Source organism: Pseudoalteromonas sp. AWM4_233 (genome assembly GCF_056158285.1).
The window spans coordinates 1,901,409-1,959,079 of sequence record NZ_JBSWSZ010000001.1; the positions used below are offsets into that span (position 1 = coordinate 1,901,409).

At 39.7% G+C, this 57,671-nt stretch carries 45 protein-coding genes (2 of these 45 cut by a window edge); 16 read left to right on the top strand and 29 right to left on the bottom strand.

The features are described 5' to 3' along the window. From ACXAC4_RS08480 to ACXAC4_RS08505, 6 genes are all read right to left on the bottom strand, one after another. Positions 1–267, bottom strand: the start of a protein-coding gene (locus ACXAC4_RS08480) for a CHASE2 domain-containing protein (protein ID WP_475160604.1). 1,956 nt of this gene lie to the left of the window's left edge; 267 of the gene's 2,223 nt are visible here — the first part of the coding sequence; its start codon is at positions 265–267; its stop codon lies beyond the left edge, outside the window. After that, the gene (locus ACXAC4_RS08485; RefSeq protein ID WP_475160606.1) at positions 264–1,082 is read right to left on the bottom strand and encodes an MBL fold metallo-hydrolase; all 819 of its coding nucleotides are present in this window, start codon (positions 1,080–1,082) and stop codon (positions 264–266) included. The genes ACXAC4_RS08480 and ACXAC4_RS08485 overlap by 4 nt, the downstream gene beginning before the upstream one ends. Positions 1,083–1,094: 12 nt before the next feature. After that, the gene (locus ACXAC4_RS08490) at positions 1,095–6,767 is read right to left on the bottom strand and encodes an Ig-like domain-containing protein (RefSeq protein ID WP_475160607.1); all 5,673 of its coding nucleotides are present in this window, start codon (positions 6,765–6,767) and stop codon (positions 1,095–1,097) included. A gap of 9 nt (positions 6,768–6,776) precedes the next feature. Next, complete coding sequence (locus ACXAC4_RS08495; protein WP_475160609.1) at positions 6,777–7,979, bottom strand: FecR family protein; 1,203 nt, start codon at positions 7,977–7,979, stop codon at positions 6,777–6,779. Then, on the bottom strand, positions 7,969–9,273 hold the full coding sequence (locus ACXAC4_RS08500; RefSeq protein ID WP_475160610.1) for a tetratricopeptide repeat protein: 1,305 nt from the start codon (positions 9,271–9,273) through the stop codon (positions 7,969–7,971). Before ACXAC4_RS08500 ends, ACXAC4_RS08495 begins: the two co-directional genes overlap by 11 nt. Before the next feature lie 309 nt (positions 9,274–9,582). After that, positions 9,583–11,544, bottom strand: coding sequence for an FAD-dependent oxidoreductase (locus ACXAC4_RS08505; protein WP_475160614.1), 1,962 nt, complete (start codon positions 11,542–11,544; stop codon positions 9,583–9,585). A gap of 215 nt (positions 11,545–11,759) precedes the next feature. Here ACXAC4_RS08505 and sppA point away from each other — a divergent pair, with 215 nt between their 5' ends. Together sppA and ansA are read left to right on the top strand one after the other, a co-directional pair. Further along, positions 11,760–13,634 carry a signal peptide peptidase SppA gene (gene sppA, locus ACXAC4_RS08510; RefSeq protein ID WP_475160616.1) on the top strand — a complete coding sequence of 625 codons (1,875 nt, stop codon included), beginning with the start codon at positions 11,760–11,762 and terminating at the stop codon, positions 13,632–13,634. A gap of 64 nt (positions 13,635–13,698) precedes the next feature. After that, the gene (gene ansA / locus ACXAC4_RS08515) at positions 13,699–14,709 is read left to right on the top strand and encodes an asparaginase (protein ID WP_475160618.1); all 1,011 of its coding nucleotides are present in this window, start codon (positions 13,699–13,701) and stop codon (positions 14,707–14,709) included. A gap of 70 nt (positions 14,710–14,779) precedes the next feature. Here the strand turns inward: ansA and gndA are convergent, their stop codons facing one another. After that, positions 14,780–16,153 (bottom strand): NADP-dependent phosphogluconate dehydrogenase, encoded by a 1,374-nt coding sequence (gndA, locus tag ACXAC4_RS08520; protein WP_475160620.1) that lies wholly within the window; start codon positions 16,151–16,153, stop codon positions 14,780–14,782. A 412-nt stretch (positions 16,154–16,565) separates the two neighbouring features. On the opposite strand from gndA, the gene pyk reads away from it, so the two are divergent. Then, positions 16,566–17,999 carry a pyruvate kinase gene (pyk, locus tag ACXAC4_RS08525; protein WP_349286602.1) on the top strand — a complete coding sequence of 478 codons (1,434 nt, stop codon included), beginning with the start codon at positions 16,566–16,568 and terminating at the stop codon, positions 17,997–17,999. A gap of 68 nt (positions 18,000–18,067) precedes the next feature. Here the strand turns inward: pyk and ACXAC4_RS08530 are convergent, their stop codons facing one another. From ACXAC4_RS08530 to ACXAC4_RS08555, 6 genes are all read right to left on the bottom strand, one after another. Continuing rightward, the gene (locus ACXAC4_RS08530; protein WP_421962615.1) at positions 18,068–18,892 is read right to left on the bottom strand and encodes a LytR/AlgR family response regulator transcription factor; all 825 of its coding nucleotides are present in this window, start codon (positions 18,890–18,892) and stop codon (positions 18,068–18,070) included. Beyond that, a complete protein-coding gene (locus tag ACXAC4_RS08535) occupies positions 18,885–19,961 on the bottom strand; it encodes a sensor histidine kinase (RefSeq protein WP_138478749.1) in 1,077 nt (358 codons plus the stop codon). The genes ACXAC4_RS08530 and ACXAC4_RS08535 overlap by 8 nt, the downstream gene beginning before the upstream one ends. Before the next feature lie 143 nt (positions 19,962–20,104). After that, entirely contained in the window at positions 20,105–21,661 is a 1,557-nt protein-coding gene (locus ACXAC4_RS08540; protein ID WP_475160624.1) for a SulP family inorganic anion transporter, read from the bottom strand. 132 nt (positions 21,662–21,793) lie between these two features. Beyond that, positions 21,794–22,252 (bottom strand): Lrp/AsnC family transcriptional regulator, encoded by a 459-nt coding sequence (locus ACXAC4_RS08545; RefSeq protein ID WP_058029847.1) that lies wholly within the window; start codon positions 22,250–22,252, stop codon positions 21,794–21,796. Positions 22,253–22,318: 66 nt separating this feature from the next. Beyond that, positions 22,319–22,960 (bottom strand): MBL fold metallo-hydrolase, encoded by a 642-nt coding sequence (locus tag ACXAC4_RS08550; RefSeq protein WP_475160627.1) that lies wholly within the window; start codon positions 22,958–22,960, stop codon positions 22,319–22,321. 3 nt (positions 22,961–22,963) lie between these two features. Beyond that, positions 22,964–24,766, bottom strand: coding sequence for a M14 family metallopeptidase (locus ACXAC4_RS08555; RefSeq protein ID WP_475160629.1), 1,803 nt, complete (start codon positions 24,764–24,766; stop codon positions 22,964–22,966). Between the two features lie 147 nt (positions 24,767–24,913). Here ACXAC4_RS08555 and ACXAC4_RS08560 point away from each other — a divergent pair, with 147 nt between their 5' ends. Beyond that, on the top strand, positions 24,914–25,738 hold the full coding sequence (locus ACXAC4_RS08560; protein ID WP_475160631.1) for an SDR family oxidoreductase: 825 nt from the start codon (positions 24,914–24,916) through the stop codon (positions 25,736–25,738). 51 nt (positions 25,739–25,789) lie between these two features. Here the strand turns inward: ACXAC4_RS08560 and rplT are convergent, their stop codons facing one another. The 4 genes from rplT to thrS form a co-directional block, all read right to left on the bottom strand. Continuing rightward, positions 25,790–26,149, bottom strand: coding sequence for a 50S ribosomal protein L20 (gene rplT / locus ACXAC4_RS08565; RefSeq protein ID WP_058029851.1), 360 nt, complete (start codon positions 26,147–26,149; stop codon positions 25,790–25,792). Between the two features lie 15 nt (positions 26,150–26,164). Beyond that, positions 26,165–26,365: a 50S ribosomal protein L35 gene (gene rpmI / locus ACXAC4_RS08570; RefSeq protein ID WP_023398350.1), complete on the bottom strand. Its 201-nt coding sequence runs from the start codon at positions 26,363–26,365 to the stop codon at positions 26,165–26,167. 177 nt (positions 26,366–26,542) lie between these two features. Next, complete coding sequence (gene infC / locus ACXAC4_RS08575) at positions 26,543–27,109, bottom strand: translation initiation factor IF-3 (RefSeq protein ID WP_083496549.1); 567 nt, start codon at positions 27,107–27,109, stop codon at positions 26,543–26,545. Positions 27,110–27,167: 58 nt separating this feature from the next. Then, entirely contained in the window at positions 27,168–29,078 is a 1,911-nt protein-coding gene (thrS, locus tag ACXAC4_RS08580) for a threonine--tRNA ligase (protein ID WP_421962623.1), read from the bottom strand. A gap of 221 nt (positions 29,079–29,299) precedes the next feature. Here thrS and ACXAC4_RS08585 point away from each other — a divergent pair, with 221 nt between their 5' ends. Both ACXAC4_RS08585 and ACXAC4_RS08590 read left to right on the top strand, forming a co-directional pair. Beyond that, positions 29,300–30,292, top strand: a complete 993-nt coding sequence (locus ACXAC4_RS08585; protein ID WP_475160636.1) for an endonuclease/exonuclease/phosphatase family protein — start codon at positions 29,300–29,302, stop codon at positions 30,290–30,292. 62 nt (positions 30,293–30,354) lie between these two features. Beyond that, positions 30,355–30,804: a DUF3010 family protein gene (locus ACXAC4_RS08590; protein WP_058029854.1), complete on the top strand. Its 450-nt coding sequence runs from the start codon at positions 30,355–30,357 to the stop codon at positions 30,802–30,804. A gap of 62 nt (positions 30,805–30,866) precedes the next feature. Here ACXAC4_RS08590 and ACXAC4_RS08595 read toward each other — a convergent pair whose 3' ends face one another. The 3 genes from ACXAC4_RS08595 to glnS all read right to left on the bottom strand — a co-directional run bounded on the left by ACXAC4_RS08595 (position 30,867) and on the right by glnS (position 34,837). Continuing rightward, the gene (locus ACXAC4_RS08595; RefSeq protein ID WP_475160637.1) at positions 30,867–31,163 is read right to left on the bottom strand and encodes a hypothetical protein; all 297 of its coding nucleotides are present in this window, start codon (positions 31,161–31,163) and stop codon (positions 30,867–30,869) included. Between the two features lie 127 nt (positions 31,164–31,290). After that, the gene (locus tag ACXAC4_RS08600) at positions 31,291–33,117 is read right to left on the bottom strand and encodes a protein kinase domain-containing protein (RefSeq protein WP_475160639.1); all 1,827 of its coding nucleotides are present in this window, start codon (positions 33,115–33,117) and stop codon (positions 31,291–31,293) included. Positions 33,118–33,172: 55 nt separating this feature from the next. Beyond that, positions 33,173–34,837, bottom strand: coding sequence for a glutamine--tRNA ligase (glnS, locus tag ACXAC4_RS08605; protein WP_475160640.1), 1,665 nt, complete (start codon positions 34,835–34,837; stop codon positions 33,173–33,175). 223 nt (positions 34,838–35,060) lie between these two features. Between glnS and ACXAC4_RS08610 the strand changes: the two genes are divergently transcribed. Next, the gene (locus tag ACXAC4_RS08610; RefSeq protein WP_475160642.1) at positions 35,061–36,128 is read left to right on the top strand and encodes a DUF3083 family protein; all 1,068 of its coding nucleotides are present in this window, start codon (positions 35,061–35,063) and stop codon (positions 36,126–36,128) included. 46 nt (positions 36,129–36,174) lie between these two features. Here ACXAC4_RS08610 and ACXAC4_RS08615 read toward each other — a convergent pair whose 3' ends face one another. The 9 genes from ACXAC4_RS08615 to ACXAC4_RS08655 all read right to left on the bottom strand — a co-directional run bounded on the left by ACXAC4_RS08615 (position 36,175) and on the right by ACXAC4_RS08655 (position 47,594). Beyond that, a complete protein-coding gene (locus tag ACXAC4_RS08615) occupies positions 36,175–36,894 on the bottom strand; it encodes an ABC transporter substrate-binding protein (RefSeq protein ID WP_475160644.1) in 720 nt (239 codons plus the stop codon). A gap of 12 nt (positions 36,895–36,906) precedes the next feature. Continuing rightward, positions 36,907–39,903 carry a methyl-accepting chemotaxis protein gene (locus ACXAC4_RS08620; protein WP_475160645.1) on the bottom strand — a complete coding sequence of 999 codons (2,997 nt, stop codon included), beginning with the start codon at positions 39,901–39,903 and terminating at the stop codon, positions 36,907–36,909. Between the two features lie 120 nt (positions 39,904–40,023). Then, positions 40,024–40,785: an SDR family oxidoreductase gene (locus ACXAC4_RS08625; RefSeq protein WP_475160647.1), complete on the bottom strand. Its 762-nt coding sequence runs from the start codon at positions 40,783–40,785 to the stop codon at positions 40,024–40,026. A gap of 8 nt (positions 40,786–40,793) precedes the next feature. Beyond that, positions 40,794–41,681: a 3-hydroxyisobutyrate dehydrogenase gene (mmsB, locus tag ACXAC4_RS08630; protein WP_475160648.1), complete on the bottom strand. Its 888-nt coding sequence runs from the start codon at positions 41,679–41,681 to the stop codon at positions 40,794–40,796. Between the two features lie 11 nt (positions 41,682–41,692). Further along, positions 41,693–42,826, bottom strand: a complete 1,134-nt coding sequence (locus ACXAC4_RS08635; protein ID WP_475160650.1) for an enoyl-CoA hydratase/isomerase family protein — start codon at positions 42,824–42,826, stop codon at positions 41,693–41,695. Further along, positions 42,826–43,602: an enoyl-CoA hydratase gene (locus tag ACXAC4_RS08640; RefSeq protein WP_475160651.1), complete on the bottom strand. Its 777-nt coding sequence runs from the start codon at positions 43,600–43,602 to the stop codon at positions 42,826–42,828. The genes ACXAC4_RS08635 and ACXAC4_RS08640 overlap by 1 nt, the downstream gene beginning before the upstream one ends. Before the next feature lie 13 nt (positions 43,603–43,615). Continuing rightward, positions 43,616–44,773, bottom strand: coding sequence for an acyl-CoA dehydrogenase family protein (locus tag ACXAC4_RS08645; protein ID WP_475160653.1), 1,158 nt, complete (start codon positions 44,771–44,773; stop codon positions 43,616–43,618). A 75-nt stretch (positions 44,774–44,848) separates the two neighbouring features. Beyond that, the gene (locus ACXAC4_RS08650; protein WP_349286583.1) at positions 44,849–46,339 is read right to left on the bottom strand and encodes a CoA-acylating methylmalonate-semialdehyde dehydrogenase; all 1,491 of its coding nucleotides are present in this window, start codon (positions 46,337–46,339) and stop codon (positions 44,849–44,851) included. 76 nt (positions 46,340–46,415) lie between these two features. Continuing rightward, positions 46,416–47,594: a thiolase family protein gene (locus ACXAC4_RS08655; protein ID WP_475160654.1), complete on the bottom strand. Its 1,179-nt coding sequence runs from the start codon at positions 47,592–47,594 to the stop codon at positions 46,416–46,418. A gap of 316 nt (positions 47,595–47,910) precedes the next feature. Here ACXAC4_RS08655 and ACXAC4_RS08660 point away from each other — a divergent pair, with 316 nt between their 5' ends. The 9 genes from ACXAC4_RS08660 to ACXAC4_RS08700 form a co-directional block, all read left to right on the top strand. Then, a complete protein-coding gene (locus tag ACXAC4_RS08660; protein ID WP_058029868.1) occupies positions 47,911–48,315 on the top strand; it encodes a MerR family transcriptional regulator in 405 nt (134 codons plus the stop codon). Between the two features lie 36 nt (positions 48,316–48,351). Then, the gene (locus ACXAC4_RS08665) at positions 48,352–49,527 is read left to right on the top strand and encodes an isovaleryl-CoA dehydrogenase (RefSeq protein WP_349286582.1); all 1,176 of its coding nucleotides are present in this window, start codon (positions 48,352–48,354) and stop codon (positions 49,525–49,527) included. 9 nt (positions 49,528–49,536) lie between these two features. Continuing rightward, on the top strand, positions 49,537–51,144 hold the full coding sequence (locus ACXAC4_RS08670) for a carboxyl transferase domain-containing protein (RefSeq protein WP_475160657.1): 1,608 nt from the start codon (positions 49,537–49,539) through the stop codon (positions 51,142–51,144). Positions 51,145–51,154: 10 nt separating this feature from the next. Continuing rightward, positions 51,155–51,937: an enoyl-CoA hydratase-related protein gene (locus ACXAC4_RS08675; RefSeq protein ID WP_475160659.1), complete on the top strand. Its 783-nt coding sequence runs from the start codon at positions 51,155–51,157 to the stop codon at positions 51,935–51,937. A gap of 10 nt (positions 51,938–51,947) precedes the next feature. Continuing rightward, positions 51,948–53,912 (top strand): acetyl/propionyl/methylcrotonyl-CoA carboxylase subunit alpha, encoded by a 1,965-nt coding sequence (locus tag ACXAC4_RS08680; protein ID WP_475160661.1) that lies wholly within the window; start codon positions 51,948–51,950, stop codon positions 53,910–53,912. 1 nt (position 53,913) lies between these two features. Next, entirely contained in the window at positions 53,914–54,819 is a 906-nt protein-coding gene (locus ACXAC4_RS08685) for a hydroxymethylglutaryl-CoA lyase (RefSeq protein ID WP_475160662.1), read from the top strand. A gap of 64 nt (positions 54,820–54,883) precedes the next feature. Further along, on the top strand, positions 54,884–55,582 hold the full coding sequence (locus tag ACXAC4_RS08690; protein ID WP_058029874.1) for a CoA transferase subunit A: 699 nt from the start codon (positions 54,884–54,886) through the stop codon (positions 55,580–55,582). Positions 55,583–55,593: 11 nt separating this feature from the next. Next, a complete protein-coding gene (locus ACXAC4_RS08695) occupies positions 55,594–56,250 on the top strand; it encodes a CoA transferase subunit B (RefSeq protein WP_390444501.1) in 657 nt (218 codons plus the stop codon). 197 nt (positions 56,251–56,447) lie between these two features. Further along, positions 56,448–57,671 carry the 5' end (the start) of a M16 family metallopeptidase gene (locus ACXAC4_RS08700; protein WP_475160666.1) on the top strand. Its footprint extends 1,551 nt past the window's final position, so 1,224 of the gene's 2,775 nt are visible here — the first part of the coding sequence; it begins with the start codon at positions 56,448–56,450; its stop codon lies off the right edge, out of view.

Genomic DNA, 57,671 nt, shown 5'->3' on the forward strand with positions numbered 1-57,671 from the left:
GCGACTCCATGGGAATCTACCAAGCTTTTTAATACTCTTTTCATCAATATCAACAATAATGATAGGTAAGAACGCACGTTTGGGGTGCATTTTTAAAGTTGACTGAAGTCTTAAATCATAAGCTAAGCCTTCTAGGCGCTTAAAAAAATCGCCCTGCTTACTGCCAGGTACTAAAAATGAAAGATGTATGAAGATACAAAGTAAGATTATGAAGAAACCGCTAAGCCATTGAAACTTGAAACGTGACCAATTTGCTCTCACACTCATATGAGCGTTAAACCTTCATAAGCAAATAGAATATTAAACGGGTACTCACCCTGCTGTAACTCAGATTGTAACTTGTCAATTTGTTCATCTGTTCTATCCGGATCATGACTTACAAGAACTAAGTTCTTCACTTGTGCTTGCATGGCAAGATCTAACGCATGCTGTATCTGACTATGTCCCCAACCTCTTTTGAATGGATAGTCTTCAGGTAAGTACTGCCCATCATGAATTAAATAGTCTGCTTTAGCGCAAAACTGAACCCATTTTTCAAAAGTGGTAGCAACTGGGTAAGGGGGAAATAATTCATTGTCAGTTGCATAAACAATTGACTTGTCATCTGCAATAATTTTATAAGCGCTTCCCCCTCCTGGATGGTTCATTCTGCAACGTGATATCTGAAAAGATTGATATTTCCAAGAATTGTTTTTTATCGGAGTGATTGTAATAGTTGCTGAAAGCTCATTTGAATTTATTGGAAAAAAACTTCCTTTCATTTGCTTAAGAATTGCATTTGGCTCAACTTCTTCTGTTAAGCCCGGTATTATGTTTATGTTTTTTTCAGGCATATAAGCAGGTATAAAATAAGGAAAGCCTTGAATATGATCCCAATGATTATGACTTAGCAAAATATATATATCATTAGCGTATTTTTGAATGTCCTTACCTAAGTTCCTAATGCCCGTTCCTGCATCTAAAATTAAAAAATCAGAACCATTATTTTCTAATAGTATGCTGGTTGTATTACCGCCATACTTGACTGTGTCTTGCCCAGGAGTAGGCACAGAGCCTCTTACACCATAAAAGGTTAATTTCATCAAAAACTCCTGTTACTGTTCAGTTATTTGAATAGCAGCCACACTGATTCTTTTGTTAATAGTATCTTGTAATACGAGTAAGAAGCTGTCATTGCTATTATGGTATTGAACATCAATAAGTTCGTCAGCGGTATCAATATCTAATAATTGGAAACCTGACTCATTAAACTGCAGGTCTAATAAGTCTGTCAGATCATCAAGCCGTAATCTTGATATATACATTGCATTGCTTGTTTGAGACTGAGAGAAAAGCATCAATCTATTTTGCGAGTCAAAAACAACTTTTTTAATTGTAACTAAATCGTCCGAATAATTACTAAAATTAAAGATGCCATTTGTCGCAAAAGAAACATCGAGATCTCCAAGGTTATTCACTTTTGCGATGAAGTTAGATGAAGCTAATTGCCCGTAAATATAAAAACTTCCAGATGAGTCAAGCAAATAACCATTTACTGATAAGTTCTGACCGAGCAATGCCCCGACATCAATGACTGCAATACCCGCTTCTCCAAATTCAGGGACTAAATTACCCTCATTATCTACATTCACAATCACAATACGGGGAGAAGTATAAGATTGTCCATCAGTGCCTATACCAAGTATCCCAGTATCCGTGACTTTGATTTCACCTAATTTAAACGCTGTGTTAGCGCATTCGTACCCTGATGGGGGGTCAAACGTAATATCAGATGACTTACTTCCCGTTGAAGATAAATAAACGCCAACTGATTTAGTAATGCAGCCATCGTAAATATCACTTAATAATAATTGCTCCTGGTTTGGTAATTCGTGTATGTACAAAGGCTTAATTAATTCAGCGGTAAAATCAGAGGCCGGTAAATAACTGACTTCATTTCCATGGGCATAAAAATTGTCAGGTATACCAGTTGAGGTTAATTTTGAAATAAATGCCGAGTTGTCACTTTCATTACCAATTAAAAACAGCGAATCATCATCGTTCACAGATAAAGACGTTGAATTAGCATCAGAGTAGAAGTTCAGCCTACTCAAACCTTGTTCGCCAAATGATTGATTTACATTTCCAGTAAAGTCTAAACTATAAATATAAGGTACACGCTCGTTTTGCCAGTTAAGGGCATGTCCGGCAAGGAGTAAATCGCCATTGCTTTGTTTCGCACTTGCAATGACAACCTCATCAGAGGATGAAGAGTTTAAAGTCGTTTGACCTTGAAAACCAAATTCAGAGTCTAATCCACCGGTTAATTTTACTTTTGCAAGCCACTGACTCGCATAGTAGTTATACCCAATATTACCGTGATTATGACCATATAAGACTAATGCAGAAGTGGTTGATAAAGTACCATGACTCCTTATGCCTTCAATATCATAAGCTGTGACCCCTGAGTACGGTGCAGACCAATTCGCATCTATTACTCCGTCAAGTCCAACCTTCATTAATTGCACTGCTTTATTACTACTATAAATCTCACGATTAATTGTGACATATATGGAATCCGACACGGCTTTTAAATCTATTCCTTGGGCACTTAAACTCAACAAATCCTCATCGCTGTCATGGGTAGGTAACTCTTCTTCAGTATAAATGCGATAACCTAGCTCATTAAAAGTCGTATCAGGGTTCCCGTCTTGAGTCATTTTTAACAAAAAGAGACTATATTTACTTGGTGTTGAGAAGTCACCTGCAAAGGTTAAATGGTCACCTGTCAGCATTAGTTGATTATCAGGTAAAACAATCAGTGACTTAACTCTGTTATCTACATTTTGGTTAGCTAAGTCTAACTGAAGATAGCCAGCGTTTTGAAAAGTGCTGTCTAATGACAGATCTGAAGTATTCATTTTTGCTAAATAAATATCTGAATTGTTGCCCGAATTTTGAGTGTTGCCAAATACCATTAATTTATTTTCGGATAACAATGTTAGTCCACTGGCTTCACTTCCAACATCTGCTACGAGGGATGTACTGTGAGATACCGAAAAGCTCGATAAATCAAAACGAACAAGCCTTGCCTCAGTCAAATTAAAACCATCGATATTTGTGGTGTCATTAATTAATGCAATAAGTACATTCGAATAAAGTTTCAAGCTTACTGAAGACGCTTTTTTATCCGTATCAGAAGCTACAATAAAATAACCTGAGTTCGCAAAACTTGTATCCAGCTCCCCTTGCTCAGTCAATCTCAATATGAAGAAGTCTTGGGAGCTAACTTGGTCTATATAACCTGAAACATAAATAAATTTATTTACATCATCAAATACTAGATTTTGTGCAACAACATTTTGAAGTAAGCCATCAACTTGAATACCTAAATCCGTTTCAAATACCCCTTCGTGAGCAAAGCTGTTGTCTATGTCACCAAATGGTGTAACTTTTGTTACAACAGCTCTGTGAATATTTCTTCCTTGAGCTGCGTCATAATGGCCAATGCCTGAAGCTATAAATATGCTACCGTCTGAAATTGTAATGGCTTTACCCACTTCATGGTACTCAAGTGATGCTCTTAAATTAATTGAAGCAATACCTGCATTTGCAAATTCACTATTAAGGACGGCTATTTCTATGGGTAAGATCTCTTCAACATTAATTGTTAGTGTAGATTCAGCACACAGCGGAGGATCAATCACATCACATACCTTAGTCACGACACTATATTGCGCATCTCCATTAGCGATGATTGTCTCAATATCACTAATAGTAACTTGACCCATGTTATTTATGGTAAATAATGCAGCAGAGTCTCCTGACAACGTATAAACAATATCATCATTGTCGGGGTCGGATGCTGTAATCGTTGCGATCATATCGCCTTGATTAAATTCTGTTGTTATATCGACCACTAAAGATTCAATGGTCGGAGCATAGTTTTTATTATTAATTAAAATAGTTACAGATGTTGGCTGTGAGCTTTCACCTTTACTATTTATTGCCCTGTAGCTCAATGTGTCGTTACCGACAAAATTGAAATTAGGTGTGTAATTTATTTCGCCTGTTTGGTTCACGATTGAAACTTCACCATGACTTGGCTGAGTTTCGATGATTAAAGGTGATTCTGATATGGCTATTCCTCTGAAATCATCATTATTTAAAACATTTAAACTTATAGATTGATTTTTGAATGTTTCAGTACTATCGCTCTGTGTAATGGGAGAAGTATCTACTTCTATAATGTTTATTGTCACAGTTGCACTATTAGAAAATACACCTTCATTATCTTTAAACCTATAGGTGAAACTATCTAATGCAGTGCTTTGGTCAGTATTTGTGTATAACACATTACCAGAAGATAAAACCTCTAAATCACCAAATTGGGCATCGTCTATTACTTCCATTGTTGAAATATTAATGGCGCCATCGGTATCTGAATCATTTTGAAGTAAATTCAGCTCAAGCGCTGTACCTTCATCAACATCAAAAGTATCGTCAATGGCTATAGGCGGTTTGTTAACTCTAGTGATAGTAATAGCGACTGTGGCTTCATTTGAAGAAGCCCCTTCATTATCCTTAAAACTATAAGTTAAAGCATCTGTGCCATAAAAACCGTCTTTAGGTATATAAATCAGTTTACTTAGTTCAACAGAGAAATTTGCTGTACCATTTTGTGGTTCTGTCACTAGCTTAATGGTATTCAAATCAATAGTGCCATCAAGATCGTTATCGTTATCTAGAATATTTATTTCAATCGATGTGTCTTGTTGAGTCACGGCGCTATCATTCATAGCAATCGGTGTTTTGTTTGGACCCGTTACATCAAGGTAGACTGTTGATGGATTCGAATCTAACCCCTCTGTATCAGAAACAACATAACTAAAGCTGTCTTGTCCTCTGAAATCTGTGGCACTTTTATATTCAATTGTGCCTGCTTCTAGGTTTAATGTTACATCGCCATGCGTCGCTTGCTCGATAATCTGCAAACTTGCTCTGTCTATTTCACTGTCAACGTCATAGTCGTTTTCTAAAACGGCTATAGAGATAGACTGATTTTGACTGACTGTTATATCATCATTTTGCGTGATAGGTGCATCATTAACTGCGCTGATATTCAGCAATACGAACGCTGATGTTTTTACTCCTTCAGCGTTTTCAACTTCATATATAAAGTAATCAGAGCCATAAAAATTTTCGTCTGGGAAATACCTAAATGAACCAGTAACTGATAGCTCTAAAACCCCATTCATAGTCGCTTTAGATATTGATAAATTATATGTCTCTAGATTTTCTCCAATGTCGTTACCTAAGATACCAGGCGAATCAATTATCAATACCTCATCTTCATTTAGTAAATAAACATCATTTACACTCACGTGAGTAGGTTGATTTACTTCTTCAACAACAGTAAGTTTTACTTCTGCGGTGTCTTCCCCCCCTTGTCCATCTTGAAGTTGATAAGTAAACGAGTCTTCACCAATAAACCCTTGTTCGGGCGTGTAGCTAAATGAACCTGAACTATCTAAAAGCAAAGTGCCATGTTCAACATCTTTAACTGGTATAGTACTGATAGATAATTGTCCCCCATCAAAATCAATATCATTGAGTATGAGAGCGTTTGAAATGACACGGAGTTCACTGTTTGCAGAAACTAGAAACTCATTGAATAATGCAATTGGAGCTGTGTTTATTTGCTTTATTGTAATCGTTACTATCGCCTCAGATGTAAGGCCTTGTGGATTTATGATTCTATATTTAAAACTATCCATGCCAGAAAAGTTATTTTGTGGTGTATAGATGAAATTACCATTTTCAAATAAGGTTAACTCACCATACTCAGGGGCAATTACTGGCGTAAGTTCTAATATTATTGGAGACAGACCATTATCAAGGTCGTTTACAAGTAAATTTCCACTTAATGACTCAAATTGTTCAATTACAAATTCATCATTAACAGCACTTGGAAAAATAACTTCTTGTGCCGAGATCAATATATTTTCACTAAAGGCACTCTCACCACTACCATCAATACCTGTCACTCTCGCATAATAGTTTTTTCTCGCTGATAGTTTCCCAAACACATGAGAGTTGTTGGTGATGGATATCATACGTTGGTTTGGCTCAGTCAGAATAAAATCAGATAAATCATCTATGGGTGACTCAGACAAATAAGCGTTGTATCGTAATATGCTTGATGATGCTAACCAATTTAATGTGACTGAGTCATCTACCCTTATGCTTTCACGCATGATGACTTTTTCAGGTAACCAGTTAAACTGTCGGCTTTGTGCTATAGACACATTCCCTTGTAAATCTTCAACCCAAATTTGTAGCTGTATTGATCCCGGTGATTGATTGAAATTGTTTGGATTAATGCCTGTTTCAAAAAATTGGTAAGGCGATGTGCAATTCTCGCTACATAATAGAAATGCTTTATCGCTTTGTGAAAAACCTAACCAAACTTTTTTTATCCCCTCTTCATCTTCAATTTGATCTGCTGTGACAGTTATATTTCCTTTTATAATATCGCCACTTTGCGGGGTGTTTATTTGTGCTTTCGAATTCATGAAGTCTGCAGGCACAAGTCGAGATTTCCTAAAGGTATTACCTTTGACCATTCTTTTGTAAGAAAAAGGATGTATATGCTTGCTAAAAGAAGTGCCCTGAACACCATCAGAATTACTTCTATTAGGTATGGGTTGCTCTGAACTCTTCTCACTACCGCAACCGAGAAGTAGAGTTACTAGTAACAGACAAAAAAGTTGAGTGATTTTTTTCATCTTATGAACCTACTTCTCTTTAATGACGAATAAACCACCTGCGGTGGTCGTTATATTGTCAATTTCATATAAGCTGAAATTCCCTCTTATTTTACTTAGCTCATCACTGAATTGTGCTTTGATATCTCCATCAGCCAAATTTTGCCCATGACTCGCGTAATTAACACCGAGTAGCATGCCATTTTTGTTGATTAAGCCATTAAAAGTTGCAAACCATTCGCCACCATTGTCCGAGAATGACATTTCACCCAAGGGGACTGTGCCATTATCAAAATCTACATTGATACGCATTGAGAAGTCGCTCACAGCGCCATTGCTTGATGTGATTGCAAATTGCTCTACGTCAGAGTATTCGATAATACCAGTTCGCTCAACCAACAAAGACTCTGTATCCTCTGTTGCGAAAGTATCTAACACTTCTTCGGTTAAAAAACTGGTATCTTCAATGACCTTATTTATACCTTCAGTATTTAAAGGTTGTTGATTGTTTTGAGTAGCGAGACCAAGGTTTGTCTTTTCAGAATTAACAGAGCTCACTAATTCCGTAATTTTTTCTTTCTCATTTTCTGTGTCTTTTTTTACTTGGCCTGAAAGTGGGCTAAGCTCTGCTGGTGGTTTTAATAGAGGCTTAACTTCACCAACATCAGATATTTTTGCGAATGCGTGAGTACCATCATTGCCAAGAATAAGGGGCTCTGAAAGCATACTGCTTGATACTTCTATCGTTCCATCCCAAACTGCCAAAAATAATTCACCATTTACTAATTCTACTTCGTAATGTGTGCCTCTTATCCCAATACTTCCTACTGGTGTTTTTAATTTGTAGTTTTCTGACTTACCTTTTATTTTGCCAGTAATGGTTCGTAGACCGCCTGAGACTAATTCCATCACCACAGAGCCATTGTTACCTTCAGCACTTAAAAAATACTCTTCAATATGTAGTTCTGTATTCTCTTTGAGTGCCAAAAGAGCGCCATCAATCATTTTCAATTGCGCTTGGCTCTTTTGATAAGTTGAAACTTTATCAACCATAAAGATTGGGGTTCTTCTTTTTAAACTCCTTACTTCAGACGTTTCAAGAGAAATAGCCTCAACAGTCCCTTTTGCAAGCAACGTTTTTCCTGCATGCTGTTGCTGTGCATCTACGTTTTTAATGAACAACCCGAAACTAATCATGGTAAAAAGATAAAGTATTTGCTGTTTAGAACTCATAACTAGCTCCTAGGTACAACTCATTTCGATCGAATTCATAAATTGCTAAATTGCTCACCTTTTCGTAATGACTAAAGCGTGTTTGTAACCGCCAGTGCGTGGATAAGTTATAGCGCCATTCAAATGAGGCATTTAGTATTTTCTCATCGCGCAAAATCAGAAAGAATGGGTGGATGTCGTGATGCTCAACCTTTTTTAATTGACTACTAAATATAAATTCATGGAGAGGAGATAAGTTATAAGAAAAATAAACAGAGGCAGCTTTGTAGTCACGACCATAATGTCTGGCAATCGGTAAATCAGCATTTTGTTTACCATTTAAAAAAGCGACTTTTGCAAAGACGCTTTTTTGAAAGTATAGGAAACCTAAACCAAATTCGAAAATATCACTATCTAGATTTTCATTTTGAACATTATTAATAGATGAAGCTTTAGCATTTATTTCCAACGCCCAACTTTTCAACAACTGGAACTGTATGTTAGAAGCTATACCAACTTGTTGTTGATAAGTTTCCTCATCTAGTGACATGACTGAAGCGAGTCCCAGCAGATTAAAACGATAAGTTGATTTGGCATACTCATATCCGAAACCAAGATTTGCCTGATTTCTATTGAATTGACTAAGCTTATGATGTGTTTGCTGGGACAAATTAAGATTTAATCGCCAAGCATCATACTGTGTATTTTGCCACTTTCCATTTAACTCATAACCAAACCGAGCAAATTTGTCTGACGACTCTAGGCTCGCTTCATCTAGTAAAATTTCTATTCCAGATACAACTACCCTGTCGTCTAAAGATCCACTATTCACATTTGAATCATGTCCCAAGTTAAACGAAATACGCTGACTTATATTTGAGTCTAAGCTTTGCCTTTTGCTTTTTACAAAACGCAATGTCTCCTCAATATTTATTCTAAGATCATTTGGTATTGGAAGTAGAAGTAAGGTATTAAGTGTTCGTTCTGATTGGTTCAGGTTCTTTTGTTTGGCATAACTTAAAGCTAACAGGTAGTAAGCGCTATAATCATTTGGCTTTTCAGAGACTGCTCGCTCAAACGCAAATACGGCCTCATCAATTTTATTTAATTTGAGACAAATTTTGCCATATAAAGCATCAAACTCAGGTGTGCCAGCTAATTCATCGAAAAACATTTCTGCAAGTCGAAATGCTTCTTCTGTTTTTTGTTTATTAAATGCTGATGAGATCTTCAAAAGAGTCTGCTCTGATGAAGCAACTGAAAAACTACACCCAATAAACATGTAAAAACATAAATAAAAAGTGTATCGCCACATAATTGATCCTAACTATTAAAAAGTTTATGAATCAAAGTAAGCAGGTTTGAAACGGCTATTATACAAACGAGTTCACTTTCATACTGCCTTCACCTTCAGCAGATTTAAGGATAAAGAAAAATCCTGTAAAGAAGGTGATATATACCAAATATAAAACTTTTTCGCTTAGCTATATTACCAAAGAAAAAACTAACAGCTCGTAATGTCTACAATTTCAGTATAATCAAGATTGTGTGTACGTCAGTGTCTACAAAAGGAACAAGCCCATCTTTTTCAAGACGGGCTTTATTTTAAGGGATTTAGAAAGGACTATATTTTTCGAGCAACCTGAAGCGCTTCAAAAATTGCTCGCTTAGCATCGATCGCTGCAGCGAGTTTCGCTCCACCAATCACATGATGATTATCTGGTAACGCGTCTTTATTGAATATTTCACTATTTGAAACTTGGCCGATACAGGCTATCACGGTATCAACATCTAGGTATTGCTCTTCACCTTTATGTTTAATCTTCAACCCTTGTTCGTTAAAACCTAAATATTCACACTCCGATAATTGTTTAACATTATGCTGTTTTGCAACCTGTCTATGGATCCAGCCTGTTGTTTTGCCAAGCTCTGAACCAAAGCGCCCTTCACTTCGCTTTAACATATAAAGCTGTCTTTGAGGTCCTGTATGCTGCTGTTCAGTTTCTATGCCCCATTGTGCTTTAAATTCATCAATTGATTGCTCTGGCTTTTCTTGTAGAAATGCAACCATATCAAAACCAATACCACCAGCACCTAGAATGGCAACTTTGTCTCCAATTTCAACTTCGCCGCGTATAACTTCATCATAGTGATAGACACGCTTGCCATCTTTACATGGGAAACTTGCTACACGCGGTTTAACCCCTGATGCAAAAACAATATCATCAAAGTTACTGTCCATATCAGGTGAGTATTCACAGTTTAATTCGAGACTAATGTTTAAACGCTCAACCTCTTGCAAGAAATATTTTAATGTCTTTTTAAAATCTTCTTTCCCAGGCACTTGCATCGCTAGATTGAACTGCCCACCCGCGTAGCTATTTCGCTCTATAATTTTTACCTTATGACCTTTTTTAGCTAAGTATATCGCCGCTGATAAACCTGCTGGACCGGCACCGACAACTAATACATCTTTTTCTTTAGAAGCTTTTTCTAATGGATAGTCAAGCTCATAACAAGCCTGAGGGTTCACCAAACATGTTGCTCGTTGGCCCTTAAACACATGATCTAAACACCCTTGGTTACAGCCTATACAGATGTTAATTTGTTCTGATTTATTCTGCTTGTACTTATTAAAAAATTCAGGATCAGCCAATAAAGGTCGTGCCATAGAGATAAGATCAGACTGGTTAGCATTTAATATCTCATTGGCAATTTCAGGCGTATTTATTCGGTTCACAGCAATGACTGGCACATCTACCCATTCTTTCAATCTTTGTGATGCTTCTCTGAAAGCGCCGGCCGGTACCATGCTCGCGATTGTAGGTACTCTCGCTTCATGCCAACCAATACCTGTGTTGATAATATCAACGCCAGCTTTAACAAGTTCTTTAGCCTGATATTGAACTTCATCGGTAGTAGAACCTTCAGGAATTAAATCCATGACAGAAAGTCTAAAAATGATCATGAATTTGTCAGATACTTGACTTCTTACGGCTTCGACAATCTCTTTTGCAAGCCTCATTCTATTTTCAAGACTACCACCATAGCTGTCTTTACGCTTGTTAGTATGTGGTGCCATAAATTCATTAATTAGATAGCCTTCTGAACCCATGATTTCAACGCCATCATAACCAGCCTTCTCAGCTAGTTTTGCTGATTTAGCGAAGCTTTTCACCGTAGCTTTTATTTGCCCTACTGACATAGCTTTTGGTTTGAATGGTGTAATTGGCGCCTTTAATGCGCTTGGAGCTACACTAAAAGGGTGATACGCATATCTTCCTGCATGGAGTAATTGCAAACATATCTTACCATCATGCTTGTGGACTGCATCGGTGTAAGCTTTGTGTTTTATGACATCAAACGCTGTGTTAAATGAAGATGCAAATGGTGTCAACTTGCCTCGAACATTAGGACTATATCCGCCTGTTATTATTAGACCTGTACCACCTTTTGCACGCTGTTCATAAAATGCAGCCAATTTCTTTCTGTTTGACCACCCTTCTTCTAAGCCCGTATGCATCGAGCCCATAACGAGTCTATTTCGCAACCTTGTATTTTTTAATTCTAATGGTGCTTCTAACATGGATTAATTTCTCAAAACTGGTCGTACCTCCTGAGACCTTAGCAATTTTTAACAAATTAGCAAAGTTTATCTTTTAAAAAAGCTTAATTTTGATCTAACTGTACGTTCTATAAGCTTATAAATACTTAGTTACGTTTTAGGTATAACACTCTTAAATTAACTCAGTTATTATAAAAGTAGTGAAAAAGATTTGATTTAGACAATAAAGGTGAGCTTTGATTTATATAGGTAAATTCTTTAAAGGCCTGTGGGCCGCAATAAATTTTTCAAGAAAACTCGTATTAAACTTAGTTTTCTTCGGCCTTCTTGCTGTGATTATTTTATCGTTCCCACAACAAGAGACACAGATAAACGTACCTGATGGCGCTGTTTTAAACTTAAACCTTAATGGTTCGCTAGTCGAAGAGCTAACATACGTCGACCCAGTCGATGCCGCCTTTGGAGAAGTATTCTCAAGCAATGACCAACCAAAAGAGATTTTGGTCGATGATGTCGTCAATGTCATCAACTCTGCAACTCAAGATTCGCGAATCCAAGTTTTGCTACTAAATCTGAAATCTTTACATGGAGCTCATTTAAATAAGCTTGATGCTATTGCGCAGGCAATCGTTGATTTCAAAAAATCAGGTAAAAAAGTCATCGCACATGGCGCATATTACTCGCAAAGCCAGTATTTTTTAGCTTCATATGCTGACGAAATCTCTCTTCACCCATATGGTGGCGTTGAATTGAGAGGCTTTGCAAACTACCCGCTTTACTTTAAAGATGCGCTCGATAAGCTGAAAGTAACTCAACACATATTTAGAGTGGGTACTTATAAGTCTGCAGTAGAGCCCTTTATCCGTAATGATATGTCTCCTGCTGCAAAAGAAGCCAACCAGCTATGGTTAGATGAATTATGGGCTCAATACAAGTCAGATATTGCCTCAGCGCGTAAGTTTGAAGTCTCTAATTTCGATGAAAAAGCAGATCAATATTTAGCTAAAATCCAGGCTGTAAATGGTGATTATGCGCAATATGCATTGCAAAATAACTGGGTAGATACATTACAAACTGATCAACAGCTTCAGGCAAAACTAATAGAGCAAGTTGGTACAAATGCTTCAGGGAAAACATTTAAGAACATCAGTTTTAACAAATATCTTGAATCGTTAAATAACCAACCTAGTTTTGAAATGCCTTCAGATAATAAAGTCGCCGTAATTGTAGCAAGAGGCAATATTGTAGATGGTAAACACAAAGCAGGACGTATTGGTGGAGATTCTACGGCTGCGCTTCTAAAAAAGGCTCGTTTGAACGAAAAGGTTAAAGCGGTAGTACTTAGAATTGACTCTGGTGGTGGCAGTATGTTCGCTTCAGAAATCATCCGAAACGAAGTTCTTGCCATTAAAGAAGCTGGTAAACCAATTATTGCATCTATGGGCTCTGTTGCAGCTTCTGGCGGTTATTGGATTGCAATGTCTGCAGATGAAATATGGGCTGCACCAAGTACTATTACTGGCTCAATAGGTGTATTTGGCACTATTTTAACATTTGAAAATTCGTTAAATTCAATGGGGATCTATTCTGACGGTGTTGCAACAACTGAGTTAAATAATATCTCTTTATCTAGAGGTATTTCAGACAAGCTCTCTCAGGTATTTCAGTTGGGCGTTGAAAATGCGTATGACAAATTTATTTCCCTAGTTGCTCAAGAGCGTGGATTAGAAAAATCTGCAGTTGATGAAGTTGCACAAGGTCGAGTTTGGACTGCTACTCAAGCACAAAGCTTTGGGTTAGTTGATAAATTAGGTGACAAGCAAGATGCTATTAACGCAGCGGCATCTCTTGCACAACTTGAAGAATTTGATGTTATTACAATAGAGCAAACGCTATCAGAGAAAGACCAGCTACTAAGAGACTTATTAGGCTCTGCAATGATTAGTTCTTTGATTGAAACAGATGGCTCGTCTGACAACATTATTGCTATGCTATCAAAGTTATTTGGTGGTCTTGGTGAGCAAGTAGTTGAGCAACTGAATATTGTTAATGAGTTTAATGACCCAAATCACATCTACACACGCTGTTTAACATGTGAAGTGAATTACTAATCCTCTGTCATAAATTCAAGCTTACGAATATAATAAGCCCAGATTGATATCTGGGCTTATTTTTATGAAAAGAAAAAAAATCTACATCGCTTATACTGGCGGTACAATCGGTATGAAACAGTCGTCTCGTGGTTATGTGCCCGTTGCTGGTTATTTAACAGAAACCGTTAAAAACAATGCAGAATTTACCCGAGAAGAAATGCCCCTGTTTGATATTCATGAATATTGTCCGTTAATAGACTCTTCTGATATGTCCCCTCATCATTGGCAATTAATCGCTGATGATATTAAGTCTAAATATGATCAATACGATGGTTTTGTTGTTCTTCATGGTACAGATACCATGGCTTATACGGCTTCAGCTTTATCATTCATGTTTGAAAACCTGACTAAACCTGTCATTGTCACAGGTTCGCAAATCCCACTTTCACAATTGCGCTCTGATGGCCAAGTCAATTTACTTAATGCAATGTACTTAGCAGCAAACTACCCGATTGCTGAAGTGAGCTTATTCTTTAACAATCAACTTTTTAGAGGTAATAGAGCAACAAAAGCACATGCTGATGGTTTCAACGCTTTTGCTTCTCCAAATCTTTCTCCGCTCGCACAATCAGGTATAAACATTCAGTTGATTGAGGGAAAATTAAGTCCATATGTTGAGCAAGCACTGCAAGTAACTTCGGTGCAATCACAAAAAATAGCAATTTTATATTTGTATCCTGGAATTTCGGTTGAAATGGTAAGAAATGTCATCACCGAAGACGTCAAAGGCTTAATCTTACTTAGTTTCGGTGTTGGTAATGCCCCACAGCAACCTGAGTTTCTTGAGATCCTTAAAAATGCCACAGACAATGGCACCGTGATTGTAAACCTCACACAGTGTATTCAAGGCCAAGTGAATATGGGTGGGTATGCTACAGGCAATGCGCTGTTAAATTGTGGAGTGTTGAGCGGTTATGATATGACGTTAGAAGCGTGCCTAACTAAGCTACATTATTTGTTTAGTCAGAATTTAGAACTAGAAACTGTCAGACACCTTATGCAAGATAATTTACGTGGTGAATTAACTCGATAAGAATTGAGTCTCTATCTATTGGATGAAAAAAAGGTCAGCGTCGCTGACCTTTTTTAATTTAACTAGTACTTTATCTGACTTTTGCGTCAATCTCGACTAAATCTGTTAGGTGGCACGTTTCACCCGAATGGGTTTTAATACCATGCTCACCAAAGTAATCACGTTGCGCTTGAACAAGATGACCGTTACTCGGTGTGCTTAGTGTCGCAATATAAGTTTGTGTAGAACTCAATACTGGGAACGCAAGGCCAGATGACACTGCAAGACCTGTTACTTTGCGAAGTGCTAGCGATTCTGCTTGTAACGTATCGATAAACTCCACACCTTCAGCAATATCATCCAGATAATCGGCTCTAATGATACAACCTGCACGCCATGTTTGTAGCGTTTTACCAAGGTCGACCTTCCACTGGTGTGCACGTGAAGCTCCTTTGATTAACGCTAAACCTTGGCGGTAACATAGCAAGCTTGCAAGATAGAAAGCTGATTTAAGCTCATCTAAATCAATATCGATTTTCGCCGTTTGCTGCGATGCATAAGTCATTTCTTTCGCAGCATGTGTATCGATGGTATTGGTTAAATGACGCGCTTGAACTGCAGCAACTAACGAAGGTACTGCAATACCTAACTCTAATGCATTTTGTGCAGTCCAAAGGCCTGTGCCTTTTGCACCAACTTTGTTATCAATAAGGTCCACTAATGGTTCTTTATTATCAGTTTCAAGCTCTAGGATATGACTTGAAATCGATAATAAGTAGCTATTTAAATGACCTTCTGACCAAGATTTGAATACTTCTGCGACTTCTTTTGGTGTTCTACCTGTGCCATGTCGAAGCAGTTGGTACATTTCAGCAATCAGTTGCATTAATGCATACTCAATACCATTGTGTACCATTTTTACAAAGTGACCAGAAGCAGACTGACCAACACGAGCGAAACAAGAATCGCCGTTATAGCTTGCTGCTACTTTTTCGAACCAAGGAATAATTCGTTCCCAGCCGCCTTCTGAACCACTAGCCATCATCGCAGGTCCGTGACGTGCACCCTCTGCACCGCCTGAGATCCCCATGGTCGCGAACTCAAATTTATTTTGATATCTAAGTTTTCGTGCAATACCGTCTTTATAATTACTGTTACCGCAATCAATGATGATATCGTCTTTATCTACACCCGCTTCTACTAGATCAGAACACACTCTATCTACTAACTCACCGGCAGGAACAAGTAGTAAAATTGAACGAGGTGTTTCTAAGCGGCGGATCATATCACCAAGGTCAGAAACAATGTGCAAGCGTTCAGCTAAGCCAAGTGACTGAGCACAGCTTAAAAGCTCAGCACCTGCGTCCGGGTTTCTGTCGTAGGCAACTAACGTTAAACCCTGTTCAATGAGATTTAGTGCAAGGTTTTTACCCATTACACCTAAACCAACTAATGCAACTTGCATTAAGTTCCTCCTCGGTAACAACTAATTTGAGCAATACTTCAGTAGCTTATTATATGTCTTAGCTTTGTAAGATACCAATTACTACTATTTAAATCTTTTATACAAACAAACTTTATATGGGGTTAAAGAATCTCCAAGAAAAATGGTTTAGCACCATACCCTCTTGGTTTCTTTTGATTCATTTGTATATAAAGACACCAGAATCTTGTGATTGACGCATCCTGACACCGGTGTCATAATGATGTCATATAGATCATATAACTTAATTACGGTGTTAAAAAGAGTTAATGCAAATTCTTTCAACATCTAATGCGTTTTTAATCAAATATTGAGCTATCTTTGCTTAAATTTGTTGGTTTTATTTCGCATTCATTAATATCTACCTATCTAAATAGGCCTACAGGAGAACCTGATGCTTAGACGCACAAAAATTGTAGCAACCCTTGGACCTGCAACTGACCGCGATAACAACTTAGAAAAAATCATAAAAGCGGGTGCAAACGTAGTTCGCCTAAACTTTTCTCACGGCGTTGCCCAAGATCATAAAGACAGAGCACAAGCTGTAAGAGATATAGCAACCAAACTTAACAAACATGTTGCAATCCTAGCTGACCTTCAAGGCCCTAAGATCCGTGTGTCTACTTTTAAAGATGGTAAAGTAAATCTAGAAGTTGGCGCTAAATTTATTCTTGATGCTGAAATGGCTAAAGGTGAAGGTACTGTTGAGGCTGTTGGTATCGATTATAAAGAACTACCTCAAGACGTAAAACCAGACGACCTACTTCTTTTAAATGATGGCTTAATACAGCTTGTTGTTGACTCGGTAGACGGTGCACTTGTTCATACCACTGTTAAAGTCGGTGGTGTGTTATCAAATAACAAAGGTATTAACCGTTTAGGGGGGGGCTTAACTGCACCAGCATTCACTGAAAAAGACGAAGAAGACTTAATCACTGCAGCCGAAATTGGTGTTGACTATATTGCTGTTTCATTCCCGCGCAGTGGCGACGACATGCGTTATGTACGTTCACTTGCAGAGAAAGCCGGCTCTAACGCTCAACTTCTTGCAAAAATCGAGCGTGCAGAAGCCGTAGAAACCGTTGAAGCAATTGATGATATCGTTCTTGCATCTGATGCAGTAATGGTTGCGCGTGGTGATTTAGGTGTTGAGATTGGTGATGCTGCTTTAGTTGGCAAGCAAAAATTAATTATCAGCCGTGCTCGCTCTCTGAACCGTACTGTTGTAACAGCAACACAGATGATGGAATCAATGATTGATAACCCAATGCCTACACGTGCAGAAGTCATGGACGTGGCGAACGCAGTATTAGATGGCACAGATGCAGTTATGCTTTCTGCAGAAACTGCTGCAGGTGATTACCCTGAAGAAACGGTAGCGACGATGGCGCGTGTATGTTTAGGCGCTGAATCACAACCTGAAGCTCATATTTCAAAACATCGTTTAGACAGCATGTTCTCAGACACCTCAGAGACACTCGCATTATCTGCTATGTATGCGGCAAACCATCTAGACAGCGTGAAAGCAATCGTAACGCTAACTGAGTCAGGTAAAACTGCAAAGCTAATGTCACGTATTAGCTCTGGTCACCCTATTTACTCATTATCACGTCATGCTTCTACTCTAGGTCAAACAGCGTTATACCGTGGTGTATACCCAGTATACTTTGATTCAACTAAACATGATCAAGAATGTATGATCAAAGACGCACTAGATACACTCGTTGAACGTGGCTCACTTGAAAAAGGTGATACCGTTATACTTACACACGGTGACAAGATGGAAACCGTGGGTGCAACTAATACAATGAAGATAATTACTGTATAAACTCAGTACTAATTTGAAAAAATGAGCAGCCTAAAAGCTGCTCTTTTTCTTAGTGCAAAGAATAAAAATTAACTCGCCAGCGCTGCTTTTACTTTATCTCTATAACTGCGACTCACTTTTAACTCTTGCCCGTTGTCTAGTACTAATAAATACTCGCCACTTGTCTGTGTAACTAATTTGCTAATCTGTTTAGTATTCACAATTGCTGAACGGTGAACCCGCACAAATAACGCAGGGTCCAGTTCTTGTTCAAGCTCTTTCATTGTTTTACGCAGAATATGCGTTTTTCCATCATTGCAGTGCAGACACATATAATCACCAGCAGCATCTACCCACTGAATTGAAGAGGTAGTGACACGAATTATTTCACCCTGCTCTTTCACAGCCAAAGATTCAGGGTATTTTTTGTCTTCTAACGCATCACCTGTTGCTAATTTCTTTAATATTTCTTCACAGTTATTACCTGTAATACCAGCAACGAAACTAGCTAGTTTCTTTTTATGGGCGTTATCTTGTTGTGTTTTTAAATAGCTTTGCACTTTATCCACCGCCTGTTCTAATCGGTTGTCATCAACGGGTTTTAAAATATAATCGAGGGCATGGATCTCAAATGCTTGCACCGCATATTGATCGAACGCCGTTACAAATACAACAGCAGGCATCGGACCTGGCTTTTCACTGAGCGTTTTGGCAACTTCAAAACCATTCATTCCAGGCATTTGAATATCTAAAAATAGCAGATCAATGTCGTTTTCATTGCAAGCTTGAATGGCTTGTTCGCCTGTAGGGCATAAGTCTACTACTTCTAATTGTTCAAATTCTTTTAAACGTACAGCAAGGCCTTTTCTTGCTAATGGTTCATCATCAACGATTAATGTTTTAATTCTACTCATTACTTTCTGCCTTCTCGTATGGAACGCGAATATTTACTTTTAGCCCGTTTGGTGTGTTATGTGATAGAGCAAACGAGTAATTATTTTCGTATAAAGTTTTTAGCCTATCTTGAGTGTTGGCAATACCCACTCCTGACGCATTCAATAATTTGCCATTTTCTATTTCAGCGCCGGGTCCATTGTCCCCTACTTCTAATAATAATTCATTGGCAAAGACTTGCGCCTTTATCTCTAATTTACCGCCTTCAGTCATATGAGCGATGGCATATTTGATTGAGTTTTCGATTAATGGTTGCAACAACAAGCTTGGTACTAGCGCATGTTTCGCTTCTTCTGTCATGCTGACATCAATTGATAGTCGTTCATCAAAACGTACTTTTTCGATTTCTAGATATAAGTTTAAAGCATGAATTTCTTGTTCTAATGGTACTTTCTTTATGGGATCAGTATTGAGTGTATAACGAAGGAAGTCACTGAGCCTAGATACCATCTGATTGGCATCTTTATTTTCTTCAACAAGTATCAGTGTAGAAATGGCGTTAAGTGTGTTAAACAAAAAGTGAGGATTTAGCTGATACCTTAGCATTTTTAACTGCGCTTCGTGCGCCATAGTGTTTGCTTTCAGTGCTTTTTGACGCTCACTTTGCAATAACTGATAGTATTTAATACCAAAGTACAAGCCGCTCCAACAAAGAATAATATAAACAGAATCTAAGCCTTGTTGGAAATAATAAAACCATTCAGTGGGTCTGTAACCATGACGGTATATCTCCCACAAGTTGAATTTTTGAATGACTGACCAAAGGGTACCGGTAATGTATGAAGCACTAAAAACAACAACGATTAAAACCCAAGGTTTAGAGTTCCAAATAATTCTATAGAGGTAACGTAACGGCACTGTCATTAAACACCCTGCATAGGCATTTAATACAATGACGAATACATATATATCTCTCATTTCGAAAACTTTTGAGCCAATATAATTGACCAATGCATAGCCAATCCAGCCTGCAATTTGAAGCACCCAAAAGAATCGTTGTCGGTTATCGACTAAAGCTTGCCATTTCAACGGATTATATAACTCCTATTTAATGCCTAAATTATACGTAATGCATCAGTGTGTCGCACTGCTACCAATCTCATAATTCCATCGGCTTACCGCAAAGAAAAAGGGCACAAAAAAGTGCCCCTTTATCTAATATCTTTAGATTTTTATGCAAGCTTGTCCGAAGCAACCTTATAATTTGGGTCTTCGATAACATTAACTTCAACTAAATCTTTAGCCTTATTAAGTAATTGAATACAGTCAGGACTTAAATGACGCAAATGTACTTTCTTACCTGCTTTTTTATAACGTTCTGCCAAGCTATCAATGGCTTCGATTGCACTATGGTCTGCGACACGACTATATTTAAATTCAATGATTACATCATCTGGATCGTTATTAATGTCGAACAGCTCAGCAAAGTTTTTAACCGAACCAAAGAATAACGGTCCATGAAGTTCGTATACCTTTGAACCCTCTTCATCAATATAATTATTGGTGTAAATATGTTTTGCATGCTCCCAAGCAAATACAAGTGCAGAGACAATCACACCAACACAAACAGCAACCGCAAGGTCAGTAATAACGGTAACACCAGACACAAGCACTATCACAAATGCATCTGTCTTTGGAATTCTTTTCATTAATCTAAAGCTAGACCATTCAAAAGTTCCTAAAACAACCATAAACATCACACCGACTAGTGCAGCTAATGGGATCATTTCAATTAGGCTTGCAGCGAATAGAATAAAGCAAAGTAACAATATAGCCGCTGTTATCCCTGATAAACGGCTTCGCCCACCAGAATTAATATTTATCATTGATTGACCAATCATTGCACAACCCCCCATTGCACCAAATACACCACATGTAACGTTTGCAGCACCTTGGCCGATACATTCTTTATTTGAGTTACCGCGTGTTTCAGTGATTTCATCAATTAATGTTAAAGTTAGAAGCGATTCAATCAGGCCAATCGCAGCTAACACTAATGCATAAGGGAAGATAATTTTGAAAGTTTCAAAATTGAACGGTACAGCCGGGATATGGAACTCAGGGAATCCGCCTGCAATTGTTGCATTCAAATCACCTGACATGTCTTTTAAGTAATCAAGTACAGTGCGAGATTCTAGATCTAAACCAATAACTAGTCCTGTCACTACCAAAATAGCTGCAAGTGATGAAGGAATCGCTGTTGTAAGTTTAGGTAAGAAATGAATGATTGCCATCGTTAAAGCAACAAGACCACCCATCACATATAGTTCTGAGCCTTGCATCCATTGAAGTTGACCATTACCGTCCATTACTTTGAACTGCCCTAATTGGGCTAAGAAGATAACAATTGCCAACCCATTTACGAAACCCAACATCACTGGGTGTGGAACCATTCTGATAAATTTGCCGAGCTTAAATATGCCCGCCAATATTTGCAGCACACCCATTAATAAGACAGTAGCAAATAAGTATTCGACACCGTGCTCAATGACCAAACTCACCATAACAACAGCTAACGCACCCGTTGCACCAGAGATCATGCCTGGACGACCACCAAAAATAGAGGTAATTAAGCCGACGATAAAGGCCGCATACAGGCCAACTAAGGGATCAACATGCGCAACAAATGCGAATGCAACAGCTTCAGGTACCAGTGCTAATGCAACGGTTAAGCCGGAAAGGATATCGTTTTTAGCAGAGCTTGGTGCTTTGCCTATCAGATTAAACATTCATTTCCTCGATGTGTTAGATGTGTATTTATAATAATTATGAACAGAAAAGCGCTGGATTATAGCGAAATCCAGCGCTTTTAACAAACTGACTACATCAGATAAGTATAGTCGAAATACGTGACAGAGGTTTTAAAGTGGTAAAGCAGTTGTTCTCTTTACACACGTCATAGTTACATTTGAATGTACTTCTTGAACATATTCCAAATTCAATAAATTATCACGAACAAATCGCTCATAGCCATCGATGCCTTTTGAAATGATTCTAAGCATGAAATCCATAGTGCCGGCCATGGTGTAACATTCTGTCACTTCGTCATAGCTTAAAATTAGCTCTTCAAACTCCGCAAGATTATTGCGCCCATGGTTAGACAACCTAACGTTAGCGTAAACCAACATATCAAAGCCCAGCTTTTTGTCATCTAACAATGCGACTTTACCTTTGATATAGCCATCTTGCTCTAGCTTTGCAATTCTGCGCCAACATGGTGATTGTGAAAGACCTACTTTATCTGCAATCTCTGCTGTTGATAAACTTGCATCCTGTTGGATTAAAGCCAATATTTGTCTGTCAACTTGATTTAAAGACATATTTAATACGTTCTCTTAAAATTTTGAGAATTCTATTCTCTTTATTAGATTAAATTTTAGTTCGTTTTAGCCGAATCGGCCACTCATAAAAGGATTATGCACCTTCTCATAACCAATTGAAGTATTTGGTCCATGCCCAGAAAAAACTTCAACGTCATCTGGTAAAGTAAAAAGCTGTGTTTTGATTGATGTTTTTAATTGTTCACTGTTTCCTTTCGGAAAGTCAGTTCTGCCAACTGAGCCTTTAAATAAAACATCACCTACAAATACAACTTGTTTACTGGCCTCATAAAAAACAATGTGACCAGGCGTATGCCCTGGGCAATGTCGTACTTCGAAGTTTAAATTGCCTAGAGTAAAAATTTCACCGTGATCTAACCAACGATCGGGGTAAAACACTTCATGAGGAGCAAATCCAAACATTTGCGATTGCATTGGCAAAGCATCAAACCAAAAACGCTCTTGTTCGGTTGGACCAATAATTTCAATATCAAGTTTGCTTGCTATTTCTACACTTGCACCAACATGATCTAAATGACCATGCGTTAACAAAATACACTTAACTATGAGATTATTACTAGCTATATGCTCTAATAATAAAGGTGCATCTCCACCGGGATCGAGTATTGCTGTATCACCGGTTTCTTCACAAGTAATGAAACGCGTATTTTGCATAAATGCAGTGACAGGCTTGGTAACGACTTTCACTGATTACTTCTCTACTTCTTGTTGCTCTGGTTTATATTGCATTAAAATTGGGTATTTTAAGTAGCCTTGATCATAATAAGGCGTTTTAGAATACAACCAATTTAAACGTGCTTTAGGGTCTGATTCAAACTTTTTGTCTTCTCTTAACTTCTTATCAAACTCTAGCGCTAGTTTAGGATTATCTTTTAACATTGAACGGGCATAAGGTACTAATGCATAATTTTCAACATATTCTGTTCTTTGGAATATTGTATGAAAGCTTCCCCATGAGAAAAAGGAGTCTGGGGCTTCAGGGTGGAGCAAATGAGTTGCCAGCTTTCCTCTTGCTTGTTGAGTCGTTACTTTATACCAACCTGCTAAATTTTTTTGTTCAATGTCGCTATAAGCGAACTGAGCTGTCACTCTAAAACGCCCCTCAAAAGGTGTTTTATCAAAAGAATACTCATTTACTGTTGCAAGTTTTAAGTTAGAAATTAAATCAGAAGAAGTGACTGTCTCAACATTGATACCGTGTATTGATAATTTATCTGCTATGAAGCTATATGACTGAGGTATATAAAATGCATCAGGAACATCAACTTCAGAAACAACCTCTTTTTTCCAATAGATTGGTAGCTTTTCATAGTGTTCTGGCTCTCCAAGATACTTAACTTCTTGTTGTCCAGAAAGCGCACTGTTAAATCGCTTATATTTAATCCCTTTGAAGTTGATAAAGTCAGGCTCTGTTGCATATTTTCTATTAAGCACTAGACGTTCCGGCGTTTCTTGCTCTTTTTTAACTACACTTTCAAGGGCCTGAGAATGAATAGATAAAGCATCTATTGCGCCATCTAAAAATATATAAGTACCAAGCACACGTTGCTTATAAGGTTTAAGTGAGTGATTTTCTACTAAAATTGTTGGAACATTAGCAAGGTCTCCCCAACCGTTTGAAAATCGCGGTCCAGCAATCCAACCTGCTAAGCCACTCTTAAATTCTCTTTTATCCATTACAAATACAAGTGGCCCAGGTATATGGTCATATTTTGCTAATGTTTTATCAATATGAGGCTGGAACTTTTCAGCTAACACTGTTGCAATCTGTGGTGATTCACTAGCGAATGCGGGTGTGAAGCCATAAGTGACATCGTATTGGTAATCTGCACCATCTGTAACATGAACATCTACGTACAAATCTGGCTCAAATTCGTTAATTACCTTCAATACAGCCTTTACCTCTGGCGTATCTAATTTAGTGTAATCACGATTAAGGTTTAGGTTGTTGCCATTCGTTCTGAAACCCATCTCAATTGGGCCACGCTGGTTAATTCGATTAAACTCGCTTCGACGCTCATGGCCATCAACATTTAAGATTGGTATAAAAAGTATATTTACTTTCGTTAGCAGATCTCTTCTTTTGCCCGTTGCGATATCTCTTAGCAACATAAAGCCTGCATCTTTACCGTCAATCTCACCAGAATGAATACCTGCTTGAATTAAAATCGTCGGCTTGCCATTGCTTTTGATCATGTTTGAAGAAAATTGGCCATTTTCACTGGCAACAATCATTTTGATTTCACGCTGACCAAAACTTTTACCAATTGATAAGCTGCTGAACTGCGTTGGATTTGCCGCAATCAATCTATCAACGAACTTCATTGTCTCTTCATAAGTTGGCGATACTTCCCCACCACTTAGTTCAAAGTCTGTTGTTAAAGGGCCAGAACTTTGAATTAGCTGCAAACTTTTCCCTTGCCAAGGTATTAATGGTGGTAAATGACCATTCATACTCAACACAGTGGATAACATTATGACGTTTGCAAACATGTAAAAGACTCATTAATAATTTATAAGTTAGATGAATTATATCAATCTTTTACAAACCAATTTAGAATGTGCGGTGATTCAACAAAAAAATGCAGCAAATGACATATTTGGCATTTTTTATCTAGTTTATTACAGCGAAATAACAAAATGAAATCAATCTTGATCACGGGCTGCTCTACCGGCATCGGTTATCACTGTGCAAAAGAGCTACATAAATCAGGTTATAAAGTCATAGCCAGTTGCCGTAAAAATGAAGATGTTGTCCGACTTTCAGAAGAAGGTTTAACCTGTATTAAATTAGATCTAGCTGACCAGATGAGTATAGAGGAAGGCTTTAAAACTGCACTTGATATATGTGATGGACATTTGGATGTATTGTTTAACAATGGTGCTTATGGACAACCCGGCGCAGTAGAAGATTTACCAACAGATACATTACGCGCACAATTTGAAGTCAACTTTTTTGCTTGGCATCATCTCACAAATTTGGCAATTAAACATATGCGATCAACAGGACATGGTCGAATTATTCACAATTCATCCGTGTTAGGTTTTGTAGCTCTGCCTTATCGAGGTGCTTACAATGCCAGTAAGTTTGCGTTAGAAGGGTTGACTGATACATTACGAATGGAATTAGCAGATACAAATATTCACATTAGCTTAATTGAACCAGGACCAATCGCTTCTAAATTTAGAGATAATGCAAAACAAGCGTTTATAAAAAATATCAGTATTGAAGAAAGTGCACATAATGATAATTATCGCGCACAGCTAAACCGTCTAGAAAGCCAAACTGCACCACAAAAATTTACCCTAGGCCCTGAAGCTGTTCTTGAAAAACTTTTGCATGCAATCAATGCCGTAAAACCTAAGCCGCGCTACTACGTGACATTCCCAACCTATTTCATGGGCGTGATGCGAAGAATATTAAGTACTAGATTGCTTGATAAAATTTTAATAAAGAATCGTTAAAACTAAAAAAGGAGCCATTGGCTCCTTTTAAATCAATAAGTTCAAGACTTATTAAGCAGCTAGACCTTCTTTTGCTTTAGCAACTAATGCTGCGAAAGCTACTTGGTCGTATACTGCGATATCAGCTAGGATCTTACGATCGATTTCAACAGATGACTTTTTAAGGCCATTGATGAAACGGCTGTAAGAAAGACCATTCTGACGTGAAGCTGCGTTGATACGTGCAATCCATAATTGACGGAAAGTACGTTTCTTAGCACGACGGTCACGGTAAGCGTATTGACCTGCTTTAGTTACAGCTTGGAACGCTACGCGGTAAACACGTGAACGTGCTCCGTAGTAACCTTTAGCTTGCTTTAATACTTTTTTGTGACGTGCACGTGCGATAACACCGCGTTTAACTCTTGCCATTTCTGATATCCTCTATTAAGCGAATGGTAACATACGATCGATTAGGCCAAGGTCATTCTTATGAACCATAGACTTAGCACGAAGGTGTAGTTTACGCTTTGAAGATTTCTTAGTCAGAATGTGACGAAGATGCGATTGTTTACGCTTGTAACCGCCTGAAGCAGTCTTTTTGAAACGCTTAGCTGCGCCTCTGTGTGTTTTTAGCTTGTAAGCCATTGCAATAACTCCAAATGTATTGCGCTAATCAATGTAACAAGGCGGGATAAACCACTTGTAGAGCCTTATTACAACCTATGTTCTGGTGAGAAATCAATCTACTTTTTACAGACCAGTTGAACTAGGTAGCCGAAGCATTTGTGACCTAGTCCAAAATCGGAGTGTATTATGCCGTGTTTATGCTTTTTTAGCAATAGGCGCCAACATCATAATCATTTGACGACCTTCTACACGATTTGGGAAAGATTCTACTGTTGCGATGTCTTCCAAATCAGCTTTAACACGATTTAATAAATCTAGACCAATGTCTTGGTGAGCCATTTCACGGCCGCGGAAGCGAATAGTAACTTTTGCTTTGTCTCCACCCTCTAAGAATTTTCTTAGGTTGCGTAGTTTAACGTTGTAGTCACCAGAATCAGTACCTGGACGGAACTTGATCTCTTTAATTTGGATCTGCTTCTGCTTTTTCTTTTGTTCTTTTTGTACTTTTGCTTTTTCGAAAAGGAACTTACCGTAATCCATCACCTTACAAACAGGCGGTTCAGCATTTGGACTAATTTCTACTAAATCTACACCTAGTTCATCAGCAATAGCTTGAGCTTCTCTTAACGAAACAATGCTTGGTTCCTGGCCTTCAACGCCTGTTAAGCGAACTTCTCTCGCTGTGATTTCTTCGTTAATACGATGTTGTTTTTGAGCTGTTGGTTGCCCTTTTTTGCCGCCTCTAATGGTACGATCCTCCAAAAAATCAAAAGATAAAGCGTGTAGCTTAATATATTTTTGTTAGCCACACGCCATAATTTTATTTACGGTCTTTAATCTCTTCGCTTACCTTTGCGATAAAGTCATCAACCGAGAACTTGCCAAGATCTTCACCTTTGCGTGTTCTAACCGCAACTTCTTGCTGTTCAACTTCTTTGTCACCAACAACAAGTAAGTACGGGATACGTTTTAAAGTATGCTCGCGAATTTTAAAGCCAATCTTCTCATTTCTCAAGTCAGCACAGGCTCTAATTCCAAGTTTATTTAATTTTTGCACAATTTCTTGTACATAATCAGCTTGTTTATCGGTGATATTCATGATCACCACTTGCTTTGGTGCTAACCAAGTTGGGAAAAGCCCCGCATATTCTTCCGTTAAAATACCGATGAATCGTTCGATAGAACCTAAAATTGCACGGTGGATCATAACAGGTGTCTTACGCTCGTTATTTTCTGCAACATAAGTCGCTCCTAAACGACCCGGTAATGCAAAATCTAACTGCACAGTACCACACTGCCAAGCACGGTCTAAGCAATCATACAATGTGAATTCAATCTTAGGACCGTAGAATGCACCTTCACCAGGTAAATATTCGAATTCAATACCGTTCGCTTTTAATGCATCAGCTAATGCTTTTTCTGATTTGTCCCACATTTCATCGTCACCAATACGCTTTTCTGGACGTGTCGATAACTTAACAACAATGTTTTCAAAACCAAATGTTGAGTACGTGTCATATACCATTTTGATACAAGCTGACACTTCATCCATTACCTGCTCTTCAGTACAGAATACGTGCGCATCATCTTGAGTGAAACCACGTACACGCATTAAGCCGTGCAATGCACCCGATGGTTCATTACGGTGACAACAACCAAACTCAGCCATACGTAATGGTAAATCACGGTAAGATTTTAAACCTTGATTGAAAATTTGCACGTGACCTGGGCAGTTCATCGGCTTAATTGCATATTCACGTTTTTCTGATTCAGTCGTGAACATCGCATCTGAATACTTATCCCAGTGGCCAGACTTTTCCCAAAGACCACGGTCCATCATTAATGGGCCTTTTACTTCTTCGTAGCTGTACTCACGTAACTTTTCACGAACAAAGTCTTCAAGTTCACGGTAAATACTCCAACCATCATTGTGCCAGAATACCATGCCTGGCGCTTCTTCTTGCCAGTGCCATAAGTCTAACGCTTTACCGATTTTACGGTGGTCACGCTTTTCTGCTTCTTCAAGGCGCTTCAAATAAGCTTTAAGCTGTTTTTTATCAGCCCAAGCTGTACCATAGATACGCTGCAGCATCTTGTTATCAGAGTTACCACGCCAATACGCGCCAGCTACTTTCATGATCTTGAAGTGTTGACAGAACTTCATGTTTGGCACGTGAGGACCGCGACACATGTCTACATATTCTTCATGATGATAAAGACCTGGTTTGTCATCCTTCGAAATATTTTCATCCAGGATTTCAATTTTGTAAGTCTCACCGCGTGCTTCAAAGGTGTCTCTTGCTTCTTGCCAAGTGACTGTTTTCTTGACAACGTCGTAATTCGTTTTAGCAAGCTCAAGCATACGCTTTTCAATTGCATCTAGATCTTCTTGAGTTAATGAACGATCTAAATCGATGTCGTAGTAAAAACCATTGTCGATAGTCGGACCAATCGCCATTTTTACATCAGGGAAAAGCTGTTTAATTGCATGACCAATTAAGTGTGCGCATGAGTGACGGATAATTTCCAAGCCGTCTTCATCTTTTGCTGTGATGATTTGTAGATTTGCATCTTCAGTGATTAAATCACATGCATCAACTCTTTCACCATTCACTCGGCCAGCGATGGTTGCCTTTGCAAGACCAGGACCGATGTCTTGAGCTACTTCTAATGTTGTTACTGGGTTTTCGAAAGCACGCTGACTGCCGTCAGGAAGCGTAATTACAGGCATGATAATTCCTATTTACAGTGGTGACACCTACCAAGTATCACGTGTATTAAAATTAAAAAAGTGAGTACCTTTTACAACGCTTTTACGAATAAGCATTGATGAACTTATTTACTAAGTTAACTAAGGATTTTAAGCGAAGCTTATTTTGGCCTTCACAGTGACTAAATTCAAGGGAAAGACTAAAATTAACTCTGTAAATCGATGAATAAATGAAATTTTGAATGCCTGAACAAAAATCTATAAAAATTGCTACGTTAAATCTGCTTAATTTTGCAGCGCCGCCTTATCGCTTTTATTCAGAGTTTGAAGGCTACACACACAGTCAGTGGCAATCTAAAACTTTATTTATTTCAGAATTGTTGGCTCATATGTCACCAACTGTGATTGCCTTTCAAGAAGTGTTTTCAGTGAAAGAACTAAAAGAGATTTGTAAAGAGCAAGGCCTCCCCTATTTCTCTGCCGTTTCGGCTGTAAAACATGAAGCGTTAAAACCCGATGTGCTGTATTCCCCAGTTGTTGCAATCGCTTCTAAATACCCAATTGAATCTTTAAATTGTCTGCTGCCAAATAAGGACTTGCTCGATTATTTTGGTCATCAAACACCTTTTGGTTTTAATCGGACACCAATCAAGTGCAAGATAAACCTGCCAGACGTGGGCTTTGTCAGTTTTTATGTGGTCCATTTAAAATCACAACGCCTTATCACTGATGGCAACCTATTCGAGCAAATCAATGCAGAGCCAAAACTTCGTCACTACTACGAACAATCTTTTGCATTACTTAGAAACAGCCAAGATCGCTCCTTAGAAGCCTCCATAATCATGCATGATGTGATGACCAATAATCAAAATATGCCTGTTGTCGTGTTAGGTGACTTTAATCATAACCTTGAACATGCAAGCTTGCTGCCCTTTAATATTGCTAATGATCATTCGTTCAAAGACGTACCATCAGAAAGTGGCTTAATTGATAGTTACACACTTTCACAACAAGCAATGGAAGGAAAACTGAAACCAGCAACACACTTTTATCGTGGTAAAGGTAATGTATTAGATTATATTTTACTGTCTCAACACTTCGATCCTGTTCATGATAACTGTGTAATTAAAGAATTAAACTATGCTACTTTTGATGGACACTTAACTACACAAAGAGACGGAGAAGATATTCGTTATTCAGATCATGCGGCCATCATGATTGATTTATCAGTTTAAGCTTTAGCTTTATTCGTCTCACCGTTATAATTACCAACTAGTTTCAATATATTGGAAAGATTATGAGAACATGTGGTGTTGAAATCACAGGCAGTGAAGTACTTTTATGCTTGCTGACAAAAGAAGAAGACGTTTTTGATATTCGTGATGTACGACAAACACGCTTTACCCTTGGTCAAGTTGGCCAAGACACTGAAGATATGCGCAAATTCCAATTTGATTTTGCAAAATTATTAGAAGATTACCAAATTGACTCTGTTGCTATAAAGCAACGTGCACCAAAGGGTAAGTTTGCAGGTAGTGCGACAGGTTTTAAAATCGAAGCTGCCATTCAATTAATAAAAGATGTGGATGTTAAAATTTTATCTGCAACTGAAATCAAAGAACAATTGAAGCGTAACCCTTTACCAATCGACTTTGAAGAAACTGGGCTTAAGAAATATCAAGAAACTGCATTTATTAATGCTTATGTTTACATCATGATGAAAACATACCGCCCAGAAGAGCTATAAAGAATAGACTCAATAAATATCCGGCGATATCAGGCCGGATATTTATCTCACTGAAGACAGGTTTATTTATGTGTTTCATATAAAGAGTCCGACATCTTTCTTAAATCCACGTTTTCTATATAGTCATCACTCAACGTCAGAATTGCATTTAAATTACTTACTAACTTTTCTTTTTGCAACTCACCCGGCTTTAATGCAGTTTGCAATAAATGTAATGCCATATCAGCCATAAGCAAGCGTTGCTTTTCTTGCCAATTATCATCTGCACGACTTGCAGGGTGTATCCTGATAGCTTCTTCAACTTGGTCATGAATCGACCAGCTCAAGGTTAAAATATCTTGTCGTTGTTGCTTTTCCATAGCGCACCTCTGGGATTGAAATAAGACCTGTATACCTTTTAAAGATATTATTTATTTAACACAAAGCTCAACAAGTCATTAGCTTTGATCAATATGCTGGGATCTGCAATACGCCTTTCGTCATATCTTATAGTGAACAATTTAGTGCTTTAGGGTTTCTTGGATAGAAGTTTGTAGGCTGGCTCTGGCATAAATCAAATTCACGGGTATTCTTGTAAGGTAACTTCATAAACCCTGCAACACCAAAGTTGTCTATACATAAGGCGTACTGCATGATTTCTTCTAAAAGTGCTTTAAATTGTGTTTCTTTAGACGCATCCAATAAGCGGTAATAATGGTGGATCTTTAAACGGTTTTCTACCGATTCAAAAATAATACACCCTGTGTGGTGAATTTTGTTCAGCTCAAAAACACATTGAATAATACTTTTTGGCAACTGCAATTGCTCATCGGGATCTTTACCATCTTCGAAGTAACTATGTGGACGGGTAATTTCTTGGCTACTGGTATCAACAACCGAGTAATGTAACTGAGGTAATACATCGAAAATAAACGCACCCGTGCTGTCTCTTTCTAACTGAATTGTTTGCCTTGCATCGAATAAACAACATTTGAACAAACCTTTTTGAGTAATGCCTTGTGCAAGCATGACCGTTGCATTCACAGAATCGGTAAATGCTTGATGTACAGTTTCATCGTGCAAAATCAGACTTGATTCAATATGCAGATTTTCTTCTCGCCAATGAAAACTTAAGCCACCAACTACGGGAAATTTTGCAAGGCGACTGATTGACGCTAAAAAGGCTTTTTCGGTATCTCCGGTATCAAACAAAAATTCTTTATAGTATCTATCTAATTGTGCATCGTTAACATCAAGCAGTTGTTGATTATGATCTGCTCTTCGTAAGAACTCTTTGCGAGAACTGTAAACAACTGTGTCAGGTTCAAATTCAAATTCATTAACCCAAAATGGAATGTTCGCTTTGACAGTTTTGTTATCTAATTCAGGCAAGTAAACTTTAGCCATACTTGGCATATTACGGATAAAGTAGTCTCCGGCTGCATATCTTAATTTTTTATCCTTTGACAACATATTATCTATGACTGTCGCAAATTCCTGGGGTAACCCTAGGCTTGCAGCTGGAATAACACCCACGCCAAAACGGCAAGATTGTGCACTGGCCAATGCATAGAGTGTTGATGCAACACCTTGTTCATCGAATCGAGGCGATGATTGCATGCCTGACATTTGTTCATCACCAATAAAATACACATCACCCATTCGGGCATTAGTACTCGATAAATCTGCTGACATTAAGTCCATGATGTTGCTGGCAACGACTTCTCCATATTCGTCAATCTGCGCATAGACAGAACTGCCCCAATCAACTAAAGAGAACTCATCAGTATCAACATCCCAAACAATATTAGAGGGTTTGATATCACCGTGGACAATAGGTTGTGGGCTTAAACCATTTTTATGTCTGCGCAAGTCAAGTAATACATTTCTGAGTTTTAACGCTAAGCTCATGATGTCTTGAACTGAGAAACGGCCACGTTTAAGTGAGATTTTTTCTAAGTCTTCTCCTTTTGCTCGGGCCATCATCAAAATACCTTGTTTTTTTACCCGTTCAAAAGCAAAAAATTTAGGTACCATGGGGTTGTTTATTTGCGATAGCATATAGGCTTCGTCTTCAAGCCTATCTCTGACACTTTGAGCAAGGGTAATTCGAGAAAACTTAAACACCCATTCCTGCTCGTCTTCTCCAATACCTGCGAAAACAAATCCAAAAGCACCTGAGCCAATTTCTTCAACATTGCTATAACCCAGTAACTGCAATTGCTTCTTACATATATTTAGCCACTGCCTATGCTTTTTTGCGTCGTGGTGAGAGAGCAGATAAATAGATTGCTGTTCGTTTATATAGAAATTATTGATTGATTTGGCAGTCATAAATATTGTTATTTTGATCAAAAAAGGCCGATAAATCGGCCTTTTAAATTGAAGATTAAGCTTGTTCTATTTTTGCCCAAGAATCTCTTAACCCAACCGTTTGGTTGAATACAAGACCTTCTTCTTTATTGTCGCGGCAATAATACCCTAAGCGCTCAAATTGGAAGCCTTGCTCAACGGCTGCTTGAGCTAAAGACGGCTCAAGTTTCGCTGACTTAATCACAGTGAGTGAGTCAGGGTTAAGGGTTTCAACAAACGACTCAGCTGCAGCTGGGTTTGGTACATTGAACAATCTGTCATACTGACGTACTTCAGCTTCAACACAATGAGTTGCTGATACCCAGTGAATAACACCTTTTACTTTACGGCCATCAGCTGGATTTTTGCCAAGCGTATCAGGATCATAACTACAGAAGATAGTTGTGATATTACCCTCGGCATCTTCTTCAATACGTTCAGCTTTAATAACATAAGCATTGCGTAAGCGTACTTCTTTGCCAAGTACTAGACGCTTGAACTTCTTATTCGCTTCAACGCGGAAATCTTCACGCTCAATGAATAACTCTTTCGTAAATGGTAATTCACGGGTGCCCATAGACTCTTCAGAAGGATGGTTTGGTGCAACTAATTGCTCAACTTTATCTTCTTCAAAGTTTTCTATCACGATACGTACAGGGTCGATAACTGCCATCGCGCGTGGTGCGTTATTGTTTAGGTCATCACGAATACAGGCTTCTAACATGCCCATTTCAACCATGTTATCTTGCTTGGTGATACCGATACGCTTACAGAACTCACGAATTGAAGCAGGTGTATAACCACGACGACGAAGGCCTGCGATAGTAGGCATGCGTGGGTCATCCCAACCATTAACATGATTCTCAACCACTAAATCATTTAGCTTACGCTTTGACATAACCGTGTATTCAAGGTTTAAGCGAGAAAATTCGATCTGTTGTGGGTGACACTCTAGAGAGATGTTATCTAAAACCCAGTCATAAAGACGGCGGTTATCTTGGAACTCAAGTGTACATAGTGAATGTGTAATGCCTTCTAACGCATCAGAAATACAATGAGTGAAGTCATACATAGGGTAAATGCACCACTTATCACCTGTTTGATGGTGATGTGCAAAGCGGATACGGTAGATGATAGGATCACGTAGCACCATGAATGAGCTAGCCATATCAATCTTAGCTCTAAGAACACATTCGCCCTCTTTGAACTCACCTTTACGCATTTTTTCGAATAAAGCTAAGTTTTCTTCAACTGATGTGTCTCTGTACGGGCTATTTTTACCTGGCTCAGTTAATGTGCCGCGATATTCACGCGCTTCATCAGGCGATAAGAAACATACATACGCCAAACCTTTTTCAATAAGTTCCACTGCATAGCCATGAAGCTTATCGAAGTAATTAGATGAATAGCAAATTTCACCATCCCAGTTAAAACCTAACCAAGATACGTCTTCTTGAATCGACTTAACGTAGTTGATGTCTTCTTTTTCTGGGTTTGTGTCATCAAAACGTAAGTTACATAAACCTTGGTAATCTTGAGCAATGCCGAAGTTTAAACAAATAGATTTCGCATGGCCAATGTGTAGAAAACCATTTGGCTCAGGTGGAAAACGTGTATGCGTAGATTGATGCTTGCCACTTGCTAAATCAGCATCAATGATATTTCGAATAAAGTTAGTTGGGCGATTTTCTGTTTCCGCCATAGATATGCATTCCTCTGAATCAAGCATTCTTATACATGCCGCATTATTACAAAAACAATTAAGAACTAACAGATGCTAGAGCTTATTATTTGTATAAACTCAGCTAGATTTATCTTTCCGTTCAAAATTGTGACAATTGTCGCAAATATTGTCCTAACGCAATAAATCTTTCATGAAAACTCGTTAATGTTCGCCACAGATTGATTACCAAGGATTTAAGATAATGGCATCTAGCAGTTCTAACCGAGTTTATATTCCAACAAACGCAAGAAATAACCAGTACATTTTAGCTGAGTTCAAACCAAGCGATGAGTTTGTTTCAAGCTTTGACAACATTGATAGTTGTTATGAGCGCATTGCACGAAAGTTATTTTTAGCCTGTGAAGAAAATGGCTTGTACAACGTTCATATGATTGCCAACGATAAGTTGCCTATTACACGTTTTCATGAAGAGTCATATTGCCTACAAACAGAGAAGCAAATGTTGTTTTTCTACAACCCCAAATACCATGAAGCACATAAGTCTTATTGGCAACAAGGTGTTAGAGCTAAGAAAGTACGCCTTCTGTTTTTAGCAACAGGTGACGAGCTTAGAGCAAATGCTGCAAATTTTCATAATAAAGTTCAAAAGACACTACATGATTTAAAAGTAAACTTGGGCGTTGAAGATGCTTTTAAGATAAGAGACCACCAGCATTTAACTTACGATTTATTTGCTCGCGTTAAAGGGCATAAAGAAACATATGGTTATAAATTAAGAAGTTTATATCCACGTTATGAAGCTAGAAAATGTGAAATTCCAGCCGAACACACTGAAATGACCTATGTCACTTTTAACATTCCAGTGACGCGTGCTTTAAAAACACAATTTCAACATTTGCTCGAAGACGAACATTACACACAATTTTATTCATTTATTGAAGATAAGTTTTTCAGTGCATGTGGCTATAAGCAGATCAGCCAGGCCGCTTTCATCGCAGATGGTCGGTTACCACTGGTCAGAAATAGTAAAATTGATAAGTCTGCACAAAATAGTGAACTGCAAAAGTTAAGCTTTGATATTTGCTCTGAAGAAACACAATACAAAGTCCATTGGGATAAAAACCAGTTGGTAGATACGTTACATTTTGTTGTGGTTGCCAAAGCCAGTGATAATAAAGATGTCGGATATGGCAAGTTTATGAATAATGTCGAGTCTATGATCAGAGGTCTATCACAGACATTAGAATTGTCGGCTCAAAGACAAGCACTCAATGTGCGCTTTTTCCAACACATAAGCTATAACGCTTAATCTTGTGTTTAGTGTAGGTGTTGTTTAATTAAACTAAACAACACCTTTATTTTTGATTGACCGTGTATTTACTTACTAGTATGTCAATTTTCCCCGTTTGTTGAAGCTCTGTAATGGCTTTATTTAATAATGGCAATAAGTGAATCTTTGACTTGTTCAACCTGATTTTAAGCTCCCCTTTGGTATGAAGCTGATCAAGGCGAATTGATACACTCAATTTGTTTGCCCAGTATTTCGCAGGTAAATCACCAATTAAAATACGCTCCACCCTATTCTTATGTAATGCTAGAACAAGCTCTTTTTCTGAAGCGAAGTCGATACGAGTGAAAGTATTATCATCGAAATAGTAATATCCTAGTATGGTTCCAACTTCTTCTTTATAAACCATTGGTCCAAGTTGAGTTCCATCTAGACTCGCGTAATACTCTTCAATACCAAACAACTTGTGTGAAAATACAAACTGTTCACCAGCATCACCGCCTGGAAACCAAACAGGTGAAACAACGTCAAAGTCAAGTAGGCCATTATCCATTGCATAGATGGTTCTCTTTGGCGGAAACCGTAACTCAATACCATGAATGTTTGCTTTATCTAAAATAAGTGGAATTAACTCGCCTAAAATTCCTGGTTGGTCTTCGTCTGGTATGTAGTACGGATACCAAGACTCAGAAGCTGCTAAATTATATCTTAAAGACTCTTTTGCATAAGCCTGAGCAGCGCTTAACAAGCAAATGAATATTACATGGAGTAATAATGCAACTCTCAAGCACTCACCTTCCTATTGCTCTTTTTTTAATTTGAAAAAACTTAATCGGTTACTGACTTCTTTTGTTGACCATTCAAGCTTCGACATATCTTGAGACATCTGTTCGAGCATAGAGGTATTTTGTTGTGTAGACCTATCAAGGTTGCTAACCGCAGAATTAACCTCACTGATGCTAGTGCTTTGTTGTCTAGTCGCATCGTTCAAATTATGCATCATGGTATTTACTTCAGAGATATTTTCTAAAATGTTTTCTAGACGCTGATGTGAATCTTGTGAGCTATTAAAACTTACTTCAACTTTGTCTATATTCTCAGAAACTAACTCTTTTATTTTCTTAGCTGCTTCGGCAGAGCGCTGGGCTAGTTCTCGCACTTCACTTGCCACCACAGAAAAACCTTTCCCCTGCTCTCCAGCTCTTGCAGCCTCAACGGAAGCATTCAGAGCAAGCAAGTTTGTTTGAAACGCAATTTCATCAATCATAACCGTTATTTGCGCAATCTCTCTGCTTGAATCACGCATACTTTGTGTTACATCTACGGAGCCTTTCATCACTTCCATAGCATCTTCAGCAATTTGTTTCGAATCCTGCATTTGCTTTGTAACAACCAGGCTTTGATCTGCTGTTTCATTTACGCTTGATGCCATTTGCTCCATAGAGGCAGCTATTTGCTCAAGGGCGACTGCTTGTTCAGTGCTTCTTTTCGAAATATCTACTGAAAATTGCTTTTGATCGGTACACAATGCAAGGGTATGATCTGCAGATTTATTTACATCAGTGAAAACACTTTTAAGCTCATTTGACGACACATTAATAGCAGTACAAATTTTGTTTAAGTCTCCAGGAAAGGATTTATCTATTTGGTGATATAAGGCACCTTTTTGTTGTAACTCTGATGATGTTTGAATTTCTTCCATCGCACTATTTAATAATTGGAGCATTTCATTCATATCAGCTTTTAAAGTGGCGTATTGTCCATGCATGTCACCTTGAATTTGTTTATCAAAATTCCCAGATTTTATACTTTCGACAACCCCTGCTAACTCATTTAATACCTCCTCAACCCTTTCACTTGAAAGGTTCATAGCGCGTTGTAATTTTTCTAAATGTCCTGAGTACTCTCCAACAACACGGGAGCTTAAAACCCCTTCACTTTGATGTACTGAAACTTGAACGATGTTTAGAATGGCATTTTCTAAATTTTCTAATGATGAATTTACATTTTTCTGAAGTGAAGCCAATCGGCCTGAATACTCATTTGTTATTCGAGATGAATATTCTCCCACTTGTAAGTGACCAAATAGGCCTTCAATATCGGAAACAAATAGTTCTAAGTTCTCTGATGATTCGTTAAATGTATTTTTAAGTTGTAACAAGCGACCACTGTAATTAACTTCAAGTCGCTTATTAAATTCACCATTTTTTTGCGACACTAACGAGCCTGAAATTTCATTCATTGCACTTTCAAGCGATGACATGCTTACATTAAATGACTCTTTTAAATCATTCAAAGCGCCCTGTTGTTCAGATAAAATACGACCCGAAAAATTACCGTTTTGCAGCTGTTCCATACTTTTGCCGATTTCTTTAATGGCACTATCTATCGTTTCAATTGAACTATCGACTTTAGCCCTTAGTGGCCCTTTTACACTTGGTGACATTCGAACTGTAAAATCTCCTTCAGCAAGCCCATTCATAACTTCATCTAGCGCATTCATAGTAAAATCAAGCGTATTACTACTGTTATTAACTCCTTCTTTTAGAACAGACATGTCGCCTTTACACGGGTAAGTTACTCTATGACTAAAATCACCATTTGAAACTCGGCTCATTACAGACTGAATTTCGCTATTTACCGCATTTAACTCTTGTAAAAAGCTATTAAATGACCGTGTCGCTTGACCAACCTCATCGTTAAGGTCAGAACTAATAGATTTGGAAAAATCAAAATCTTGGTTTACTCGATTAATAAACCCACTGAGGTTTTGCAAGCCATCATTTAAACTTTTCGCGACTCTCGATGCAAAACTGACAATTAAATAAATAATAATCAAACAGCTCACTAAAGAAATAATTAGAAATGACATGGCTTTTGTTTTGGTAGATTGCGCATATTGACTGATTAAATGCGATTTTTTATCCGCAATGCCTTTAATCGACTTTATTCTACTTGTTGCATCAGCAAACCAGTTTGAATTATCGCGCCCTGAAAAAACTAAATTACCGCTACTGAGTTGTTCTGAGATAAATGTACGGTATGGCAGTATTTGTTCATCAAGGTTGTTTAGCTCTGAAAATTCTGACTTAAATAATTTAGGATCAAGTAATTGCTTAATAAAATCTACTTGTTGAAGTTGGTCACCTTGAAATAAAGATAAACTAGCAAGTTGAGGTAACGAAATCTTACCGCGATTAAAAACGCCATTTAAAAGTCCACGCTCTTGACCTGCGCGCTCTTTCATCCAAAGAATGGCTATTAAGCTCTTCATACTTTTGGTCGCATGTGGGTCGTCTGTATAATTTGCAAAAGTACTTGCTGCATCAAGCGCAAACTTATTAGCTTTAGAATAAAATCCAAAAGCGCCTGAACGTTTGTCTAATTCATCTACTTTTGTTCTAACTATTTCTAATGCTTTAAAATGCTCAACAAGATTATTAATCATGAATTGCGTGGATTTAGGAAAATCATCAAGCTGAGCTTCTGCAAGTTTGAAAAGTTGGTTTTTAGCAATATCCGCTTTTTTTCTTTGTTCGAGCACCTTTTCTTTTCCTTTGCCACCACTAGCAAGAAAGCCAGCTGTAAGGCCACGTTCAACAGCAAAGTTGTGTGCGGTTTGATCAAGCACACTGACCGCATTTACATAAGCTTCTAATCTAGAAGCACTTGTATAATTTAAGTACTGAGAAAAAACTAAATAAATAAAACTAACTAAAACGAAAAATGTAGGTATAACACTAAGCAGGGTAATTTTTGTTTTAATTTTTAAGTTATTAATTAAGCCATCAAACATGACTATCAATCCATAGAGCGAAAGTATGTACTTAAAAGATAGTAAACAGCTGAGAAAATTGGAAAAAATTTGAGTAAAAAAAAGGCCTTGCATGGAGCAAAGCCTTGATAGGATCAATCTTTAAAGTCGTATACCGCCATCAACTTCAACGACTCGACCTGTGAAAAAGTCATTTTCAATGATGTATTTTGCAGTATGGGCAATTTCTTCTGCTTCGCCCAAGCGACCGACTGGTTTCATCTTAACCAAACGCTCTTTCGCTTCAGGTTTCATCGCATCAGTCATTTTAGTACGAATAACACCCGGTGCAATTGCACCAACACGGATACCAAAACGACCCAGTTCTTTTGCCCATGTTGTTGTCATGGCAACTACACCTGCTTTAGCAGCTGCGTAGTTGGTTTGACCCATATTACCCGCACGTGCAACGCTCGACATATTAACAATGACACCACCTTCACCGCTTTCAACCATTTTTGCAGCTGCTTCTCGGCCGCACAGGAAAACACCAGTGAGATTAACATCAATAACAGATTGGAATTGTGATAATTCCATTTTCGCAGTCACTACGCCATCTTTTGCTTTTAACAGCAGACCATCGCGAAGTATGCCAGCGTTATTAATAAGTACGTGTACGGCACCGAAATCACCGACGATGTTGTTGAAAACCGTTTCAACGTCAGCCTCAACACTCACGTTAGCCACATAGGTTTCAACTTTAACATCGAGCTTAACCAATTCAGCTTTTGCTTCTGCCAATACTTCGTCTTGCATATCGATTAAAGCTAGGTTAGCGCCTAATTCAGCCATTTGCGTCGCCATCGCAAAACCTAAGCCTTGCGCGCCACCAGTAATGACAACTGTTTTATTTTTAATGTCCATAATGCAGTCTATTTTTCACTATAAAGTTTGAAGATTGCGCTAAAGTCTTCGGCACCTTTCCCTTGATTTTGCATCAAGTTGTAAAGGTTTTTCGCCAATGCGCCCATAGGTGTTGCCGAGTTAGTTTGTTGCGCAGCTTGCTGAGCTAAACCTAAATCTTTGGCCATTAAGTCCACCATAAAGCCCGGCTTGTAGCCATTTGAACTCGGAACATTCTCAAGTACATCTGGACAAGGATTATAAAGCTCTAACGTCCAGTTACGACCTGAGCTGTTAAGCATAATCTCACTCAGTACTTTTGGATCTAGACCATGGTCTATACCCATCTGTAGCGCTTCACTGGTCCCTGCCATGAGTATACTTAACAGCATATTGTTACAGATCTTCGCAACTTGCCCTGCACCAATGTCACCTGCATGATAAATATTTTTACCCATGGTAGGAAGTATCGTATTTGCCAATTCAAAACACGCCGTTGAACCACCCACAATGAAGGTTAGCGTACCAGCTGCTGCACCAGCAACACCACCAGAGACCGGCGCATCTACAAATTTAATACCTGCTTCGCCAAGTGCTTTACCAACGAATTGTGCTGACTCGGCATCAATTGTTGAACAATCAATGACTAAGGTGTTTTTGTTTAAATGGTTAACTAGGCCATTTTCGCCAGTGTAAATCGCTTTTACATGCTTGCTTGCAGGTAACATACTGACAACAAAATCAGCATTCTCACAGACTTCTTCTACCGCGTTTACAGCTGTTGCACCGGCTTCTACAAGGGTTGCGATTGCGTCTGGGCTTAAATCAAAAACGCGTACTTCGTGACCCGCTTTAACTAAGTTTATGGCCATTGGGCCACCCATATTTCCTAAACCAATAAATCCAATTTTTGCCATTGTTATATTCCTTACAAACCTTGAAGTGGATGCTCTGACCAACGCGCTTTGAAAAAAGCGTTAATCGCGTCATCTGTCACACTTTGTGTATTTTCAAACTGCCAATTCGGTGCGCCATCTTTATCGATTAATAATGCACGAACACCTTCTTGGAATTCACCGAATTCACCCGCAGTTACTGACATGCCAAGCTCTAATCTAAAGCAGTCAGCTAAACTCAAATCTTTTGCGCGCTTCAACTGTTCGCTGACGAGTTTTGCACTTAAAGGTGAACCATGCTGAAGCGATTTTTGTGCGCGAGATAGCCATTTGTTATCCATCGCATCAAGAGACAAGATGACATCAATTTGCGACTCTAAGGTATCTTTATTCTCAAGCTCTGCTATCACAGATTGTAGTGGTTCAATTTCACTTGCAGGCTCGTTAATCGATTGGTTTTGTAGTGAATGCAACACATCAGAAAGTAAGCCATGATTATGTTCAGCGCTGTTTTTCCAATCTGTACCTAGTAAGCTTGCTAACACTTCACCGTAGAGCTCGGCATTCACAAAATGATCTGCCAGACCAACAAATTGAGCGTCTTTGGCATTGATTGACGCGCCTGTCAGGCCTAAGAATAAACCCACACCCGCTGGCATCTTATTCAAGAAATAGCTACCACCGACATCTGGGTATAAACCAATTGTTATCTCAGGCATGGCAATACGGGCTGTTTCTGTCACAACTCGGTGACTTGCGCCTGCCATTAGACCTAAGCCGCCCCCCATGATGATACCGTTACCCCAAAGTAAGATTGGCTTTTCATAAGTGTGGATTTGGTAATCAAGTGTATATTCTTCGCTGAAGAAGGTTTCGATGGGGTTATTGCCATCATTTGCAGCCATTGCTTTGTACAAGCTGACTACATCGCCACCGGCGCAAAACGCTTTTTCACCATGCCCCTTTAAAACCACCAAGGCGATGGCATCGTCATTTGCCCATTCGGTTAGCTGAGGCGCTAACAAACGGATCATATCCAAGTTGAGTGCATTCAGTGCTTTTGGCACGTTTAAGGTGGCAAACGCCACCTTTTTGCCATTATCACAGTCAGCCAACTCAAATACGACTGGCGCATCTGCTTGGTTTAATAACTGTAACTTTGCCATTAGCCGTTCACCCAGTTTGGTTTACGTTTTTCTAAGAACGCGTTGACGCCCTCTTTTTGATCTTGTGTATCAAACAAGGTGACAAATAGTTCGCGCTCTAGCGGCAGTGCACTGTTGATTGTGCCTGTACGACCTTTTTGAATAAGCGCTTTACATGCCGTCACTGCTACTGGACTTTGGTCTGCTACTTTATCTGCTAGAGCAAGTGCCGCATTCAATGCTTCACCAGTTTCAACTACTTCTTCAACTAAGCCAATTTGTTGTGCTTTGTCAGCTTTTAGACGTTCACCACATAAAATCATGCGCTTAGCCCAACCTTCGCCAACAAGCCACGAAAGATTTTGTGTACCACCAGCACAAGGTAGTAAACCCACTTTAGCTTCTGGTAACGCCATTTGCGCTTGGCTTTCAGCAATACGAATATCACAAGCCAATGCCACTTCAAGGCCGCCGCCCATTGCAAAGCCATTGATAGCCGCAATTGAAACACCTCTAAAATCGCTCAAGGTTTCGAACGCTTCACCGAATACACGAGACATGTCAGCAGCAACTCCTTTGTCGCCGTCTGCAAAAACGTTTAAGTCGGCACCAGCTGAGAAGAATTTCTCACCCTCACCTGTGATCACTAAAGCGTAAATTTCTTTATCTTGATTTAACTCGATTACAAGATTCTTTAACCCTACCAAAGTATCGCGTGTCCATGTATTAGCAGGCGGGTTGCTCATTGTTACTACCGCGATGTTACCCTGCTTTTCTAATTTAAGTTGTGCAGTCATTTTGGTTTCCTTATTACAATATGCTTGGTGCGCCTTCAGCTAAAATACGACGACCGATGATCACGCGCATGATCTCATTGGTGCCTTCAAGAATTTGGTGAACGCGTACATCACGAACATGACGCTCTAGCGGATATTCTTTGATGTAACCGTAACCACCGTGAATTTGTAATGCGTCGTCACACACTTTAAAACCAACATCAGTAGCAAATCGTTTTGCCATTGCACAGTAAGTGGTTTTTTCACTGTCGTTGGTGTCTAGTTTGAATGCCGCAAGGCGAACCATTTGACGGGCAGCAACAAGCTCAGTATTCATGTCTGCAATCTTGAACTGTAGCGCTTGGAATGCCGCAAGGGGTTTACCAAACTGTTCGCGTTCAGTCATATATTGCTTAGCTGTGTTTAGCGCTTGCTGTGCAGTACCGATTGAACAAGTTGCAATGTTAATACGACCACCGTCTAAGCCTTGCATTGCAAACTTAAATCCTTCGCCTTCAGCACCCATAAGATTTGCAGCAGGAATACGAACGTTTTCAAGGGTTACAAGACGTGTAGGTTGTGCATTCCAACCCATTTTTTCTTCGGCTTTACCGTATGAAATACCTTCAGCATCTGCTGGTACAACAAACGCAGAAATACCTTTTGGACCTGCTTCACCAGTACGTGCCATTACCACAAGTATGTCAGTTTCACCAGCACCTGAGATAAACATTTTCGAGCCGTTCAATACATAGCTGTCGCCATCTTTATCAGCTTTAGTTTTAAGTGACGCAGCATCAGAACCTGAGCCTGGCTCAGTTAAGCAATAAGACGCTAACAATTCACCCATCACTAGTTGATCGATGTATTGCTCTTTAACTGCATCAGTACCAAAGCTTGCAATCATCCAAGTTGCCATGTTGTGGATTGTTAGCATGGCGGTTGTTGCTGTACAGCCCATAGCAAGCTGTTCAAAAATAATGCTTGAATCTAAACGTGATAAACCAAGGCCACCTGCCTCTTCTGGCGTGTATAAACCACAAAAGCCCAGTTCACCGGCTTTTTTAATCACGTCTTTAGGGAAAATATGTTCACGGTCCCACAGCGCAGCGTTTGGCGCTAGTTCACTCATCGCGAATTGATATGCTGTTTCGGCAAATGCCTGTTGATCTTCATTTAGATTAAAGTCCATAAAAGACCTCTTGTTGTCAAAGGTGAGCCGATCATGTCGGCTCACATTGTTATTATAAAAATTGAATAGAAAGGATTAACGCAGGTTGATACTCATATTCGGGCCTGTCACGACCTCATCATCAAACCAACGCGAAGTCACCGTTTTTGTTTCTGTGTAGAAACGCACACCTTGCTTACCATAGGTGTGTTGGTCACCGTAGAAAGAGTTTTTCCAACCTGTGAATGAGAAGAAAGGCAGTGGCACAGGAATTGGAATATTAATACCTACTTGACCTACTTCGATTTGCTGTTGGAATTTACGTGCTGCTGCACCGCTTGCTGTAAATAAAGACGTACCGTTACCATATGGGTTACGGTTAATTAGCGCGATTGCTTCGTCTAGCGTGTCAACGAATACACAGCTTAAAACTGGACCAAAGATTTCTTCTTTGTAGATTTCCATCTCTTCAGTCACATCTGTAAATAGCGTCGGGCCAACCCAGTTACCAGCTTCATAGCCTTCAACAGTATAGTCTGAACCATCAACTAAACAGGTTGCACCTTGATCTTTACCGCTTTGAATAAGTGAAAGAATACGCTGTTTTGCTTGAGGTGTTGTTTGCGGGCCATAAGCCGCTTCAGGGTCGTTCCAAAGACCTGGGCGTACGCCTTCGAAACCTTTCTTAATGTCTTCTACCCACTCTTTTGATGAACCAACAAATACTGCCACCGAAATACCCATACAACGTTGGCCACCAGCACCTACTGATGCACCAACTAGGTTATTCACTGTTTGTGCTTTTGACGCATCTGGCATGATCACCATGTGGTTTTTAGCACCAACGCACGCTTGAACACGTTTTTTGTGCTGTGTGCCTTTGCTGTAAATGTAATGACCGACATTACAAGAACCAACAAAAGACACTGCTTTGATTTCTGGTGCTTCTAGAATTTGGTCAACTTGGTCTTTTGTACCGTGTACAACTTGTAGTACGCCTTTTGGTGCACCCGCTTCTTCGAATAGCTCAACTAAACGCATTGGCGTCAGTGGATCTTGCTCAGAAGGTTTAAGTACAAAAGTGTTACCGCATACAATCGCCATTGGGAACATCCAAAGTGGGATCATAGCCGGAAAATTAAACGGGGTAATACCTGCACACACACCTAAAGGCTGCGTGTAAGAATACGTATCAATGTTGCGAGCAACGTTTTCAACAGTTTCGCCCATCATCATTGCAGGAGCATTTGCAGCTTGCTCAACCACTTCAATACCACGCCATACATCGCCTTTTGCGTCTTCGAACGTCTTACCTAATTCATGACAGATAATGGTCGCAATTTCTTCTTGGTGCTCTTTTAAAAGCGCCGCGTATTTCATCATGATACGAGCACGCTCTGGTACTGGCACGTTGCGCCAAGTCTTAAATGCTTCTTGTGCAGAATCAATCGCTGCTTTTACTTCTTGCTCTGTCGCGCAAGGTACTTTTGCAAGTACTTCTTGGTTTGCTGGATTAACAACATCAATCCATTGCTCTGATGATGATTGAGTGAATTCGCCGTTGATGTATAAAGGTACTTGGTGCATCTGCACTCCTCCCCTGGTAAATAGAAAAAAGGCACCGCTGTTATATTATTTATACGGTGCCTACAACTTGGTGTGATTAAACTTCAACTGCCAGTGCAACCGCTTCACCACCACCGATACACAGTGATGCAACACCTTTAGAAAGGCCGCGATTACGTAAGGCATGAATTAGAGTAACTAGGATACGCGCACCACTTGCACCGATTGGGTGACCTAGGGCACATGCACCACCATTAACGTTAACTTTGCTTTGCTCAAGACCTAATTCTTTGATTGCTAGCATAGTCACCATGGCAAATGCTTCGTTGATTTCCCATAAATCTACGTCAGCTTTATCCCAACCCGCTTTTTCAAGTAGCGTGTTCATCGCGCCAACTGGCGCAACCGTGAATTCTGCTGGCGCCTGTGAGTGAGTCGCGTGAGCAACCACTTTACAAAGCGGTGTTAAACCTTGCTTCTTCGCTTCTGATTCGCTCATCAGAATCAATGCTGCTGCACCATCTGAGATTGAAGAAGAGTTAGCTGCGGTAATTGTGCCATCTTTTTTGAATGCTGGACGAAGACCTGGGATTTTATCAGGACGCGCATTACCTGGTTGCTCGTCAATGGTTACTTCAACGTCGCCTTTACGCGTTTTTAAAACATGAGGGACTACTTCGTTATTGAAGCTGCCGTTTTCAATCGCTTCATTTGCTTTGCTTAAAGAGCTAAGCGCAAACTCATCCATTTCTTCACGCGTGATGCCATAATCATCAGCGGTTGCTTGTGCAAAACAACCCATCGCTTTGTTGTCGTAAGCATCTTCAAGACCATCAGCCATCATGTGATCTTTAATCTCACCATGACCCATACGCATACCGCCACGCGCTTTTGGAATGAAATACGGTGAGTTAGTCATACTTTCCATGCCGCCAGCGACTGCAGATGAAATGCTGCCCGCTTTAATTAGATCATGAGCAAGCATGGCTGCTTTTAAACCTGAGCCACATACCTTGTTAATGGTTGTTGCGCCAGTTGAACGTGCTAGACCTGCATGCAACATAGCTTGACGTGCTGGTGCTTGACCAAGACCTGCCGGTAATACACAACCCATGATCACTTCATCAATTGATGCGTCCGTAAGCCCTGTTTCGCTCATAACGCTTTTGATTGCAGTTGCGCCAAGTTCTGTTGCGCTTGCGCCTGAAAGTGCACCCATAAAGCCACCCATAGGGGTACGTTTTGCTGCTACGATTACAACTGCTTCGTTACTCATGTTAAACTCCTGTTCACAAGCTTCTTGCTTGTTTGTTTCAAAATGATGATTTGAGCATACCTAATATTTACGTTTACGCCAACGTAAATCTAAAATCAAGTTAATTGCGTTGACTTAAACTGTAAACTTAAGTTGCACGTTTTCCTTGCCAATACTGCTAGAAACTGCGAAAAGGCGGTTTATTTAGTTAGAACTGCATTAAATATTCACACTTTTTATTAACACTCAATAATACATTCCCCAAAACGCAACTTTACCTTTACGTAAACTTCACTTATATTGGTCTAATCTGTTTTGAAGTAAGTGTTAAACAATTATGCAAGATAACCTTAACGAACCAACCTTCTCTATTAGCGAATTGGCTAAGGAATTTGACATTACCACCCGTTCTATTCGTTTTTATGAAGATCAGGGATTAATTTCGCCAGAGCGAAATGGTCAAACCCGCATTTATTCAAAACGAGACAAAGTACGTCTAAAACTTATTTTACGTGGCAAGCGTTTAGGCTTCACTCTGGCTGAAACAGGCAGGTTGTTTGAACTTTACGATGCCGATAAATCAAGTGCGAAACAGCTCACCACTATGTTGGCGCTAATAGAAGAAAAGAAAGCTGATTTAAGTCAACAAATGGATGACATTAAAGTGGTTCTGATGGAACTCGTTACCGCAGAGCGCCGTTGTCGAGACACCCTCAAAGAGCTAGATGAGCACGAAGACTAATTAAATTTATAATAACTCTCACACAGGATAACCAAGATGAGCACTGTATCTTTATATAAAGAATTAAACTTTGGATTAGGTGAAACAGCTGACATGATCCGTGATCATGTTAATAGCTTTGCAAGTGCTGAAATTGCACCACTTGCTGAGAAAACTGATTTAGACAATGCATTCCCAAATCAACTTTGGCCACAATTCGGGGAGATGGGCTTATTAGGTATTACCGTACCTGAAGAGTTTGGTGGTGCAAATATGGGCTACCTAGAGCACGTTATTGCGATTGAAGAAATCAGCCGTGCAAGTGCCTCTATCGGTTTAAGCTATGGCGCTCACTCTAACCTGTGTGTAAACCAAATTAACCGCAACGGTAACGACGCGCAAAAACAAAAGTATCTACCTAAGCTAATCAGCGGCGAACACATTGGCGCTCTTGCTATGAGTGAACCAAATGCGGGTTCTGATGTTGTTTCGATGAAGTTAAAAGCTGAAAAGAAAGGTGACAAGTACATTCTTAACGGCAATAAAATGTGGATCACTAACGGTCCTGATGCAGATGTTTTAGTTGTTTATGCAAAGACTGATTTAGAAGCTGGTTCTAGAGGGATCACAGCCTTCATCATTGAAAAAGACTTCCCAGGTTTTTCAACCGCACAAAAGCTTGATAAATTAGGTATGCGTGGTTCAAACACCTGTGAGCTGGTTTTTGAAGACTGTGAAGTACCAGAAGAAAACATTCTAGGCACTCTAAACGAAGGCGTTAAGGTGCTCATGAGTGGTCTTGATTATGAGCGTGTTGTGCTTGCCGGTGGCCCACTAGGTATCATGCAAGCGTGTATGGACATTGTAGTACCTTATATTCACGAGCGTAAACAGTTCAACAAATCAATCGGTGAGTTCCAATTAATTCAAGGTAAAGTTGCTGACATGTATACGCAAATGAATGCCGCGCGTTCATACGTATACACGGTAGCTAAAGCTTGTGACCGTGGTGAAACAACCCGTAAAGATGCTGCGGGTGCCATTTTATATGCTGCAGAGCTAGCAACAAAGCTTGCACTAGATGCGATTCAAATACTAGGTGGTAACGGTTACATCAACGAATACGCAACGGGCCGTTTATTACGTGATGCCAAGCTCTATGAGATTGGTGCGGGTACGTCTGAAATTCGTCGTATGCTAATTGGTCGTGAACTATTCACTGAAAGCCGTTAAGGACTCACCATGACTGTTTTAAACTCATCTATTAATGTGCATGACAGTCAGTTTAAAACAAACAGTGAAGCTATGGCTTCACTGGTTGCAGATTTAAACGACAAAGTTGCTCAACTTGCACAAGGCGGTGGTGAAGCACTTATCGCTCGTCATGAAAGTCGCGGAAAAATGTTTGTTCGTGACCGTATCAATACCCTTCTTGATGAAGGCTCTCCTTTTCTAGAAATCTCTCAATTTGCTGCGTTTGGCGTTTACGAGCAAGATATACCTTGTGCAGGTGTAGTTGCTGGTATCGGCCGAGTTCAAGGCGTTGAATGTATGATTGTCGGTAACGATGCAACCGTAAAAGGCGGCACTTACTTCCCTCTGACTGTTAAAAAACATTTACGCGCACAGGAAATTGCAGAGCGTTGTCATTTACCTTGTATTTATTTAGTTGATTCGGGCGGCGCAAACTTACCTGAACAAGACGAAGTATTCCCTGACAAATTGCATTTCGGCCGTATTTTCTATAACCAAGCACGCATGTCAGCCAAAGGCATTCCGCAAATTGCCGTAGTAATGGGTTTATGTACCGCAGGTGGTGCGTATGTTCCAGCAATGGCTGATGAAAGTATCATCGTAAAAGAGCAAGGCACGATTTTCTTAGCTGGCCCGCCACTGGTAAAAGCTGCAACAGGTGAAGAAGTCTCAGCCGAAGATTTAGGCGGTGCAGATGTGCACTGTAAAACATCTGGTGTTGCCGATCACTATGCAGAAAACGACGAACATGCCCTATCGATTGCCCGTCAATGTGTTGCCCGTTTAAACCATCAACGCCCTACTGCGCCAATACTAAAAGACGTAAAACCACCACGTTACGATATTCGTGAAGTGTATGGCATTGTCGGTACGGATCTGAAAAAACCATTTGATGTTCGTGAAGTAATTGCACGTATTGTTGATGATTCTCAATTTGACGAATTCAAGCGCTTCTTTGGTGAAACCCTTGTTACTGGCTTTGCTGAAATCTACGGTCACCCAGTAGGGATTGTTGCCAACAACGGTATCTTATTCTCCGAGTCGGCACAAAAAGGCGCTCACTTCATTCAATTATGTGCTCAGCGTGATATTCCTTTGTTGTTTTTACAAAACATCACCGGTTTTATGGTGGGTCAAAAATACGAAGCCGAAGGTATCGCCAAACACGGTGCCAAAATGGTAACTGCTGTATCTTGTGCTGACGTACCAAAGTTTACGGTATTGATTGGTGGCTCATACGGCGCGGGTAACTATGGTATGTGTGGTCGCGCTTACGAGCCTACCATGATGTGGATGTGGCCAAACGCGCGAATTTCAGTGATGGGCGGCGAACAAGCAGCTGGTGTACTTACGCAAGTGCGTCAAGATGGTCTTGCACGTAAAGGTTTAAGTATGACTGACGAAGAAGTTGCTGAGTTCAAAAAGCCAATTGTTGCGCAATATGAAGAGCAAGGTCACCCTTACTACGCAAGCGCCCGTTTGTGGGATGACGGCATCATTGACCCTGCTGACACTCGTACTGTTTTAGGTCTTGCCCTTGAAGCCGCTGCTAATGCGCCTAAGCAAGAATCTAAGTTTGGCATTTTCAGAATGTAAGGAGCGCACTATGTCGGTCACTTTAAATATAACAAAAACAAAAGTGGCGATTTTAGAACTAAGTCGCCCTGAAAAACATAACGCCTTTGACTCGCAGGTGATCAACGAGTTGATCCAATGTATTGAGCATGCCAATGGTCTTGATATCCGTGCTTTGGTTTTAAAAACCGAAGGTAAACACTTCTCTGCAGGTGCCGACCTTGGTTGGATGAAATCAATGGCGGGTAATAATTACGATGAAAACGTCGCAGATTCTGAGCAACTTGCTAAGTTAATGCATGTGCTGGCTACCAGCCCTCACCCAACTCTGTGCTTAGTGCAAGGTGCCGCATTTGGTGGTGCACTGGGTTTAATCGCCTGTTGCGACATCGCAGTTGCGACTAGCAACGCTAAATTCTGTTTAAGTGAAGTTAAGTTAGGTCTTATTCCTGCAGTTATTAGCCCGTATGTCATTAAAGCCATCGGTGAGCGCCAAGCCCGTCGCTACTTTTTAACGGCCGAAGTGTTTATGGCTGAAAAAGCGCTGGATATGGGCTTAATCCATGAGATTAATGATGACCTAACTGCTGCACAAGACCAGTTTGTTGAACTATTACTGAACAACGGCCCTGCAGCTGTTAAATCAGCAAAGTCATTAATTAATGAAGTGGCAAATCAAGACATTGATGCAGAGCTGATCCTTCATACGGCAAAACGTATTGCTGAAATCAGAGTAAGTGAAGAAGGCCAAGAAGGCTTAACTGCATTTTTCGATAAACGTGCGCCAAATTGGCAAACCGCCGCAAAGCAATAAGGTCATTACTATGTTAAAGAAAATTCTAATTGCGAACCGTGGTGAAATTGCCTGCCGCGTTATGAAAACAGCTAAACGCTTAGGTTTGCGTACTGTTGCCGTTTATTCCGATGCAGATGCCAATGCCCTGCACGTTAAACAGGCTGATGAAGCCTACCATATAGGCCCTGCACCAAGTAAAGATTCTTACCTAGTTGCTGATAGAGTTCTAGAAGTAGCAAAACTAGCTGGTGCTGATTGTATTCACCCGGGCTACGGCTTTTTATCTGAAAACGATGTTTTTGCTCAAAAGTGTGAAGACTCAGGTATTGCTTTTTTAGGACCACTGGCAAGCTCCATTGAAGCGATGGGTTCAAAAACTCGTGCTAAAGAGATCATGGCTGAAGCGAATGTACCGCTTGTGCCTGGTTACTATGGTCAAAACCAAGATGTCGACTTTTTAACAGCAGAAGCCGAAAAAATTGGCTATCCGGTACTTATCAAAGCTGCATTTGGCGGTGGTGGTAAAGGCATGCGTGTTGTACGTGAAGCTTCAGAGTTTGTGAGCGCGTTAGAAGGCGCAAAACGTGAAGCACTTGCAGGATTCGGTAACGACCTAGTTCTACTTGAACGCTACGTGGATACACCGCGTCACGTTGAAGTACAAGTATTTGCAGATACGCATGGTAACTGTGTTTATTTAGGTGACCGAGATTGCTCTTTACAACGCCGTCACCAAAAAGTCATTGAAGAAGCCCCTGCCCCGGGTTTATCAGACAATCTTCGTCGAGAGATGGGTGAAGCAGCGGTACGTTGTGCTCAAGCAATTAACTATCGCGGTGCAGGTACGGTTGAGTTTCTACTGTGCGGTGACGAATTCTTCTTTATGGAAATGAACACGCGTCTGCAAGTAGAGCACCCAGTTACAGAAATGGTCACAGGGCTTGACCTTGTTGAATGGCAAATTCGTGTCGCAAGTGGTGAAGTGCTGCCTCTTAAACAAGAGCAAGTGACTTTATCGGGTCATAGTTTTGAAGCGCGTATTTACGCCGAAGATCCAACTGAAAACTTTATGCCATACTCAGGCACGCTAACACACTTATCTTTCCCTGCTGAAAACCAAGGTGTACGTGTTGATACAGGCGTTAAATCAGGTGCTGAGATCAGCCCGTTCTACGACCCTATGATTGCCAAGTTAATTGTACATGCTGCGGATCGTAAAACTGCCTTATTGAAACTGCACCACGCATTAGAAGAAGTGCACTTATCGGGTGTCAAATCGAACATTGCTTTCTTACATCACCTATCGGGACACGATACTTTTGTAGCTGGTGCGCCAGATACTCACTTTATTGATACACAAACTGATGTATTAACTGTTGAGCATGCGCCTGAAGAAATGATCTCAGTGATTGCAGCAGCGGCTTATTTAGCAAACAAACAAAATAAAGCGAACTTTTCTACCGCTAGATCACCTTGGCAAAGTGCCCTAGGTTTTAAACTAAACCAAGCTGCTGGTGTCGTTGTGCCATTTGATGGTTTAAACATTAAAGCTCTTGTTCAAAACAATGGCTTTAAATTAACGGTTGATGGTAACGAACACACAATTTCAGTAACTCTTAACGGTGAATCGTTAACCATCAATCTTGATGGACGCATATATAAAGCAAGTGTATTGGTCAATGACGAGCAAGTGACGGTAATGTTTAGTGCCTTTGTTCGCACCTTTGATTTACGCTCTAAACACTATATTAGCCAACATGAGCACGAAGAAGCACCATTAGCAGCGCCGCTAAACGGTACGGTTGTTAAACACCTAGTTGAAGTGGGTGCTGATGTCGCTAAAGGTGATGCAGTCGTTGTTATTGAAGCCATGAAGATGGAGTATACGCTTAACGCCCCATTTGCAGGCACACTAACCAGTTATTGCTTTGCTGAAGGCGAATTAGTAAGCCACGGTGCCTTACTTGCCATTGTTGAAGCTGCGGAGGCATAACATGGCGTATCCAACTCAGGTCAAAATCGTAGAAGTGGGTGCCCGTGATGGCTTACAAAATGAAAGTAAGGTGACCACTGAGCAAAAGATAGCCCTGTTAAATGGATTATCTGAAGCAGGTATGGTTCATCTTGAAGCTGGTGCGTTTGTATCGCCTAAGTGGGTGCCACAAATGGCGGACTCGGCTGAAGTAATAAAAGGTTTATCTGTTGGCGAAAACGTGCAGCTTTCAGCGCTCACGCCTAATTTAAAAGGCGCAGAAGCCGCTCTTGAATGTGGCATTAAAGAGTTCGCTATTTTTACCGCGGCCAGCGAAGCGTTTACTCAAAAGAACATTAATTGTTCTATTGAAGAAAGTATTGAGCGCTTTAAACCTGTGGTTGAGTTAGCTCAGCAGCATAACGTTAAAGTGCGTGGCTATGTAAGTTGTGTAGTTGGCTGCCCTTACCAAGGCGATGTACATCCCGAAGCCGTGCTTGATGTGTGTAAACAATTGTTGGCTCTTGGCTGTTACGAGATAAGCTTAGGCGACACCATAGGCGTTGGTACACCAGGTAAAGTGAAAAAGCTACTTGATTTGCTTACTAAAGAACTGCCTTTAGACAAGCTGGCTGTGCACTTTCACGATACCTACGGCCAAGCTATCGCTAATATCCACACGGCACTAGAAATGGGCATTAGTACCATAGACAGTGCCGTTGCTGGCCTGGGTGGTTGTCCTTATGCACAAGGTGCGTCAGGAAATGTTGCCACTGAAGATGTAATTTACTTACTTGAAGGGCTTGGCATAAGTACCCAAATTGATTTAGAAAGGCTTGCCAAAGCAGGTTGGGCTATCTGTGATGCCTTAAATAAGCCCCCTGCCAGCAAAGTTTCTTTAGCATTACGTGCGAAGTGCGAACAATAACAATGATAGTGGCGTGAGCATGATGCTTGCGCTCTTTTGACAAACAAAAGTTAGGAGTGGTCTTATGGCCGGTTTTGATAAAGTAGTGAATAGCTACGCCGAAGCAATGGCGGGTTTAAAAGATGGTGATACCATCATCGCCGGTGGTTTTGGTTTATGTGGGATCCCTGAAGGTTTAATTGCAGAAATTAAACGTCTACAAACCAAAGAGCTGACTGTTGTATCTAACAACTGTGGTGTTGATGACTTTGGTTTAGGTATTTTATTACAAGACCGTCAGATCAAAAAAATCATCGCCTCTTATGTTGGTGAAAACGCCCTTTTCGAACAGCAATTATTAGACGGCATCATCGACGTTGAGTTAACACCACAAGGGACTTTGGCTGAAAAAATGCGTGCCGGTGGTGCAGGTATTCCTGGTTTCTATACTGCAACAGGTTACGGTACACCGATTGCTGAAGGTAAAGAAGTTAAAGAGTTCAACGGCCGCCCTTATATTCTTGAAGAATCAATCACTGGTGAATTTGCTATTGTAAAAGCATGGAAAGCAGACCGTTACGGTAACCTTGTGTTCCGCCATACAGCAATGAACTTCAATCCTATGGCTGCAACTGCAGGCAAAATTACCGTTGCTGAAGTTGAAGAAATCGTCGAGCCTGGTGAACTTGAACCAAGTCAAATTCATACTCCAGGCATTTATGTAAACCGTGTTATCAAAGGCGACTTTGAAAAACGCATCGAACGCGTTACAACCAGTAAGTAAGGAGCATAACTATGGCTTTATCTCGTGAACAAGTTGCAATGCGTGTTGCGCAAGAACTTCAAGACGGTTATTACGTAAATTTAGGTATTGGTATTCCTACCCTAGTGGCTAACTATGTACCTGACGGCATTGAAGTTATGCTGCAGTCAGAAAATGGCTTATTAGGTATGGGTCCATACCCAACTGAAGACCAAGTTGATGCAGATATGATCAACGCGGGTAAAGAAACCGTGACAGCTGCGACAGGTGCCGCTATTTTTAATAGTGCAGAAAGCTTTGCCATGATCCGTGGTGGTCATGTAGACTTAACGGTTCTAGGTGCATTTGAAGTTGACCAAGAAGGTAATATCGCTTCTTGGATGATCCCGAAAAAATTAATCAAAGGCATGGGTGGCGCGATGGATTTAGTTGCCGGCGCACAAAACATCATCGTTACTATGACCCATGCTAGTAAACATGGCGACTCTAAATTATTAGAGAAATGCTCGCTACCTTTAACTGGTGTTAATTGCGTTAAAAAAATCGTAACTGACCTTGCCGTATTAGAAGTTAAAGATGGCGCATTTTATTTGCTAGAACGCGCGCCGGGTGTTACTGTTGATGAAATTATAAGCAAAACAGCGGGTAAGCTAATCGTAGATGGCGACATCCCTGAAATGCAGTTCTGATTCAGTGTCGACAATAACAACACTAATGTACCGACCTCATTCCCAGTGCTAATGCACTGAGTTACCCAAAACCCCTCAAACGAGGGGTTTTTTTTCGTCTATAACTTGCTACATTTAGTTACAAACTTAAATTATTTGTTTCAATTTAAGTGTTAAACTATGTACCTAAAACATACAAACATTATGGACGTATAAAAATGAAAAAAACTGCGTTATCGGCGTTGGCTTTAGCTGTAAGCCTTGCCTTGACAGGTTGTAACTCAACAACCAACTCTTCTTCTCAAAATTCAGCCGTCGCAAGTTCAACACAAGCCTTACCAAGTATCGATATTGCTTACGATACTTTTACTTTAGACAATGGTTTAAAAGTTGTTGTTCATACAGATCGAAAAGCCCCTATCGTTGCTGTTAACGTGTGGTACAACGTTGGCTCAAAGCATGAGCCAGAAGGCAAGTCTGGTTTTGCTCACCTATTTGAACACTTAATGTTCAATGGTTCAGAAAACTATGATGATGAATATTTTGGTCCGTTTGAAAGAGCTGGCGCGACTGAGATGAACGGCACAACAAATAGTGACCGTACTAACTATTTCCAAAACGTACCAACTACCGCACTAGATATGGCACTGTGGATGGAATCTGACCGTATGGGTCACCTGCTTGGCGCAATCACACAAGAAAAGTTAGACGAACAACGTGGCGTTGTACAAAACGAAAAGCGTCAAAGTGAAGGTCAACCTTACGGTAAAATGTGGGAAGCGATTACAGTTAATACTTTCCCTAAAGGTCACCCTTATTCGTGGACAGTAATTGGTTCAATGGATGACCTTAATGCTGCATCATTAGATGACGTACACCAATGGTTTAAAGACTACTATGGCCCTAATAATGCTGTTTTAGTGCTTGCAGGTGACATTGACGTTGAAACGGCAAAAGAAAAAGCAAACAAGTACTTTGGTGACATTAAACCAGGTAAGCCTGTTGCACAGATGGAAGCATGGGTTGCTAAGCGTAGCGGCGAAAAGCGTATGGTGATGCAAGACCGCGTTCCTGCGTCACGTGTTCTAAAAGTATGGAACACGGCCGAACTTGGAACTGCCGACTCTGAATACCTTTCTCTTTTTGCTGACGTACTTGCTTCTGGCAAAAACAGTCGTCTTTACCAACGCTTAGTTTATCAAGAGCAACTTGCATCTAGTGTATTTGCATTTAACTTCCAGCGCGTACTAGCCGGTCAGATTATTCTAGGTGCTGACGCGTTAGATAAGAGCAAACTACCAGAGATTGAAGCCATCATTGATGAAGAACTAAATCGTTTAATCACTGAAGGTCCAACCGCTGAAGAGCTAAACCGCATTAAGTTTGCAAATGCTTCTGGTTGGATCAAGCGAGTTGAAGGTGTAGGCGGTTTTGGTGGTAAG

Coding starts and splice junctions, on each gene's coding strand:
- rplT (WP_058029851.1), bottom strand. CDS start 26,149: ATGGCAAGAGTTAAACGCGGTGTTATCGCACGTGCACGTCACAAAAAA.
- ACXAC4_RS08670 (WP_475160657.1), top strand. CDS start 49,537: ATGACTGTTTTAAACTCATCTATTAATGTGCATGACAGTCAGTTTAAA.
- ACXAC4_RS08675 (WP_475160659.1), top strand. CDS start 51,155: ATGTCGGTCACTTTAAATATAACAAAAACAAAAGTGGCGATTTTAGAA.
- ACXAC4_RS08555 (WP_475160629.1), bottom strand. CDS start 24,766: ATGTTTGCAAACGTCATAATGTTATCCACTGTGTTGAGTATGAATGGT.
- ACXAC4_RS08495 (WP_475160609.1), bottom strand. CDS start 7,979: ATGAGTTCTAAACAGCAAATACTTTATCTTTTTACCATGATTAGTTTC.
- ACXAC4_RS08690 (WP_058029874.1), top strand. CDS start 54,884: ATGGCCGGTTTTGATAAAGTAGTGAATAGCTACGCCGAAGCAATGGCG.
- mmsB (WP_475160648.1), bottom strand. CDS start 41,681: ATGGCAAAAATTGGATTTATTGGTTTAGGAAATATGGGTGGCCCAATG.
- pyk (WP_349286602.1), top strand. CDS start 16,566: ATGCTTAGACGCACAAAAATTGTAGCAACCCTTGGACCTGCAACTGAC.
- ACXAC4_RS08620 (WP_475160645.1), bottom strand. CDS start 39,903: ATGTTTGATGGCTTAATTAATAACTTAAAAATTAAAACAAAAATTACC.
- ACXAC4_RS08685 (WP_475160662.1), top strand. CDS start 53,914: ATGGCGTATCCAACTCAGGTCAAAATCGTAGAAGTGGGTGCCCGTGAT.
- ACXAC4_RS08485 (WP_475160606.1), bottom strand. CDS start 1,082: ATGAAATTAACCTTTTATGGTGTAAGAGGCTCTGTGCCTACTCCTGGG.
- thrS (WP_421962623.1), bottom strand. CDS start 29,078: ATGCCTGTAATTACGCTTCCTGACGGCAGTCAGCGTGCTTTCGAAAAC.
- rpmI (WP_023398350.1), bottom strand. CDS start 26,365: ATGGCTTACAAGCTAAAAACACACAGAGGCGCAGCTAAGCGTTTCAAA.
- ACXAC4_RS08595 (WP_475160637.1), bottom strand. CDS start 31,163: ATGGAAAAGCAACAACGACAAGATATTTTAACCTTGAGCTGGTCGATT.
- ACXAC4_RS08645 (WP_475160653.1), bottom strand. CDS start 44,773: ATGGACTTTAATCTAAATGAAGATCAACAGGCATTTGCCGAAACAGCA.
- ACXAC4_RS08610 (WP_475160642.1), top strand. CDS start 35,061: ATGGCATCTAGCAGTTCTAACCGAGTTTATATTCCAACAAACGCAAGA.
- glnS (WP_475160640.1), bottom strand. CDS start 34,837: ATGGCGGAAACAGAAAATCGCCCAACTAACTTTATTCGAAATATCATT.
- ACXAC4_RS08590 (WP_058029854.1), top strand. CDS start 30,355: ATGAGAACATGTGGTGTTGAAATCACAGGCAGTGAAGTACTTTTATGC.
- ACXAC4_RS08625 (WP_475160647.1), bottom strand. CDS start 40,785: ATGGACATTAAAAATAAAACAGTTGTCATTACTGGTGGCGCGCAAGGC.
- ACXAC4_RS08540 (WP_475160624.1), bottom strand. CDS start 21,661: ATGTTTAATCTGATAGGCAAAGCACCAAGCTCTGCTAAAAACGATATC.
- ACXAC4_RS08560 (WP_475160631.1), top strand. CDS start 24,914: ATGAAATCAATCTTGATCACGGGCTGCTCTACCGGCATCGGTTATCAC.
- ACXAC4_RS08490 (WP_475160607.1), bottom strand. CDS start 6,767: ATGAAAAAAATCACTCAACTTTTTTGTCTGTTACTAGTAACTCTACTT.
- ACXAC4_RS08680 (WP_475160661.1), top strand. CDS start 51,948: ATGTTAAAGAAAATTCTAATTGCGAACCGTGGTGAAATTGCCTGCCGC.
- ACXAC4_RS08660 (WP_058029868.1), top strand. CDS start 47,911: ATGCAAGATAACCTTAACGAACCAACCTTCTCTATTAGCGAATTGGCT.
- ACXAC4_RS08635 (WP_475160650.1), bottom strand. CDS start 42,826: ATGGCAAAGTTACAGTTATTAAACCAAGCAGATGCGCCAGTCGTATTT.
- ACXAC4_RS08500 (WP_475160610.1), bottom strand. CDS start 9,273: ATGTGGCGATACACTTTTTATTTATGTTTTTACATGTTTATTGGGTGT.
- ansA (WP_475160618.1), top strand. CDS start 13,699: ATGAAAAGAAAAAAAATCTACATCGCTTATACTGGCGGTACAATCGGT.
- ACXAC4_RS08530 (WP_421962615.1), bottom strand. CDS start 18,892: ATGAGTAGAATTAAAACATTAATCGTTGATGATGAACCATTAGCAAGA.
- gndA (WP_475160620.1), bottom strand. CDS start 16,153: ATGCAAGTTGCATTAGTTGGTTTAGGTGTAATGGGTAAAAACCTTGCA.
- ACXAC4_RS08665 (WP_349286582.1), top strand. CDS start 48,352: ATGAGCACTGTATCTTTATATAAAGAATTAAACTTTGGATTAGGTGAA.
- ACXAC4_RS08600 (WP_475160639.1), bottom strand. CDS start 33,117: ATGACTGCCAAATCAATCAATAATTTCTATATAAACGAACAGCAATCT.
- ACXAC4_RS08650 (WP_349286583.1), bottom strand. CDS start 46,339: ATGCACCAAGTACCTTTATACATCAACGGCGAATTCACTCAATCATCA.
- ACXAC4_RS08505 (WP_475160614.1), bottom strand. CDS start 11,544: ATGTTAGAAGCACCATTAGAATTAAAAAATACAAGGTTGCGAAATAGA.
- ACXAC4_RS08640 (WP_475160651.1), bottom strand. CDS start 43,602: ATGACTGCACAACTTAAATTAGAAAAGCAGGGTAACATCGCGGTAGTA.
- ACXAC4_RS08545 (WP_058029847.1), bottom strand. CDS start 22,252: ATGTCTTTAAATCAAGTTGACAGACAAATATTGGCTTTAATCCAACAG.
- ACXAC4_RS08695 (WP_390444501.1), top strand. CDS start 55,594: ATGGCTTTATCTCGTGAACAAGTTGCAATGCGTGTTGCGCAAGAACTT.
- ACXAC4_RS08655 (WP_475160654.1), bottom strand. CDS start 47,594: ATGAGTAACGAAGCAGTTGTAATCGTAGCAGCAAAACGTACCCCTATG.
- ACXAC4_RS08585 (WP_475160636.1), top strand. CDS start 29,300: ATGCCTGAACAAAAATCTATAAAAATTGCTACGTTAAATCTGCTTAAT.